Consider the following 55,922-nt stretch of genomic DNA (forward strand, 5'->3'; position numbering starts at 1 on the left):
TACTAATAGGCCGAGGGCTTGTCCCAACCACGTACAAAACCACACACACCACCAGAACCACCGTGTGCACCGTACGTGACACCACGCGCACCCAACGAACACACACACAGCTCACCACTGAGCCTGTTCGCGTCCACTACGCAGTTCCCAACCAACAAACCCACGAGGGCGAGTTTGTGTTGAAAGAGTTACGGCGGCCATAGCGAAACGGGAAACACCCGGTCCCATACCGAACCCGGAAGTTAAGCCTTTCAGCGCCGATGGTACTGCAACCGAGAGGTTGTGGGAGAGTAGGACGCCGCCGGACAAACATTTGGCAGGGGCCACCAGTGATCTGGTGGCCCCTGTGCCATTTCATGGCGCGGTATGAGTAGCGTTGCCCCCGAGCGGGGACGACGCGTGGAGAAGGGAAGTGCGGCTGTGGCCGAGGACCGTCGAGGACAGCGACCGTCGCGAGGCGGTTCCGGCGCCGGACGAGGCAGCTCGTCTGCCGGTGGCCGTAGCGGCTCCGACTCGCGTGGAGGCCAGCGCGGGGACTCTCGTGGTGGTTCCAGCCGCTCCAGTGACTCCCGCGGTAGGTCGGGCGGTCGCCCGACGTCGGGCGGCAAGTCGTCCGGTGGCAAGCCGTCTGGTGGCAAGCGCGCCGAGCGCTCACAGGAGCGTGGCTTCCGGGGACGCTCGGAGCAGGCCCCCCGCACCGCCGACCAGGCGGCGTACGACGGCCCGGACCTGCCCGAGCACATCACCGGCGCCGAGCTCGACCGTGGCGTCCGCGCCCAGCTGAAGGGCCTGCCGGAGAAGCTCGCGGCGCGGGTCGCCCGCCACCTGGCGGCGGCAGGCGCGTTCATCGACGAGGACCCCGAGCTGGCCTACCGGCACGCGCTGGCCGCACGGGCGCGCGCCTCACGGATCGCCGTCGTGCGCGAGGCGGCAGGCGAGACCGCCTACGCCGCCGGCCACTATGCCGAGGCGTTGGCCGAGCTGCGCGCCGCGAAGCGCATGAACGGTGCGACCGACTACCTCCCGATCATGGCCGACTGCCACCGTGCGCTCGGCAACCCGGAACAGGCCATCAAGCTGGCCAAGAGCCCGTCCGTGGCGAACTTCAGCTCCGAGGCCAAGGCCGAGATGACGCTGGTCGAGGCCGGTGCCCGGCGCGACATGGGTCAGCTTGACGCTGCGCTGCGCACCCTCGAGCTCGCCCCGCTCACCTCGAAGAGCCGGCAGGCCTGGGTGGTGCGCCTGCGCTACGCGTACGCCGACACCCTCGAGGCCGCCGGCCGTGAGACGGACGCCCTCTCCTGGTTCCACCGCACCCACGCCATCGACTCCGAGGAGCTGACCGACTCCGCCGAGCGTGCCGAGGCCCTGGAACGACGCCAGTCCTGATCGGCGTGACTGCTGGCGCTCGGGCGCCACATGGGTCACAATGGGTCCACTAATCACATACGTGTCACTCGACTCTGCTTGAGCACTGACGACAGAACGCTGGGGAAGGCGCATCTGGAGCGTCGGAACTCAAGGAGGTCACAGTGACCACACGCATTGCTTCCCGTCCGGACGGTCCGGCCACGAGGGGCATTCTCTACGTGCACTCTGCTCCCTCCGCACTCTGCCCGCACATCGAGTGGGCCGTGGGCGGAGTCCTCGGAGTTGCCGTCTCGCTCGACTGGACGCCGCAGCCTGCCCAGCCGGGCTCCTACCGCGCCGAGCTGTCCTGGAGCGGCTCGGCGGGCACCGCAGCGGCCGTCGCGTCGGCACTGCGTGGCTGGAACCACCTCCGCTTCGAGATCACCGAGGAGCCGACCAGCTCCAGTGAGGGCACGCGCTTCTCGTGCACGCCCGACCTCGGCATCTTCCACGCCATCACCGGACCGCACGGCGACATCCTGATCCCCGAGGACCGGCTCAAGGCGGCGGTGGTCAAGGCCGCTCTCGGCGACACCGCGCTCCTGCTCGAGATCGACAACCTGCTGGGCAAGCCGTGGGACGACGAGCTGGAGACGTTCCGTCACGCCGGTGAGGGCGCCCCGGTGCGCTGGCTCCACCAGGTGGTCTGAGGAGGCTCCTCAGAGCGGGATGTTGCCGTGGCGCCCGCGGCGTACGCCGGCGGTGTCGATCTCGTGTCGCATGGCGTGAGCGATGGCGCTGCGGGTGCGGGTGGGCTCGACGACCTCGTCGACCACCCCGATCTCGACGGCCTTGTCGACCCCCCCGGCGATGCGCTCGTGCTCGGCAGCGAGCTCGGCCTCGACCTGGGGCCGGATCTCGGGCGAGACCTCGGCCAGCTTGCGGCGGTGCAGGATGCGGATGGCCGCCACGGCGCCCATCACGGCCACCTCGGCGCCCGGCCAGGCGAGCACCCGCGTGGCGCCCAGGGAGCGGGCGTTCATCGCGATGTAGGCGCCGCCGTAGGTCTTGCGGGTCACGAGCGTCACGCGCGGCACGACGCACTCGCCGAAGGCGTGCAGCAGCTTGGCCCCGCGGCGTACGACGCCGTCCCACTCCTGACCGACGCCGGGTAGGTAGCCCGGGACGTCGACGAGCACGATCAGCGGCACCCCGAACGCGTCGCACATGCGCACGAAGCGGGACGCCTTCTCGGCGGAGAGCGAGTCGAGGCACCCGCCGAGGCGCAGCGGGTTGTTGGCGACGACGCCGACGGTGCGGCCGCCGAAGCGGCCGAGCGCGGTGACGATGTTGGGGGCCCACCGTGCGTGCAGCTCCTGCATCGTGCCGTCGTCGAGCACGGCCTCGACGAGCGGGTGGACGTCGTAGGCGCGCTTCTTGGACTCCGGGAGGATCGCCGCGAGGTCACGGTCCTCGACCGCGTCGACGTCGAGGCTGTGCTGGGCGCCGAGGAGCGACGCGACCGTGCGCGCCCGCTCGAGCGCCTCGGCCTCGGACTCGGTGAGGATGTGGACCACCCCCGAGCGACGGCCGTGGGGCTCGGGACCGCCGAGGCGCAGCATGTCGACGTCCTCGCCCGTGACGGAGCGGACGACGTCGGGGCCGGTCACGAAGATGCGGCCCTCGGGGCCGAGGATGACCACGTCGGTGAGAGCCGGACCGTAGGCCGCGCCACCGGCTGCGGGGCCGAGGACGACGGAGACCTGCGGGATGACGCCGGAGGCCTGGGTCATCACCTGGAAGATGCGACCCACGGCGTGCAGGGACAGCACGCCCTCGGCGAGCCGGGCACCGCCCGAGTGCCAGAGGCCGATGATCGGCACGCCGTCGGTGATCGCCCGGTGGTAGGCGTCGACCACGACGCGACAGCCGAGGTCGCCCATCGCGCCGCCCATGACGGTCGCGTCGCTGCAGAAGGCGACGACCGCCGTGTCGTTGACCCGCCCGGTGGCCGCCAGCATCCCCGAGTCGTCGTCGGGGGTCAGCAGCTCGAGCGTGCCCTCGTCGAAGAGGGCCGTGAGCCGGTGGACCGGGTTGCGCGGGTCTTGCTCGCGGGGCAGCTTGGCGGGCTTCGTGGCCGTCGTCGTCATGGGGAGGTCCTTCCGGTTCTCAGACGCTGCCGAAGGCGACCGCGACGTTGGCGCCACCGAAGCCGAAGGAGTTGTTGAGCGCGACGACGTCGCCGTCGGGCAGGTCACGCTTGGACGTCGGGATGTCGAGGTCGACCTCGGGGTCCTTGTCGTCGAGGTTGATCGTGGGCGGGCTCACGCGGTCGTGGAGCGCCATCACGGTCGCGACGGCCTCCAGCGCGCCGGCGCCGCCGAGGAGGTGGCCGGTCATCGACTTCGTGCTCGTCACGACACAACGGTCGACGTGCTCGCCCAGGACGGCGTGCAGCATCAGGCCCTCGGCGATGTCGCCCTTCGGCGTCGAGGTCGCGTGCGCGTTGACGTGGATGACGGTGGCGGGGTCGACGTCGCCCTCCCGCAGCGCCATCTTGATGGCGCGGGTGCCGCCGCGACCCTCGGGGTCGGGCTGGGCGATGTCGTGGGCGTCGTTGCTGATGCCGGCGCCGCGCACCTCGGCGTACACCTTCGCGCCACGAGCACGGGCGTGCTCCTCGGACTCGAGGATCAGCACGGCGCCGCCCTCGCCGAGGACGAAGCCGTCGCGGCCGGTGTCCCACGGGCGCGAGACGGTGGTCGGGTCGCCGCCCTCCTCGCTGCCGGTCTTGGACAGCGCCATCATGTTGGCGAACGCGGCCATCGGGAGCGGGTGGATCGCAGCCTCGGTGCCGCCGGCGATGACGACGTCGGCGCGGCCGAGACGGATCATGTCGATGGCCATGGCGATGGCCTCGTTGCCGGAGGCGCAGGCCGAGGTGGGCGCGTGGACCGCGGCGCGGGCGCCGTACTTGAGGCTGACGTTGGCAGCGGGTGCGTTGGGCATGAGCATCGGGACCGCGAGCGGGGACACCCGGCGCGCACCCTTCTCGAGGAGCGTGTCGTAGTTGTCGAGCAGCGTCGTGACACCACCGATGCCGGACGCGAGCGCGACGGCGAGACGCTCGGGCTCGAGGCCCGAACCCTCCAGGCCGGCGTCGGCCCAGGCCTGGTCGGCCGCGACCATGGCGAACTGGCTGGACCGGTCGAGGCGGCGGGCCTTGACGCGCTCGAGGACCTCGGTCGGCTCGACCGCCACCCGGCCGCCGATCTTCACGGGCAGCTGGTCGACCCACTCGTCGGTGAGGCGCCTGATGCCGGACGTGCCGGACAGCATCGCCTGCCACGTCGAGGCGACGTCCCCGCCGACGGGGGAGGTGGTGCCGAGGCCGGTGACGACTACGCGGGTCGAGGGCATCAGATGGGTTCCGTTCTCGCGGGTTGACCGGGGTGGATCGGGTGGATCAGAGGGGGAGTGGGGCCTGGGTCACGGGGGCCGGGGCTGGACTCCGGCCACCCGTGACGTCAGGACGAGCGTGTCAGCCCTGCGCGCGCTCGATGTAGGCGACGGCGTCGCCCACGGTCTTGAGGTTCTTGACCTCGTCGTCCGGGATGGTCACGCCGAACTTCTCCTCGGCGGCCACGACGACCTCGACCATGGAGAGCGAGTCGACGTCGAGGTCGTCCACGAAGGACTTGTCCAGCTGGACGTCGTCGGCGTCGACGCCGGCCACCTCGTTGACGATCTCGGCGAGGTCGGCGCGGATTTCTTCGGTGCTGGCCATGGGCCTTCCCTTCTTCTGTGTGGGTGCTGCTTGGGCTGGTCTGGGGTTGTGGCGGTGCGGGTCAGGGGACGGTGACGACCTGGGCGGCGTACGACAGCCCGGCGCCGAAGGCGATCAGCAGCGCCGTGTCACCGGACCTGGCCTCGCCCTCGGCCATCATCCGGTCGAGCGCGAGCGGGACCGACGCGGCCGAGGTGTTGCCCTGGTCGGCGACGTCGCGCGCGATCCGCACCGACGCGGGGAGCTTCATGGAACGGGCCATGGCGTCGATGATGCGCATGTTGGCCTGGTGGGGCACGAAGACGTCGAGCTCGTCGAGGGTGATGCCGGCCGCGTCGAGGGCCTGCTGGCCGATCTTCGCCATCGCGAAGGACGCCCACCGGAAGACCGGGTTGCCCTGCATGGTCAGGTGCGGCATCACGCCGGAGCCGGGCTGCGTGTCGGTGCCGACGACGTCGCGCCAGTCCTCCCGCTGCCGGATGAGGTCGAACTGCTCGCCGTCGGAGCCCCACACGACCGGACCGATGCCGGGGGTGTCGCTCGGACCGACGACGGCTGCGCCCGCCCCGTCGGCGAAGATGAAGGCAGTGCCGCGGTCGGTGAGGTCGAGGATGTCGGTGAGCCGCTCGACCCCGACCACCAGGACGTGGCGCGCGCTGCCGGCGCGGACGATGTCGGAGGCGAGCGCGATGCCGTGGCAGAAGCCGGAGCACGCCGCGGAGATGTCAAAGGCGGCGGCGCCGTCGGTGCCGAGCTCGTGTGCGATCGCGGTGGCCACGGCCGGGGTCTGGAGCAGGTGGCTGACGGTGGCGACGACCACGCAGTCGATCTGGCCGACGTCGAGGCCGGCGCGCTCGATGGCGATCCGGGAGGCCTCGACCGACATCATCTGGACGGACTCCTCGGGACCGGCCCAGCGGCGCGTCCGGATCCCGGAGCGCTGCTGGATCCACTCGTCGCTGGAGTCGATGGCGTCGACGACCTCGGAGTTGGGGACGAGGCGGGACGGGCGGTAGGCGCCGACACCCATGATGCGTGCGTGAGCGGCACCCGTGCCGCCGGTGATGGCCGTCATCAGAGCGTGGCCTCCGGGTGGAGTCGCAGGAGGGGCTGGCCCGGGGAGACGAGGTCGCCGTCCTCGACCAGCCACTCGACGACGGAGCCACCGTGGGGCGCGGTGATCTCCGTGCGGTCGCGCAGGCTGGCGACCTCGCCGATGGTGGCGCCGGGGGCGAGCAGGTGGAGCTGCGCGGCCTCGGCGGAGATGTGGAACGTGCCCTTGGCGGGGGAGACCACCATCCGCCACGTGGGGGTGGTCTCGATCATCGAGGCCTCGCCGTGCTTGTCGCAGAACTCACGGGCGTCGTCGAGCTGGTCGGGCGTCTTGAGCGCGAACGTCTCCACACCCTTGAGGGCGCGCTTGGCGATGCCGGTGAGCGTGCCGGCCGGGGGCATCTCGAGGATGCCGGTGACACCGAGGTCGCTCATCGTCTCCAGGCAGAGGTCCCAGCGGACCGGGTTGGAGATCTGACCGACGATGCGGCGCAGCACGTCGCGGCCGTCGTGGACGACCTGGCCGTCACGGTTGGAGATCACCGGGGTGCGCGGGTCGTGGGTGGACACCGAGCGGGCCAGCGAGGCGAGGCGGTCGACCGCCGGGGCCATGTGGACGGTGTGGAACGCACCGGCGACGCTCAGCGGCATCAGGCGCGCCTTGGCCGGCGGGTCGTCGGCGAAGGCGGCGAGCTGCTCCGTCGTACCGGCGGCGACGACCTGGCCGGGGCCGTTGTCGTTGGCGGCGGTCAGGCCGTGCCGCTCGATGGCCGCGAGGACCTCGTCGCGGTCCCCGCCCAGGACGGCGGTCATCCCGGTGGCGGTCGTGGCAGCGGCGTCGGCCATGGCGTTGCCGCGCTCGCGCACCAGCACCATCGCCTGCTCGGCCGTGACGGCCCGGGCGCCGGCCGCAGCGGTGAGCTCGCCCACGCTGTGGCCGGCGACCGCGCCGATGCGCGAGAACGCGTCGGCCGGGTGCGGGAAGAGGTCGAGGGCAGCGATCAGCCCGGTCGCGACCAGCAGCGGCTGGGCGATCTTGGTGTCGCGGATCGTCTCGGCGTCGGCCTCGGTGCCGTAGTGGGCGAGGTCGATGCCGGCCACGGTGGCGAGCCAGTCGAAGCGCGAGGCGAAGGTCGGGTCCTCCAGCCAGGGCGTGAGGAATCCGGGGGTCTGGGCCCCTTGGCCGGGAGCGACGATGACGAGCACGTGTCCACTCTGACGGGTCGTGGCCGGTCGCCGCGGGTCCGACGCCGACGAATCTGACCCCCAGATCTTTGTAGGGTTCCTACAGTTCCGTCCGACCCGACTGGCGGCCTAGGATCAGCGCCAGCTGGAGCGCGAACGCCTCGCGCGGGCGGGTCGGCGACCAGCCGGTGACGTCGGAGATCTGGCGCAGCCGGTAGCGCACCGTGTTGGGGTGGACGAAGAGCGCCCGGGCGGTCGCCTCGATGGACGAGCCGTGCTCGAACCACGCGGCCAGCGTCTCGAGCAGCGTGCCGCGAGCGGCCATCAACGGGAGGTAGACCTCGTCGACGAGGTGGCGGCGCGCGTGCCCGTCGCCGGCCAGGGCGCGCTCGGGGAGCAGGTCGCGGCTCGCGACCGGGCGCGGGGCGTCGGGCCAGCCGCTGGCGGCGCGGTGCGCGGACAGCGCGGCCCGCGCCGACGCGCTGGCATGGGCCAGGTCGGCGGTAACGGGGCCGACCACCACGGGGCCGTCGCCGAAGTGGTCGAGCAACCTCGTCGCGGCCGCCAACGGGTCGGTGACGCCGCCCAGCACCACGACCAGCCGCTCGCCCTGCGAGGCACACAGCGCGTCCATCCCGCCGGCGCGCGCGGAGCGTCGTACGGACTCGAAGACGTCGAGCTCGGCCCGGTGCGGGGGCGTGGCGCCCAGCACGACGGCCACGTCGCCGTGCGCGCCCCAGCCCAGCGCGCTGGCCCGCGACAGCACGCTCTCGTCGGCCTCGGCGCGGACGACGGCGTCGACGACGAGGGCCTCGAGCCGCGCGTCCCACGCACCGCGGGACTCGGCCGCTCGGGCGTAGACAGCGGCAGTCGCGAAGGCCACCTCGCGGGCGTAGAGCAGGACCGCGTCGTGCACCTCGCGGGCGTCGTCGGGGTCGAGCAGGGCGTCGATGGTGGTCTCGACGACCCGGATGCTCAGCCGCACCAGCTCGACCGTCTGCTGCAGCGAGATGACGCCGGTCAGCTCGCGCGGCGCGGCGCCGAACACGACGACGTCGAGCGGGTCGTGGGCCGATGCCCCGACCTCGTGGTCGTACCAGTCCACGAACCCGCGGATGCCGGCCTGGACGATGAGCCCGACCCACGAGCGGTCCTCGGCGCTCAGGTCGTCGAACCAGGGCAGGTCGCTGGACATCCGCCCCGTGGCGGCCGTGCTGAGCGCCCCCGTGGAGTTGCGCAGGGCCTCGGCTGCGCGGCGGCGGGACGGGGTCACGGCACGACTGTAGTGGGGTGCGTCACGTAGTGGGATTCCCACGAAGCGCGCCGCGCGGGCCGCGCCCGGGCCCCCAGGTCACGATGTGGCATCAGGGGGAGGCGTGCGGGGTACCGGGGCCGACGCTCTGGTTGAATCCCGGACAGTCCCATCCCTGGAGGTCGCGTGACCCGTAGCAGCAGCCCGCACGTCGAGCACGTGACCGTGCACGGACACCGGCGCGCCTACGTCCGCGCCGGCTCGGGGCCCGTCGTCCTGCTGCTGCACGGCCTCGGCTGCGACCACACGACCTGGTCCTCGGTCATCGACTCACTCGCGCGGACGCACACGGTCATCGCGCCGGACCTGCTCGGCCACGGCGTGTCCGACAAGCCGCGTGCCGACTACAGCGTGGGCGGCTACGCCAACGGCATGCGTGACCTGCTGACCGTGCTGGGCATCGACACCGCGACGGTGGTCGGGCACAGCTTCGGCGGGGGAGTGGCCATGCAGTTCGCCTACCAGTACCCCGAGCGCACCGAGCGGCTCGTCCTCGTGGCGTCCGGCGGCCTGGGACCTGAGGTGAACCCGGCCATCCGCGCCATCACGACCCCGGGCTTCCACCAGGTGATGGGCGTGCTGGCGGCTCCGGGACTGCGCCACGCTGCGACCACGACCATGCGGGTGCTCGCACGGAGCGGGATCAGCCAGCTGCGCGACCTCGACGAGGTCGCCACCATCTACGACTCGTTCAAGGACCCCCGCGCCCGTGCGGCGATCCGGCACGTGGTCCGCGCCGTGGTGGACTGGAAGGGCCAGATCGTCACCATGGCCGACCGGGCCTACCTCACCGAGGCCATGCCGATGTGCGTCGTGTGGGGGGCCGACGACCTCGTCATCCCGGTCAGCCATGCCAGCAACGCCAGCGCGCTCGCCCCGACCGCCCGCGTGGAGATCATCCCCAACGCCGGCCACTTCCCGCACCGCGACCACCCCGAGCGGTTCGCCAAGATCGTGCGCGACTTCATCCGCACCACCGAGCCCAGCCACTACGACCGCCACCGCTGGCGCGACCTGCTCCACGAGGGGGCGCCGGTACGGCCGGCCGAGGCGCGCGCCGGTGAGCCGCCCGTCGATCCGCTGGGCGACGTACGACACGCAACACCCGCCTGACCCGGGCCGGGTCAGGCGGGTGTCAGCGGGTGGTGACGACCGTCAGGCGTCGCCGCCCTCCTGCTTGATGTCCTTGGTGGCGGTCGGGTCGTCGATCCGGTAACGCTCCGCGGCCTCCACGGCCTTCTCGATCGGGAGCTCGCCGGCGTCGGCGAGCGCCTGCAGGGCCTGGACCACGACGCTCTGCGCGTCGATGTGGAAGAACCGGCGGGCCGCGGGGCGGGTGTCGGCGAAACCGAAGCCGTCGGCACCGAGCACGCGGTAGTCGGCCGGGACCCAGCGGGCGATCTGCAGCGGTACCGCCCGCATGTAGTCGGACACCGCGACGACCGGACCCTGGACGCCGGCGAGCTTGTCGCTGACGTAGGCCGTGCGGCGCTCCTCACCCGGGTTGAGCAGGTTCCACTGCTCGACGGCGGCGCCGTCGCGGGCGAGCTCGTTCCACGAGGTGACCGACCACAGGTCGGACTGGACGCCCCACTCCTCGGCCAGGAGGCGGGCGGCCTCCTCGACCCAGGGGAAGCCCACGCCGGACGCCATCAGCTGGACCCGCGGGCCCTCGCCGTCGGCGGTGGCGACCTTGTGGATGCCCCGGAGGATCCCGTCGACGTCGACGTCGGCGGGCTCCGCCGGCATGGAGACCGGCTCGTTGTAGACGGTGAGGTAGTAGATGACGTCCTCGCCGCTGCCGTCGGGCCCGCCGGAGCCGTACATCCGCTCGAGGCCGTTCTGCATGATGTGGCTGATCTCGTAGGCGAACGCCGGGTCGTAGTGGACGATCGCCGGGTTGGTCGCCGCCAGCAGCGGCGAGTGCCCGTCGGCGTGCTGGAGGCCCTCACCGGTCAGCGTCGTGCGACCGGCCGTGGCGCCGATCAGGAAGCCGCGGGCCAGCTGGTCGGCCATCGCCCAGATCGAGTCGCCCGTGCGCTGGAAGCCGAACATCGAGTAGAAGATGTAGAACGGGATCATGTGCTCGCCGTGCGTGGTGTACGCCGACCCGGCGGCCGTGGCCGACGCCATCGCGCCCGCCTCGGAGATGCCCTCGTGGAGCATCTGGCCCTGCGCGGACTCCTTGTAGGACAGCAGCATCTTGCGGTCGACCGACTCGTACTGCTGGCCGCCCGGGTTGTAGACCTTGGCGCTCGGGAACATCGAGTCCATGCCGAACGTGCGGTACTCGTCGGGGGCGATCGGGACGAGGCGGTCGCCGATCTCGGGGTCCTTCATCCAGTCGCGCAGCAACCGGACGACGGCCATCGTGGTGGCGAACTTGTTCTTGCCCGACCCCTGCTTGAGCTCGGCGTAGACCTCGTCGCCGGGCAGCTTGAGCGCGGTGGCGCGGTTGACACGGCGCGGGATGGAGCCGCCGAGAGCCGTGCGGCGCTCGAGCATGTACTCGATCTCCGGGGCGTCGGCACCGGGGTGGAAGAACGGCGCACCGCCGGTCTTCTCGTAGGACTCCTCGAGGTCGCGGTCGCTGATCGGGAGGTAGAGCCGGTCGCGGAACTTCTTCAGGTCCGGGAGGGTCAGCTTCTTCATCTGGTGGGTGGCGTTCTTGCCCTCCAGGGCGTCGATCGTCCAGCCCTTGATGGTGTGGGCGAGGATCACCGTCGGCTGGCCGGTGTGCTTGGTCGCGGCGTCGAACGCGGCGTAGACCTTGCGGTAGTCGTGACCGCCGCGCGGCAGCTTCTCGATCTGGGTGTCGGACATGTGCTCGACCATCTTGCGCAGGCGCGGGTCGCCACCGAAGAAGTGCTCGCGGACGTAGGCGCCGTCCTCGGTCGAGTAGGTCTGGAACTGTCCGTCGGGCGTGGTGTTCATCCGGTTGACCAGCACGCCGTCGACGTCCTTGGCGAGCAGGGCGTCCCACTCGCGGCCCCACACGACCTTGATGACGTTCCAGCCAGCGCCGCGGAAGTTGGCCTCGAGCTCCTGGATGATCTTGCCGTTGCCGGTGACCGGGCCGTCGAGCTGCTGCAGGTTGCAGTTGATGACCCAGGTGAGGTTGTCGAGCTCCTCGCGTGCCGCGACGCGGATGGCGCCCAGCGACTCGGGCTCGGCCATCTCGCCGTCGCCCATGAAGGCCCACACCCGCTGCTGCGAGGTGTCCGTGAGCTTGCGGTTGTGCATGTAGCGGTTGAAGCGGGCCTGGTAGATCGAGTTGATGGCCGTGAGGCCCATCGACACGGTCGGGAACTCCCAGAAGTCGGGCATCAGGCGCGGGTGCGGGTACGACGGGAGCCCGGCGCCCTTGCCGTGCTGGACCTCCTGGCGGAAGCGGTAGAGCTGCTCCTCGCTGAGGCGGCCCTCGAGGAACGCGCGGGCGTAGACGCCCGGGGAGCCGTGGCCCTGGATGTAGATCTGGTCGCCGCCGCCCTCGTGGTCCTTGCCGCGGAAGAAGTGGTTGAAGCCGACCTCGTAGAGGCTCGCCGAGGACTGGTAGGTGGCGATGTGTCCGCCGACCTCGAGGCCCTTGCGGTTGGCCGACGACACCATCACCGCGGCGTTCCAGCGGATGAACGCGCGGATGCGGCGCTCGACCTCCTCGTCGCCGGGGAACCACGGCTCGCGCTCGGGCGGGATGGTGTTGATGTAGTCGGTCGAGCGCAGGGCCGGCACGCCGACCTGCTTCTCGCGGGCGCGCTCGAGCAGGCGCAGCATCACGTAGCGGGCGCGGTCGCGACCGCGGTCGTCGAGCATCGCGTCGAACGAGGCGAGCCACTCCTGGGTCTCGTCCGGGTCGATGTCGGGCAGCTGGGTGGGGAGGCCCTCGTGGATCACCGATGCGACGGGGCTCTTGGTGGACTTGTCGGCGTCACTCACCCACTCATCGTGTCACGCTCCTCCGCGCCACGAAATCTACCCGCGGGTAGTCCCACGAGGCGTACGGCGCAGGGGCTGCCGCAGCCCCCGACTGGTGCGGGGACGGGCACGGGGCGTGGACCGGGGTTGCGGCTCCTGCCGTGTTCCTGTGGACTGTGCGCACCAACGCCCGACCACCGGTCGGGCACCCCGGACACAGGAGGCACTGCGTGAGCTCGACGGTGGGCGATTCTGCCCCGGTGACAGGAACGGGGGATCGGCTCGGGCTCAGGCCCGGGATGGTCGTCCAGGAGCTCGGGTGGGACAACGACACCGATGACGAGCTGCGCATCGCCGTCGAGGACTGCATCGACGCAGACATGGTCGACGGCGACTACGGCAACGTCGTCGACGCGGTCCTGCTGTGGTGGCGCGCCGACGACGGCGACCTCGTCGACGGCCTCGTCGACGCCTTGACCGACCTCGTCGGCGGCGGGTCGATCTGGCTCCTGACGCCGAAGGTCGGCCGACCGGGCACCGTCGACCCCTCCGACGTCACCGAGGCGGCACCCATCGCGGGGCTGTCGCAGACCACGACGGCCGCCGTCAGCAAGGACTGGCAGGCCATCCGGCTGGTCGCTCCGAAGACCCCCGCGTGACCGTTCGCGACCTCCCGTCCACCCTCGCGGCCCGGGCGTCCGGGGTCGCCACCACCGCCCGCGTGCTCGGCCGCGCCGGCGTGATCCGGCCCTACGGCCCGAGGACCCTGCTCGACATCGGACGCGTGGTCCTGCGCTGGGGCACCGGCCCGGCAGGGGGCTTCGCCACCCTCGCGGCCCGCGACCCGCACCAGGTGGGAGTGGTCGACGAGCTCGGCGAGCTGACCTGGGGCGAGCTGCAGCGCCGTACGAACTCCCTGGCGCGTGCGCTCGCCGAGCGCGGGGTCCGCGAGGGCGACTCCGTCGCGGTGATGTGCCGCAACCACCGCGGCTTCGTCGACGCGAGCATCGCGGTCGCCAAGCTGGGCGCCGACATCCTCTACCTCAACACCGCCTTCGCCGGACCGCAGCTGGTCGACGTGCTCGAGCGCGAGGCGCCGAGCATGGTGATCCACGACGAGGAGTTCACCGGCCTCCTGGCCGGCGCCGACCTCGAGCGTCGGGTGCTGGCCTGGACCGAGGGGGACCCGGGGACCGACGAGACCCTCGAGCGGCTGGTGACGGCGTACGACGAGGGCGACCTGCACCCGCCCACACGCCACGCCCGCATCGTGATCCTGACCTCCGGCACCACCGGCACGCCCAAGGGCGCGCCGCGCAAGGAGGCCGGCATCGACGCCGCCGTCTCGCTGCTGTCGAGGATGCCGCTGCGCGCGGGTTGGCGCACGCACATCGCCGCCCCGCTGTTCCACACCTGGGGGTTCGCCCACCTGGCGCTCGCGATGCTGCTGGGCTCGACGGTGGTGCTGCGTCGTACGTTCGACCCGGTGGAGGCGCTGCGCACCACGCAGGCCGAGCGCTGCCAGTCGATGGTCGTCATCCCGGTGATGCTCCAGCGCATCCTGGCGCTCGACCCCGAGCAGCTCGAGGGGGTCGACCTCTCCCGCGTCGAGGTGGTCGCGTCGTCCGGCTCGGCGCTGCCCGCCACGCTCGCGCAGGCGTGGATGGACCGCTTCGGCGACAACCTCTACAACATCTACGGCTCCACCGAGGTCGCCTACGCCTCGATCGCGACGCCGGAGGACCTGCGAGCCGACCCCACGTCGGCGGGCAAGCCGCCCTGGGGGACGGTCGTCAGGATCCTCGATGAGCAGGGGAGCGAGCTGCCGCAGGGCGAGACGGGTCGGATCTTCGTCGGCAACGGGCTGCTCTTCGAGGGCTACACCCACGGCGGGTCCAAGGAGGTCGTCGAGGGGCTGATGTCCTCGGGCGACGTGGGCTGGTTCGACGAGGCCGGGCGGCTGCACGTGGCGGGCCGCGACGACGACATGATCGTCTCCGGCGGTGAGAACGTCTTCCCGCAGGAGGTCGAGGACTGCCTCATCCACCACGAGTCCGTGAGGGAGGTCGCTGCGGTCGGTGTCGCCGACGAGGACTATGGTCAGCGTCTGCGCGCCTTCGTGGTGCGCACCGGCGAGGTGTCGGAGGACGACCTGCGCGAGCACGTGAAGGCCAACCTGGCGAGGTTCAAGGTGCCCCGCGAGATCGTGTTCGTCGACGAGCTGCCGCGCAACGCCACCGGCAAGGTCCTCAAGCGGGAGCTCGCCGGGTGGGGCCGGGGGGACGACCAGGCGAACGACCAGAAGGACGGCGAGGGACCAGCGTGACGGGCAAGGGACTGCGCATCGGCGACGAGGCACCCGACTTCACGCTCCGTGACCAGTTCGGCCAGGACGTCCGCCTCAGCGACTTCCGCGGGCGCAAGGCTGTCGTGCTGATGTTCTTCCCGTTCGCCTTCACCGGGGTGTGCACCGGGGAGCTGTCGGGCGTGCGTGACCGGCTCGACGAGTTCCTCACCTTCGACACCGAGGTGCTCGCGGTGTCCTGCGACTCCGTCTACGCCCTGCGCACCTTCGCCGATGCCGAGGGCCTCAACTTCCCGCTGCTCTCGGACTGGTGGCCGCACGGAGCCGTCGCTCGGAGCTACGAGGTGTTCGACGAGGTCAAGGGCGCCCCGCGCCGGTCGTCCTACGTCGTCGACCGTGAGGGCCGCCTGCGCTGGTCGGTGCACAACGCCGGTCCCGACGGTCGCGACCTCGAGGAGCACCTGCGCGAGCTCCACGCCGCGCTCGAGCCGCACCTGGTGTAGGTGTCACGGTGGCAGTGGTCTAGACCGATCCGGGCCAAATCTGCGATTCCTCGTACGCCCTTGGGGAGGGGTGTAATCTTCTAGTTGTTGAACCGCTGGTGACCCGAGACGCCAGCGGTTCAACTCATTTCCGGGCCCTGTCGTCGAGGCCCGGCGGGTCCCGTAGGGTGTGCCCCTGCGCGTCGGTAGCTCAGCGGTAGAGCACTCGGTTTACACCCGAGCGGTCGGCGGTTCGAAACCGTCCCGACGCACCCCGCACCGTCTCCTGCACGGTCTCCTGCATCGGTCCCGGCCGCTGCATGAGAGGCCTCTCATCCGGGCCTCACGGTCCGCTCACGCCGCGCCAGCAGTCTTCTCGTACACCGGGCCGCACGGGCCCCCGACGAGAGGAACCACGATGAGGAAGATCCTTCCCACCACGCTGCTGGGTGTCGCCGGCCTGACCGCGTTCGGCCTGATCGGCATGTCGTCGCCGGTCGTCTCCTCCACCCCCGACGAAGCCGCCAAGCGTGACGACGACGCGCCGTCGCTCGTCCTGGTCGCCGACGACGACGATGACGACACCAACGACGACGACACCGGTGACGACGATGACGACACGCGCACCAACAGCCCGTCGTACACCGACCAGAGCCGCGACACCAACGACAACACCAACAGCCGCGTCACCGACGTGAGCCGCGACCGCGACATCAGCCGCGGCGACAAGACGCGCGACTGGACCCGCGACGGCGGCGACAAGACGCGCGACAAGACGGCCAACAACACCAACGACCGCAGCCGCAACGACACCCGCCGCTGACCGCGGACGGCTGAGAGGTGAGGGAGGCGACGATGGGCAGGAACGACGACGGCTGGCACCTCGCCGAAGGTGAGCTCCTGGCCCCGGGGCTGAGCGCCCTGCGCCGGCTCGGCGGCGGCGCCGCCTACGAGGCCTGGCTGTGCTTCGACGAGGTGACCTGGTCACCCGTGGTCGTCAAGGCGCTGCGTCCCTCCCAGGTCGAGGACGAGTCCTCCCGGCGCGGCCTGCGCCGGGAGGTCCTCGCCCTCGCCACCGTCAACCACCCGGTCGTCGTCCGCGGCCTGCGCGACGGGCAGGACGGCGACCGCCCGCACGTCGTGCTCGAGCACATCGACGGGCCCCGGCTCTCCAGCCTGATCCGCCGCTACGGGCGGCTGCAGGAGCAGCAGTACCTCCCGCTCGCCATCGACGTCGCCGCGGCTCTGCACTACTTCCGCCACATCGGGTGGACCCATCTCGACATCAAGCCGAGCAACGTCATCATGGGCGCCCCCGCGCGGCTCATCGACCTGTCGGTCGCCCGGCCGGAGGAGGACGCCCGTCGCCTCCGGCACCCGATCGGCACCGACGCCTACATGTCGCCCGAGCAGTGCGACCCCGGCGCCTCGCGGGAGCACAGCGGACCGGTGCCGTCGTACGCCTCCGACGTGTGGGGCCTGGGGGCGACGCTCTTCCACGCGGTCGCCGGCCGGCGGCCCTTCGAGCACGGCGACCCGGACGCGGACGACGTACGCCGGAGGTACCCGCAGCTCGTCGACGCTCCCGCGGCGCTGCCCGACGACGTGCCCCCGGTGGTCGCCGACGTGATCGCGGCGTGCCTGCGCGTCGACCCCGCCGACCGTCCGTTGCCGCACGAGGTGGCCGAGGCGCTCGAGCCGGTGCTCGCCGGCCTGCCGCGCGGCTCGCTGGCCGCCTTCAACCCGAGGGGCTAGCAGGATCAGGGGCTAGCCGGATCAGGGGTTGAGCCGGTAGCCGACGCCGCGCACCGTGGCGATCGACCCGGTGCCGAGCTTCTTGCGCAGGTAGCCGACGTAGACGTCGACGACGTTGGACCCGGGGTCGAAGTCGTAGCCCCAGACCAGGTCGAGGAGCTGCTCGCGGGTCAGGACCTGGCCCGGGTTGAGCAGGAAGATCTCGGCGAGCGCGAACTCGCGCGCCGACAGCTCGGACTCACCCTGCGGTCCGGAGATGCGACGCGTGCGCCGGTCGAGCCGCAGGGTGCCGACGACCAGGTCGTCGCCGCTGGCGGGTGCGTCGACCGGCGCGAGGGCGCGCAACCGGAGCCGGATGCGGGCCATCAGCTCGGCGAAGCGGAACGGCTTGGCCATGTAGTCGTCGGCCCCGCTGTCGAGCGCGGTCACGGTGTCGGTCACCGAGTCGCGGGCGGTCAGCACGATGACGGGCATCCGGCTCCCCTGCGAGCGCAGCTGGTCGAGCACCTCGAAGCCGTCCATGCCCGGCAGCCCGATGTCGAGGACCATCAGGTCGAACCGACCCGACAGAGCCTCGTCGAGACCGCTCGGGCCGTCGCCTGCGACGGTCGGCTGGTGGCCCTCGGCCCGCAGGCCCTTGGCCACGAACGAGGCGATCCGGTCCTCGTCCTCCACGATCAGGATCTGGGCCATCGCGTGTCCTTCCTCATCAGGTTGTCGGTCATCGCCTCGATCTCACGGTCCGGCAGGACGACCTCGACGCGTGCCCCGTGCGGCTCGGCAGCGCTGATGCGTACGTCGCCGCCATGTGCGTCGGCGATCGCGCGCACGATGCTGAGGCCGAGGCCGAAGCCGTCGTCTCCCGCGCGCACCTGGGCGCGACCGAATCGCTCGAGCACCGCCTCCCGGTCCTCCGCGGGGATCCCGTCGCCCGTGTCACGCACCCACAGCCGCACCTCGCCGTCACCGCGGGCGGAGCCGATCGCGACCTCCGCGCCCGGGTCGGTGTGCTTGACGGCGTTGTCGGCCAGCTGCAGCAGGGCCTGGGTGACCCGTTGCTCGTCGAGCACGGCCCGTCCACGGGCCACGTCGTCGAGGCGCCACGCACGGTCGCCGAGGGCGGTGGCCTTCGCCAGCACGGACTGGGTGAGGGCGGACAGCTCGACCTCGCCCAGCACGAGGAAGTCGGGGCGCCGGCTCTTGGCCAGCAGGATCAGGTCGGTCACCAGGCGCGACATCCGGTCGACCTCGTCGAGCAGCAGCTCGCGGGTCTCGGCCAGGTCGTCGGGGTCGCCCGGGTCGAGGAGCTCGAGGTGTCCACGGACCACCGTCAACGGTGTCTTGAGCTCGTGACCGGCATCGTCCAGGAACTGTCGCTGGGCCGCGAAGCCCGAGTCGAGGCGCTCCAGCATGCCGTTGATCGTGCGGGTGAGCGCGGTGATGTCGTCGTTGCCGCGCTCGGGGATGCGCCGCGACAGGTCGGTGGCGGTGATCTCGCGCGCCGTCTCCTCCAGCGTGCGCAGCGGGGCCAGCAGGCGGCCGGACTGGAAGCCGGCGATCGTGGTGATCAGCCCGAGAGAGAGCAGTGCGATGAGGGTGTAGGTCCGGAGGGTGCGGTCGAGCTCCTCGTGCTCGTCGCGCAGGAAGTTGACGATCGCCAGCGCACCCTCGCCCTGGGTGTTGGTCACCGGGACGAGCGTCACCCACGTCTCGCCGAAGGTGGGCGAGTCGATCACCCGGGTGCCGCCGACCCCGGCGAGCTCGGACAGGGCCTCCCGGTAGGCCGGCTCGTCGAGGACCTCCTGGCCGTAACGGTTGGCGGTGCGCTCGGGGGTCTGGCCGCGCACGTAGCCGACGAGCATCTCGTCGTCGTCGGGGACGTTTCGCGTGAGGAAGACGTTGAGCACGCGAGCGACGTCGTCGAACTCCTCGCCGGTGTTGGGGTCGATCCGCAGCGCGCGCAGCTCGGCGATCTCCTGGGTGATCTGTGCGGTGACCTGGCGCTCGATGCGCGCGGACTCGAGGGCGTAGACGAGCAGTCCGGCGCCGGTCATCGCCACCGCGGTGAGCAGGGCGACGACGACGGTGAGGCGCGTGCGGACCGAGACGCGGGCGAAGCGGCGGCGGGCACGGTCAGTCGTCCCCGTCGTCGTCTCGGTCGTCGTCCCCGTCGTCCCCGTCGTCGTCCCCGCCGCCATGTCCGTCGTCGTCCGTGTCGTCGTCATCGTCGTCCCCGCCGTCCCACTCGTCGTCGTCATCCTCTCCGATCGGCGTGGGTGGGGGCGTCACGACCACGGCGTCACCGCCGCCGCGGCTCCCGTCGTCGCCATCGTCCCGGTCGTCGTCGCCGTCGTCCCTGCCGGTGGGGCGCGGGGGAGGGGCCTGCGTGGGCCGCTGTATCGGCGACGACCCGGTGCTGGATGTCGGGTCGATGCTGGCCGGCGGGTCGCTCGGTGCGTCGCGGAGGATCACCGGACTGTGGTCGGGGGGCGGGGGTGCTCCGGGCGAGGCCAGGGACCCGGCGACGTACGCCGTCATCGGCACCACGACCGCCAGGGCCAGCAGCACCTTCGTCACCCGTCCCATGGTCAGGATCGTGCGCGGTGATCGTGGTGCCTGCGTGAGACCCGGATGAGAGCCTTCTTAGAGTCCGCTCGTCCGTCCGCTCGTCGACGCCCACGTGCCGTCCGTCGCACCCGGCGTCCGACCGCTCGCAGCACCCGGTGACGCGTGCCACAGTGGGCGCATGATCGTCCCCTTCAGCGTCACCGACTTCATCGAGCGCGCCGCGGCCGTCTACGGCGAGCGGCCGGGATTCATCGACGAGCCCGACCAGCCCGCCGCGTCGCTCGGCACGCTGACCTACGCCGAGGCGTACGAGCTCTCGCGCAGGCAGGCGGCGAAGCTGGACGAGCTCGGGCTGGAGGTCGGAGACCGGGTCGCGATCATCAGCCACAACTCGGCGCGCCTGCTGACGTCGTTCTTCGGCGTGTGCGGCTCGGGTCGAGTGCTGGTGCCGATCAACTTCCGCCTGCGGCCGGACGAGATCGCCTACATCGTGTCCCACTCCGGCGCGCGGGTGCTCTACGTCGACCCGGAGCTGGTGGACGCGCTGAAGGGCGTCGACGTCGAGCACACCTTCGTGCTGGGCGAGGACGAGACGATGTTCGCCGCACCTGACGTGGAGCCGCGTGCATGGGAGCCGGACGAGAACGCGACGGCCACGATCAACTACACCTCGGGCACGACGGCACGGCCCAAGGGCGTGCAGATCACCCACCGCAACATCTGGACCAACGCGGTCACGTTCGCCCTGCACGCCGGCGTCACCGACCGCGACGTCTACCTGCACACGCTGCCGATGTTCCACGCCAACGGCTGGGGGATGCCCTTCGCGATGACGGGGCTCGGCGTGCCGCACGTGGTGCTCCGCAAGGTCGACGGCGCCGAGATCCTGCGCCGGGTCGAGCAGCACGGCGTGACCGTGATGTGCGCGGCACCGGCCGTCGCCGCCGCGGTGCTGGAGGCCGCGCAGGACTGGGAGGGCGAGATCCCCGGTCGTGACCGCGTGCGGATCATCATGGCGGGCGCCCCGCCGCCGACGAAGACGGTCGTGCGGGTCGAGGAGGAGCTCGGCTGGGAGTTCGTCCAGATCTACGGCCTCACCGAGACCTCGCCGCTGCTGACGGTCAACCGCTCGCGAGCGGAGTGGGACGACCTGCCCGCCGAGGAGCGGGCGGCGAAGCTGGTGCGGGCCGGCGCGCCCGCGATCGGCGTACGCCTGCGCACCGACGCCGAGGGGGAGGTGCTGGCGCGCTCCAACGTCATCCTCGAGGGCTACTGGGAGCGGCCCGACGAGACGCAGAAGGCGCTTGTGGACGGCTGGTTCCACACCGGCGACGGCGGCGTGATCGGCGACGACGGCTACCTCACGATCAGCGACCGCAAGAAGGACGTGATCATCACCGGTGGCGAGAACGTGTCCTCGATCGAGGTCGAGGACGTGCTGTTCTCCCACCCGGCGGTCGCCGAGGTCGCGGTCATCGGCGTGCCTAGCGAGAAGTGGGGCGAGACGATCAAGGCGCTCGTCGTGCTGGGTGACGGCGCCGAGGGCGGCTCCGAGATGGAGGCCGAGCTGATCGCCTGGTGCAAGGACAAGGCAGCGGGCTACAAGGCCCCGACCTCGATCGAGTTCCGCGACGAGCTGGCGCGCACGGCGACCGGGAAGCTGCAGAAGTTCAAGCTGCGCCAGCCCTACTGGGAGGGCCAGGAGCGGCAGGTCAACTAGCGGGTCCCCGATAATCAGCGCATGCCCAGCCTTGCCGACGTCGTCGACCTGATCCACGCCTGGTACCCGCCGCGCACCGCCGACTCGTGGGACGCCGTCGGCCTGGTGGCGGGCGACCCGGCGGCCGAGATCGGCAAGGTGATGTTCGCCGTGGATCCCACGGTCGAGGTCGCCCGGGACGCCGTGGAGTGGGGCGCCGACCTGCTCGTGGTGCACCACCCGCTGTTCCTCGCGCCCGTCAGCTCGGTCGCCGCGGACACGCCCAAGGGGCGCACGCTCCACACGCTCACCGCCGGCGGCTGCGCGTTGCTCGCCGCCCACACCAACGCCGACCAGGCGGTCACCGGTGTCTCGGAGTCGCTCGCCCTGGCCCTCGGGCTGACCGACCTCGCGCCGATCAGGCCGGCGCCTGCGGGTCCGCTCGACAAGGTGGTCGTGTTCGTGCCGCTGGGAGCTGCCGACGCCGTACGCGCCGCGATGACGGAGGCGGGAGCGGGCCGGATCGGCGACTACGACTCCTGCACCTGGACCGCGACGGGGGAGGGACGCTTCCGGCCGCTGGACGGGGCGACCCCCGCCGTCGGCGCGGTCGGCGACCTCGAGGTGGTCGAGGAGGCACGGGTCGAGGCGGTGGTCCCGCGCTCGCGTCGTACGGCGGTCGTGCGGGCGCTGCTGGCCGCGCACCCCTACGAGGAACCGGCCTTCAACGTCGTCCCGCTCGCGGACCCTGGCCTCGCCACGACCGGCACCGGGAGGGTCGGCACGGTCGAGGAGACCACGCTCGAGGAGTTCGCCGCGCGGGTCGGCGCCGCGCTGCCCGCCACTGCGCACGGCGTACGCGTCGCCGGCGACCCGCAGCGTCCGGTGCGGCGGGTCGCGGTGTGCGGCGGGGCGGGCGACTTCCTCCTCGACGAGCTCGCCCACAGCGACGTCGACGTCTACGTCACCAGCGACCTGCGGCACCACCGGGCGTCCGAGTTCATGGAGCACGACGGCCCGGCGCTCGTCGACGTCGCGCACTGGGCGGCCGAGTGGACGTGGCTGCCCGCGGTGGAGGCTCGGCTGCAGCGGGAGCTGGGCGATAGGGTCGAGACCCGGGTCAGCACGCGGTGCACCGACCCGTGGACGTTCCGCCCCTGAACCCCCCGAAGTCGAAGCAGGAGAGCCGTTGAAGGCCGATCCCACCCACCAGCTCGCGCTCCTCGACGTCGCCGAGCTCGACCGACGCGCCGCCCAGCTGCGCCACCAGCGCAGCCACCTCCCCGAGGTCGCGGAGATCAGCACGTTGGAGGCCGAGCGCACCGAGCTCACCGACCAGGTGCGTGACGCCCGCATCGTCGTGGACGACCTGACCGTCGAGCAGGCCAAGGCCGACCGCGAGGTCGAGCAGGTCAAGGCACGCCGCGAGCGCGACCGCACCCGCATGGACGCCGGTCAGATCACCAACCCCAAGGACCTCGAGCGCATGCAGCACGAGCTCGTCTCGCTCGAGCGTCGCATCTCCACGCTGGAGGACGCCGAGCTCGAGGTGATGGAGAGGCTCGAGGAGGCCCAGCAGGTCCTCGACGGGCTCGGCATCCGCGCCGACGACATCGACGCGCGGCTCGCCGAGCTGGTCGCCGCCCGCGACGAGAAGCGCGCGGCCATCGACGGCTCCCTCGACGAGGTCGCGTCCGCGCGCGGCCCGGCGACCGAGGACATCCCTGACGACCTGATGGCGCTCTACGAGCGGCTGCGCGAGCAGAAGGGCATCGGCGCCTCGCTGCTGCGGGCCCGCCAGTGCGGCGGCTGCAACATGACGCTGGACGCGTCCGAGCTGTCGCGGATCCGGTCCGCTCCGGCCGACGAGGTCATCCGCTGCGAGGAGTGCCAGCGCATCCTGGTGCGCACCGACGAGTCCGGCCTCTGAGGGAGTGACGCGTCGTGCGGTTCATCGACGCGGAGGTCGTCGCGGAACGCAGCCGTACGTCGCTGCGCGCCCGGGTGGCGCGGCTGCGGGCCAAGGGCTGGGTGATCGGCCAGTGCGCGGTCGCCGCCGGCGTCGCGTGGTGGCTCGCGGCCGACGTCTTCGACCACCACCTGCCGTTCTTCGCGCCGATCGCGGCCGTGGTGTCGCTCGGCATGTCCTACGGCCAGCGTCAGCGGCGGGTCGCGGAGGTGACCGTCGGGGTGGCGCTCGGCGTGTTCCTCGGCGACGCGGCGACCCACCTGATCGGCTCTGGCGGGTGGCAGATCGCGCTGATCGTGGCCGCCGGCATGTCGATCGCGCTGCTGCTCGACGCCGGCCAGCTGATGATCATCCAGGCGGCCGTCCAGGGCATCGTGGTCGCCGCCCTCGCGCCGGCCCCGGGTGACGCCTTCATCCGCTGGACCGACGCGATCATCGGCGGCGGGGTGGCCCTCGTCGCGGCGACCGTCGTGCCGCGCGCGCCGCTGCGCAAGCCACGCGACCAGGCGGCCGTCGTGGTCCGCAAGATCGCCGAGCTGCTGCGCTGCTCGGCCGACCGGATCGGGGACGGTGACGTCGACAAGGCGCTGGCCGTGCTGCGCGACGCCCGGTCGACCGACGCGCTCATCGCCGAGCTGCGTGCGGCGTCGCAGGAAGGGTTGTCGGTGGTGAGCTCCTCGCCCTTCCGGCGACGCCACGGCGAGCACCAACGCCAGCTCGCCGAGCTCGTCGAACCGCTCGACGTGGCCCTGCGCAACACCCGCGTGGTCGTGCGCCGGGTGGCGGTGGCCAGCTATCGCCGCGAGCCCGTCCCGGCGTCGTACGCCTCCTTGATGCGCGACCTGGCGGACCTCTCGGACCGGGTCGCCGACGAGCTGGTCGCCAACCGGATGGCGGAGGCGGTCATCGACGACCTCATCGCCCTCGGGCGGGCGACGGCCCAGGTCGAGCACAGTGACGACCTGTCCGCCGAGGTGATCCTCGCCCAGGTGCGCTCGATCGTCGCCGACCTGCTGGCGCTGTGCGGGATGGACCCGCTCGAGGCGACCGACGTGATCCCCCTGCGTTAGACGTCCGTCACCACGACGTCGAGCTGGGTGCCCTTCGCGGTGGCCCCACCCGTCTCGACGGTCCAGCCGAGCCGAGTGAGGGTCTCGGCCAGCGCGGCCGGCGTGCGGGGGTTCGCCCCGTCCTCGAGCAGGGCGCGGACGATGCGGCCCTTGGTCGCCTTGTTGAAGTGGCTCACCACGCTGCGCTTCCCGCCGGACTCGTGGAGGACGCGCACGGTCGCGACGCGGCCGGCCAGCTCCGTCGAGGGCCGCCAGAAGGCGGCGTACGTCCCGGAGCGCAGGTCGACGAGCAGCCCGGTGCCGATCGCCTCGGTGACGGCCTCGCCGAACACCTCGCGCCAGGCGCCGGCGACCGAGCCGGTGCCGGGGAGGCTGGCGTCGCCGGAGAGGCGGTAGGCCGGGATGCGGTCACCGGGTCGCACGATGCCGAACAGTGCGCTGGTGATCGCCACCCGCGCTGTCGCACGCCGTCGGGCAGCGGGGGAGAGGGTGTCGAAGCCGAGGGCGTCGTAGAGCACCCCGGTGTAGATCGCGTCGGCGCGGGCGGTCGGGGCGCTGCGCAGGTCGGCGTTGCGCTGCACCAGGTCGCGCTGGGCCGGTCCCAGGCCGAGCACGGCGGCCGCCTTGTCCGGGTCGTCGCCGCACAGCTGCACGAGCGACTCCAGCAGCGTCGTACGGGTCGCGGTGAGGGACGGTGAGGACAGCGAGCCCAGGTCGAGGGGCTTGCCGCGACGCGGAGCGGTCTTGCCCTCGCTGGGCGGCAGCAGGATCAGCACGCGCGCAAGCGTAGGCAGCGCTCGCCGTGGCCTCCCGGCTAGGGTCCCGGTATGCCCAGCAACCGCGTGGTCAAGGTCCGGTCGACAGGCGACAGCGTGACGGCGCAGGAGATGCGCGACGGCATCGCCGCCATTCAGGCCGACCTCGAGGTGACGCCGACGTTCCCCGAGGCCGTCGAGCGAGCTGCCGCCGAGGCGGCCGCGGCGCCCCGCCTGCCCGAGCTCGACCGCACCGACATCCCGTTCATCACCATCGACCCCGAGTCGGCGCGCGACCTCGACCAGGCGATGCACATCGAGCGGGACGGCGCGGGCTACGTCGTGCACTACGCGATCGCCGACGTCGCCGCCTTCGTCACGGCGGGCGACCCTGTCGACGTGGAGGCCAACCGCCGGGGCGAGACGCTCTACGGCGCGGACTCCAAGATCCCGCTGCACCCCACCGTGCTCAGCGAGGGCGCCGCCTCGCTGCTGCCCGACGAGGTACGCCCCGCGCTGCTGTGGACCATCAAGGTCGACGAGACCGGTGAGGGCACCGACGTCGAGGTCGAGCGCGCGCTGGTGCGCTCGCGCGCCAAGCTGTCCTACGAGGGCGTCCAGGCCGACCTCGACGCCGGGAGGGCCGACGACCTCATCGGGCTGCTCAAGGAGGTCGGCGAGCTGCGCCTGGCCCGGGAGGCCGCCCGCGGCGGGGTGTCGCTGCCCCTGCCCGAGCAGGAGCTGGTCGAGAACGGCGACGGGCACTGGGAGCTGGAGTTCCGGCGGCTCACCCCGGTCGAGACCTGGAACGCCCAGATCTCTCTCCTCACCGGCATGGCGGCCGCCTCCCTGATGGTCTACGCCCGCGTCGGCATCCTCCGCACCCTGCCGCCGGCGGACCCCCATGACGTACAGCGCCTTCACCGCACCGCCCGCGCCCTCGGCATCTCGTGGCCGGCCGAGCAGCTCTACCCCGACTTCGTCCGCACCCTCGACCCGTCGAGGCCGACGCACGCCGCGATGATCGTCGCGTGCACGCGCCTGCTGCGCGGCGCCGGCTACGTGTCCTTCAACGGCGAGCTGCCCGAGCAGGCGCAGCACTCCGCCCTCGCCTCGGAGTACGCCCACGTCACCGCGCCGCTGCGCCGCCTCGCCGACCGCTACGCCGGCGAGGTCTGCGTGGCGCTCTGCGCCGGCACCGACGTCCCGTCGTGGGTGGTCGAGGCGATGCACGAGCTCCCCGACACGATGACCGAGTCGGGACGTCGGGCCAACCGCTACGAGAACGCCATCGTCGACCTCTGCGAGGCCGAGCTCCTCCACGACCGGGTCGGCCAGCGCTTCACGGCCGTCGTCGTCGACCTCGACGAGAAGAGCAGGCAGAAGGGCGACATCACCATCCAGGACCCCGCCATCGAGGCCCCGGTGACCAGCTCCTCCGACCTGCCCCTCGGCGAGGAGGTCACCGTCGAGCTGGCGACCGCCGACCCCAAGGCGCGGAAGGTGGAGTTCCGGCTGGCGTGAGCCACGCACCGCCGGACTGGGCACGGGGCGGCGCGTCGGACAGGACGAAGGCCGGCAGAGGCGCTCCTTGTCCGCGTACGCCGGCTGGGCTGGGGGCCTTCCTCCTGTCGGACGCGCCGGGCCTGTGGACAGCGAGAGCGGGCGGATGGTGGTTCGCGGCAAGGTCGGCGTCATGCGCGCAGACTCGGCACTCGTGAAGCTGGGCGGAGTGGCGTCAGCCCAGTCCCTGCTCCGGCTGAGCAGCAGACGCCGGATCAGGCGCGCGTGCGCCTCGGGACGCATCGTCAAGCTCGCCCGCGGTCGGTACGCGCTTCCCACGGCCCCGCAGGCGTGTCTCGCAGCCGCCGAGCTCTCCGGAGTGGTGTGTCTTCGCAGCGCGGCTGCGGTGCACGGGTGGGAGATGAAGGTCCCGCCCCCTCGGCCGGAGGTCGCGGTGGACCCCCGTCGCAACCTGCCAGCGGTCCGGCGTACGGGCGTCGACGTCCGCTGGATGGCTGTGGGACCCGATGACGCAGCGGCCCGCGTGACGACCCCTCTGCGGACGGTGGTGGACTGCGCGCGCCATCTTCCCTTCGACGAGGCACTGGCCATCGCGGACTCGGCACTGCGCTCGGGATCGGTGACGAGGGCCGAGCTCAGCGCCGTACAGGTCCGGGGAGCAGGTGCAGCCGCCGTTCGCCGGGTTCTCACCCACGCTGACGGGCGGGCGGCGAACCCCTTCGAGTCCGTCCTCCGCGCCCTGTGCATCGAGGCCGGCCTGGTCGTCGAGCCGCAGGTCGAGGTGGGGATGATGACCGGAACGGTGCGCCCAGACCTGGTGTGCCGCAGTCGTCTGCTCGTGCTCGAAGCGGACTCGTGGACCTTCCACGCGAGCCGCAAGGCGCACAAGAGGGACTGCGCCCGCTACAACCTGCTCGTTCTCCACGGGTGGCGGGTCCTGCGGTTCACCTGGGAGCAGGTGATGCTCGAACAGTCCTATGTGCGGTGGGTCCTCGCGGAGGTCGTACGGCCCGTCGGACAGGACGAAGTCGCCTAGGCGTACGACGTCCCGGCGGGACGCTGAGCTCTGAGCCGACTTCGTCCTGTTCGACGCGCCGGTGTGGGGGAGTGGGTCGGCCTGTAGGCCGGGTTCTGTCCTGCTGACGCAGGGGCGACCATCCATCTGCGACGACCGTTGCCGGCCGCCTGGTGCGATCTACCCGGATGCTCGGGCGGGCCGCCCTCGGACGCATCCTGTCTGATCTTGCTCCGGGTGGGGTTTGCCTAGCTGCGCCGGTCGCCCGGCGCACTGGTGGTCTCTTGCACCACCGTTTCACCCTTACCGGTCGTGAGACCGGCGGTCTGTTCTCTGTGGCACTGATCCCGCGGGTTGCCCCGGGTGGCTGTTGGCCACCACCCTGCCCTGTGGAGCCCGGACCTTCCTCGACCCCTCACCCGGAGGCGAGGTGCCGCGATCGCCCGGCCGACCCACTCGAGGGTGAGTCTAGGGGTGTGTCAGCACCTCGGCGCCATCCTCGGTGACGAGGAGGGTGTGCTCGAACTGCGCGGAGCGGCGGCGGTCCTTCGTCACGACCGTCCAGCCGTCGTCCCACATGTCGTAGTCGGGGGTGCCGAGGTTGAGCATCGGCTCGATCGTGAAGGTCATCCCGACGCGGATCTCGTCGTCGAAGCGCTCGTCGTCGTAGTGGGGGATGATCAGCCCGGAGTGGAACGCCGTACCGATGCCGTGGCCGGTGAAGTCACGGACGACGCCGTAGCCGAAGCGCTTGGCGTACGCCTCGATGACGCGGCCGATGACGTTGACCCGGCGGCCGGGCTTGACCGCCTTGATCGCCCGGTCGAGCGCCTCCTTCGTGCGCTCGACGAGCAGCCGCGACTCCTCGTCGACGTCGCCGGCGAGGAAGGTGGCGTTGGTGTCGCCGTGGACGCCGCCGATGAAGGCGGTGATGTCGATGTTGACGATGTCGCCGTCCTCGACGACGCGCGCGTCGGGGATGCCGTGGCAGATCACCTCGTTGACGCTCGAGCACAGCGACTTCGGGAAGCCGCGGTAGCCGAGGGTGGAGGGGTAGGCCCCGTGGTCGCACAGGAACTCGTGGCCGATGCGGTCGAGCTCGTCGGTGGTGACACCGGGTACGACGTGGGAGCCGACGAGGTCGCGCGCCTGGGCGGCCAGGCGGCCGGCCACCCGCATGAGCTCGATCGTCTCCGCGTCCTTGACCTCCTCGCCGGTGAACCGCTCCGGCGTCGGCCGGTCGACGTACTCCGGGCGGGCGATGTGGGCGGGCACGGCACGACGCGCAGATACCTCTGCGGGGGATACGACAGGCACGGGCGCGAGTGTAGTTTCGGAGAATGAGCGAGAACGAATACTGGTTCTGCCTGACGCACCACACGGTCGAGGGCAGGGACGGCTGCAAGAACGCCGACCGCCTCGGCCCCTACGCCTCGTCCGCGGAGGCCTCGCGCGCGCTCGAGAAGGTCGAGGAGCGCAACGAGGAGTGGGACAACGACCCGAAGTGGAACGACGACGGCCCGGGCTCCGGCGACGGCATCACCGACGGCACTCCGGACAACTGATCACTTCTTCTTGCTCTTCTTGCCCTTGACGGGGTTCGCCGCCTGAGCGACATCGGCGGCGGCACGGACGCTCTTCAGCGCCCGCTTGGTGTTCTTGTCGAGGGTCTTGGTGAGCTCGGCGATCGCCGCCTCGTACTGCTTGCTCACCCGGGCGGCCGTCTCGGCGGCGACCCGCTCGGCAGTGTCCTGCGCGACCTTCTGGATCATCGCGGCGGTGCTGACCGCCTGGGTGCCGACGTCGACGGCGCGGCCGGCGGGGGAGCGGCGGGCCGCGGTCGTGACGGGCTTGTCCGACGTCGCCGTCTGCGTCGCGGGCGCCTTCTTCGCCGTCGACCTGCTCGCCGTCGACGTCGCCTTCTTCGCCGGCGCCTTCCGGGCAGTCGACCTCTTGGCGGTCGACGTCTTCGCAGTGGACTTCTTGGCCGCGGTCGACTTCTTCGCTGTCGACTTCTTCGCTGTCGTCTTCCTGGCCGTCGAGCTGCCGGTCGACTTCTTGGCAGGAGCCTTCTTGGCTGTCGTCTTCTTCGCCGGCGACTTCCGGGCGGGCGTCTTCTTCGCGGTGGACGTGGTGGCTGCCGTCTTCTCGGCCGGGGTCTCGCTCACGGAGGGCTCCTCGCGTCGTCGGGAAGCCTGATCCTGCCGCGCGAGAGGCAGGTTGTCACCGGCTAGCGTGTCGGCGTGCCCCAGCCCGCCGTCCGCGAACCGCTCTCACCGTGGCCGATCGCCGGCCTGGTCGGCCTGGCCTGCGTGGCGTTCCTGATCGGCGCGACCGGCGTCGCGGTGGGAGCGCCATGGTGGGCGCTGGTGCTGCTCGGCCTCGTGTGGGTGGCGGCGTTGCTGACGGCGGTCGCGTGGTTCACCAGCCGCCCGCGGGCGGTCGTGCTGCTGCCTGTGGTCGTCGCGCTGGTGTGGTTCGCGACGGTCGTGGGCGGCGCCCGCTGGCTGGGCTGGTCGGCCTAGCCAGCAGGCCGGCAGCGAGGCGTCAGAACGTGTGCTCGGCGCCCGGGAAGGTGCCACCGCGGACGTCGTCGGCGTACGCCCGCGCCGCGTCGAGCAGCACCCCGTGGACGTCGGCGTACTGCTTGACGAAGCGCGCCATCCGTCCGGTGCGCAGGCCGAAGGCGTCCTGCCACACGAGGACCTGGCCGTCGCACCCGGCGCCGGCGCCGATGCCGATCGTGGGGATGGTGAGCTCCTTGCTGATGCGCTCCGCGACGTCACCGGGGACCATCTCCATGACGACGGCGAACGCACCCGCCTCCTGCACGGCATGCGCGTCGGCGATGACGCGGTCGCTCGCGTCGCCCCGGCCCTGGACGCGGTAGCCGCCGAGGGTGTGCTCGGACTGCGGGGTGAAGCCGATGTGGGCCATGACGGGGATGCCACCCCGGGTGCACTTCTCGATGACGGGGGCCATCTCGGCGCCGCCCTCGAGCTTGACGCAGTGGGCGCCGGCCTCCTTCATGAAGCGGACGGCGGTGAGGTAGCCCTGCTCCGGCGAGGCCTGGTAGCTGCCGAACGGCAGGTCGCCGACGACCATCGCGCGCTTCACCGAGCGCGCCACCGCGCGGGTGAGGGGGAGGAGCTCGTCGACCGTGACCGGCAGGGAGGTCTCGTTGCCGAGGACGTTGTTGCTCGCGGAGTCGCCGACCAGCAGCAGGTCGATGCCCGCCTCGTCGAAGGTCGCGGCGGTGTACATGTCGTACGCCGTCAGCATGGTGATCTTCTCGCCCCGCTCCTTCATCTCCCGCAGGTGATGGGTGCGGACCCGCTTCACCGGCGCAGCCGGGGCGCTCGGACCGGAACCGTAGGGGGCAGTCTCTTCAGCCATGCTCGCTCCTCGTCATCTCGCGGCTCCCTGATGGAGTCCACGGACCACTTCTCAGGCTAGTCGCGACCCGCGGGTACGGCGCTGTGGCGACGGTCACGTCATCGCGGCGACACCCGTACGACGCGGTCGCGAGCACCGTTGTCGGTGGTGACGAGCAGGTCGCCGTTGCGGGCCGACGTGATCGACCGCAGGCGGCCGAGCCGCTGGAGCCGGGGCGGACGGGCGACCGACACCAGCCCGCCGCCGGCGTCGAAGCGCAGGAACAGCACCTCGGAGCCCTTCAGCGCGGCGACGGCGAGCGTGCCCTCGAGCGCGCCCCACTGCGATCCACGCACCCACGCGGCGCTGGAGGTGGCGATCGTGGGGGTGCCGGAGGACCAGGCCGCGTCCTGCTGCTCACCCGGCAGCGACTGGTCGGTCATCGGGACCGACTCGTCGTAGCCCGGGACGGGGTTCCAGCCGTAGTCGCCTCCGGCGACCAGCAGGTTGACCTCGTCGTCGCGGTCGCTGCCGTGCTCGACCGACCACACCGAGCCGTCGTCGCGCTGGGCCAGGCCCTGCACGTTGCGGTGACCGTAGGTCCACACGAACCGTCGTGCGGTGCTCGCCTCGGCGAAGGGGTTGCCGGGCACCGGAGCGCCGGTGCGCCGGTGGACGCGCAGGACCTTGCCGCCGAGCGAGTCGAGGGTGCGCGGGTTGGTGCCGACGGCGGCGTCGCCGGTGCCGACGTACAGGGCGTCGCTGCCTCGGTCGAGCATCAGCCGGCACCCGCCGTGACGGCCCGAGGTCGACGGCAGGCCGGTCAGGAGCGTGCGGCGACCGCTGAGCCGGGTCCACCTCCGGTCGACGCGCCACCGGCTGACCTGCACGTGGGTGCCGCCCCTGGCGCTGCCGTGGCACGCCCACAACGTCCGCGAACCGGCGTCGACCGCGAGCGACATCAGCCCGGTCTCGCCGGACACCCACACCAGCCTCGACAGGTCGGCCAGGGTGCGCCGCTTGCCGTTGCGTACGACGCTGATGCGGGCGCGGTCACGCTCGGAGACCAGCAGCCGCCCGCCGGGGGCCTGCTGGACGTCCCAGGGGTGCTGCAGGCCGCGTACGACGGTGCGCACCCGGAGAGCGGGCACCTGCCCACGCTGCGTGTCAGCGACCGGCGCGGGGGCCGCTGCCGAGGAGGGGACCGGGCCGGGCGACAGGGTGCCCACCGGGGCTGACACCGCCAGCACGACGGCGGCGACGAGGATCCGGGACGACGAGATGGCGCTCAGTCGGTGCACCCGGGTCACGGTACGCACGCCCACGGGTCACGGCCAGTGGTCACGGCCAGTGGTCACGGCCAGTGGTCCGGCCATGCGTCGCTGAACGCGTCGCCGACCCTGTCGGCACCCTCGGCCACGGTCCGTCCGGCGTCCTCGAGCGGCTCCACCACGTAGCGGTCGACGGCCTGTTGCGCCTGGTAGGCGGCCTCGTTCTGCGCGAAGTCGTAGAGGCGGTCGTGGGCCGGGGTGTCGCGCCCAGCGACCAGGTCGACGTCGCTGTCGCGGTCGATGACGACGTTGGTGATGTTGTCGAGCGACGCCGTGCCGTCGTCGAGGTAGCTGGTGTGCCGGTCGAGGATCGCCCCGCCGTCCTGCAGGTGCCAGGGCGTGTCGGTGCCGTCGGAGGAGACGTCGAACCGGTTGGCCCCGAACGACGCCTGGCTGGGGTCGTCGCCCAGCCCCAGGTTGCCGAGGTGGACGGTGTCGCCGCCGATGCTCACCGGCACGTCGACGGAGATCTCGCCGCCGAGCCAGGTGACGAAGTCGTTCTCACGGGACCCTACGTAGACCTCGCCGGGTGGGGCGTCGAGGCCGGACACGTGGTGCACCCCGCCGCCTGCGCCGGGGCTTCCGATGAGCACGAGCGAGTCCTCGTCGAGCCCGTCGGCGGCGGCGTGCGCAGCGGTCGTCGAGCCGTAGCTGTGGCCGATGACGGTCAGGTGGGCCTGCCCGCCGGGGCTGTCGCCGGCGTGGGTCGCGCGCAGGCCGTCCACGAAGTCGCCCAGCAGGTGCCCGCCGTTCTCGGCGAGACCCTCGCCGACGACGCCGGCGATGTCGGTGAGCTCGGAGGTGATGCCCTCCGCGGCGCTGGGGGCGTCGTAGCCCATCCACGCGATCGCAGCGATGTCCTCGCCCTTGTCGTGGGCGTCGAGGAACAGGTTGAGAGCGTCCTGACCCTGCGCGGCCATCGCGGACATGTCGTTGGTCAGGCCCGGCACGATGACTGCCGTGTGGTCGGCGGTGTCCGGGTCGCCGTAGCTGACCGCGGCGGCGCCGTCGCCGTCGAAGGCGTGGGGCAGGTAGGCCATCAGGTTGGTGTCGACCGGCTCACCGGCGTGCCGCGGCGGCTGGCCGAGCGCGAGCGCGTCGCGGGTGGCCTGCACGCGCCGGAGCCAGGCGGCCTCCGCGTCGGTGAGGGTGCCGTCCTCGTCGCGCCGGCGGAGGTACTCCTCGTCGCGGTCGAGCATCCCGCGGTTGGCCTCGTCCCGGTCACCGGTGGGGATGCCGTTGGTGTTGCCGACGAGCTCGGGGAAGGCGATGGCGAGCGCGGCGCGCTGCACGTCGGTGAGGGACAGCCACCAGTCGTTGACCGACTGCGGGTCGCCCTGGGCGGCGAGCTGACGGCGCAGGGCGTCGGCGTCGACCCGGCCGGCGGCGTCGCGTGCGTCGCGCCCCTCGCTGCGGGTGTCGACCGACGCCAGGACGGCGATCAGCCGGTCCTCGTCGGCACGGACGCGTTCGAGCCAGGCCTCGCGGTCGGTCACGATGCGGTCGTGGCGTCGGGTGAGCGCGGAGGCCTCGTGCTGGAGCTCGTCGACCTGGTCGGCGGGGGCTCCGTCGGCTCGCGACCACAGCGACTCGCGGTCGCGGTTGTAGCCGGCGCGGTCGGCGTCGAGCCGGTCGAGCTCGGTGCGGCGCGTCGCCATCTGGTCGAGGTACACCTCGACCGCGGTGAGCGCCTTCTCCAGCGCCGCGACCGCGGCGTCGGCGCGGCGGCCCAGCGCGGTCATGGCGTGGCCGGCCGCGTCGGCGGCGTTGCCGGTCCAGCCGGCGGGGACGCCGTGCGACGACATCCAGGAGGTGACGTCGGAGGTGGCGATCGCGGCGGCGCGCAGGTCGGTGGCGACGGCGGAGGCCGAGGGACGTACGTCGGGCTCGGGCCACGCGGCGATCGGGGCGGGAACCACGATGGTGGTCATCGCTCGGCCCACGGCACGAGGTCGCGCAGGTCGGTGGATGCCTGCTGGTCGGTCAGCAGGAAGTCCAAGCGAACCGCGGAGAGCGCCTGCGAGTGGCTGATCGCCTCGCGCTCCAGGGCGTCGAGCTCGACGCGCCAGGTCTCGACGAACCGCGCCGCGGCCGCCGCGACGCGGGGGCCGAGCTCGGACACCTCGGACTGGGCGAGGTTGCGGCTGGCCGAGTGGAGCACGTCGGCCTGCTCGTCCCAGTCGCGGGCTGCCTGGACGATGACCGAGAAGGGGACCTGGGTCACGGCCGACCACCCGCGCCGGTCGTCTCCGTGTCGGTCCACGCGGAATCGGCCACCGGGCGCGAGGTGAGGACCAGGTCGATCCCGCCCTCGACGACGTGGGCGACGAGGCGGTGCCCGTCGCGCAGCGCCTCGAGGGTGGGTCGCGCCTGCCGCTCCAGCGGGCGCGCCTGCCAGCCGAGGTCGATCAGCGCCTGCCCCACGCGCCGCAGCTCGGCGACCTCGCGCCCCGGCGCCGGGAAGGAGGTCGGCACCGTCAGGTGCTGCTGTGCGGCCTCGTCGTGGTGCTTCCAGAACCGGAGGTCGAGGGGGAGGTCGGTGCCGAGGGCGACCCCGAGGACGCGCAACGCCTCGACGGCGTCGTCGGCCACGGCCTCGGGGTCACCGGTCCACGCCTCGGGGTCGGCAGGCCGGGGCCGGGTCGGCGGGAGGAGGACGACGTCGACGTCGGGGTGACGCTCGCGCAGCACCCGGAAGAACGGGTCGGCGGCGGCGGGGTCAGGACTGGCCATGTCGGGAGGATGCCCCGCCGCGGGTGGCGGAAACCTGCCGGTCGCGTCGTACGCCGGTCAGAGATCCCCGGACAGGTCGACGGTGCCTCGCGCCCGCGCCCGGTCGGCGCCCGCGTCGGAGAAGGCGACGCAGGGCGCGGTGAGACTGACCCGCCACTCGACGCCGTCGTCGGTGCGGCGCCCGCGCTGGACGAGGAGCTCGAGGCCATCGCGCGTCCCGGCGACGCTGGTGTCGTCGATGGTGTCCTTCAGCTCCCAGCCGGCGGCCGCCAGCTCCGTACGCAGCGCGCCGGTGCCGTCGCGCCACGACGCGCCGTCGCCCGTGAGGCCGCCCGTGATCGAGTACTCGAAGGTGTTGTTGCCCAGGTCGCAGGGCAGGTGCAGGCCGCCGAACGTGCTGGACGAGGCGCTGAGCGCCGAGGTCATCGCCGGCTTCGCGGAGCGCAGGGCGGCGAGCCCGGCCTCCTCCTGCTTCGCGGGTTCGCTCGTCTCGCGCCCGGCTGAGGACGCACCGTCGCTGCACGCCGTCAGCAGGAGCACGACCAGGACCGCCCCGAGAATCCGCATGTCGCGAGCCTATGGCCTCCGCGTCTGGCGCGAGAGCTGCACGCCGACGCCCGTGGTGGCGTAGCCGAGACGGGTGTTGAGGGCGCGCATCGCGGCGTTGCCGTCCTGGGTCCAGGTGTAGACCTCGTCGATGCCGTGCCCGGCGGCCCAGGCCAGGGTGACCAGCTTGAGGTGGACCGCCAGGCCACGACGGCGCCAGTCGCGGCGTACGGCGGTGAGGCTGTTCTCGGCGCGCGTCGGCCGGTCGGGGTCCAGTCCCAGCCCGGCGCACCCGACGACCTCGCCGTCGTGGAGCGCGAGGAACATCGGGTCGCCCAGCCAGGACCGCACCCAGCCGTCCGGGGTGACCTCGAGCGGGGCGTCCACGGCGAAGCCGGCGAGCGCCTCCAGCCCGAAGCCCTCGTAGGCGCCCTCCCAGAGCCCCGGCCGTTCCTGGGCGGTGACGACCTCGATCCCCTCAGGCGTCGGCGTCGGCTCGACGGGGCCGGTGATCCGGTAGGTCTGCTCGACCTCGCGGTTGACCTCCTCGAAGCCGAAGCGGTGGGCGAAGGCCAACGAGCCCTCGTCGTCGGCACCGGCGCGCACCGTGTCGTAGCCCAGGTCGGCGACGTGGTCGACCAGCCGTTCAAGCAGCGCGGTGCCGTGGCCGCGACGCCGGTGGTCGGGGAGCACGCGCGGGATGACCGAGCCGGCCTTGCCGATCTCCGAGCGGTTGGCCATGCCGGAGCCGACGACCACGCCGTCCTCACGCGCCAGGACGAGCAGCCGCTCCGGCGTCTCGTCCGCCCTGATCTCGGCGATCGACTGGGTACGTTCGTAGGGGACCACCGCGATCCGCACGCGGCGCCACTCCTCGAGGTCGGCGTCGGTGTCGCAGGGGCTGATGTCGAGGGCCATGGGGGCAGACTCGCGCGTCCGCCGGGGGTGGTCCACCGAGTTTCGACCCGGCGCCTCCCTAGAGTGGCGGCGTGGACTTCTACTCCGCCTACGCCCAGGGCTTCGCCCGGATCGCGGCCGTCACCGTCCCGGTGCACCTCGCCGACCCCGTCGCCAACGCAGCCGTCGTGCTTGAGCAGGCGCGCGGCTGCCACGACGACTCGGTCGCCGTCGCGGTGTTCCCCGAGCTGTGCCTGACCGGCTACTCGGTGGACGACCTCTTCCTGCAGGACACGCTGCTCGCGACGGTGGAGGAGGCCCTCGCCGAGATCGTGGCGGCGAGCGCCGACCTGATGACGATGCTCGTCGTCGGAGCGCCGGTCGTGCACGGCAACCGGGTCTTCAACGCCGCCGTCGTCATCCACCGCGGGGCGGTCCTCGGCGTCGCCCCGAAGTCCTACCTGCCCAACTACCGCGAGTTCTACGAGCGCCGGTGGTTCGCCCCGGGCGACGACCGCGAGCTGGAGTGGGTCTCCGTCGCCGGGCAGGACGTGCGCTTCGGGCCCGACCTCATCTTCCGCTGTCTCGACGTCCCCGGCCTGGACCTGCACGTCGAGGTGTGCGAGGACATGTGGGTGCCGGTCCCGCCGAGCGCCGAGGCCGCGCTCGCGGGAGCCACGGTGCTCGCCAACCTCAGCGGCTCACCGATCACCATCGCGCGCGCCGAGGACCGGAAGCTGCTCGCCCGCAGCGCGAGCTCGCGGTGCTCGGCGGCGTACGTCTATGCCGCGGCCGGGCAGGGGGAGTCGACGACCGACCTGAGCTGGGACGGCCAGACGATGGTCTACGAGTGCGGTTCGCTGCTGGGCGAGAGCGAGCGGTTCCCCGACGGCCCGCGCCGCACCGTCGTCGACGTCGACCTCGACCTGGTGCGCCAGGAGCGGATGCGGCAGGTCACCTTCGACGACAACCGGCGTACGCACCACGAGCGGGTGAACCGCTTCCGCACCGTCGAGTGGGAGCTCGAGCCGCCGACCGGCGACATCGGGCTGTTGCGCAAGGTCGACCGCTACCCGTTCGTCCCCGACGACCCCGAGCGCCTCGCCCTCGACTGCTACGAGGCCTACAACATCCAGGTCTCCGGCCTCGAGCAGCGGCTCACCGCGATCGGCACGCCCAAGGCGGTGATCGGCGTGAGCGGCGGTCTCGACTCGACCCACGCGCTCATCGTCGCCTGCAAGGCGATGGACCGGCTCGGTCGTCCGCGCAGCGACGTCCTGGCCTTCACGATGCCCGGGTTCGCAACGGGGGAGACCACCAAGTCGTACGCCACCCGGCTGTCGCAGGCGCTCGGGGTGACGTTCGAGGAGCTCGACATCCGGCCGGCGGCCGAGCAGATGCTGAAGGACCTCGGACACCCCTACGGCCGCGGCGAGAAGGTCTACGACGTCACCTTCGAGAACGTCCAGGCCGGCCTGCGCTACGACTACCTCTTCCGCCTCGCCAACCAGCGCGGCGGCATCGTCGTCGGCACCGGTGACCTCTCCGAGCTCGCGCTCGGCTGGTGCACGTACGGCGTCGGCGACCAGATGTCGCACTACACCGTCAACGCCGGCGTCCCGAAGACGCTCGTACAGCACCTGATCCGCTGGGTGATCAGCCACGGTGAGTTCGACGAGGCCGTGGGACAGCTGCTGGGCGAGATCCTCGAGCTCGAGATCACCCCCGAGCTGATCCCCGTCGAGGAGGGCAAGAAGCCGCAGGCCACGCAGGACACGGTCGGGCCCTACAACCTGCAGGACTTCACGCTCGCGCTCGTGGTGCGACACGGCTTCCGGCCGCGCAAGATCGCCTTCCTCGCCTGGCACGCCTGGAAGGACGTCGAGGCGGGGGAGTGGCCTCCGGGGTTCCCCGACGGCGCGCGGGTGGCCTACTCCCTGGAGGAGGTCCGCACCTGGCTGCAGGTCTTCGTGAAGCGGTTCTTCGCCAACCAGTTCAAGCGCTCCGCGCTGCCCAACGGCCCCAAGGTCAGCCCCAGCGGCACGATGAGCCCGCGCGGCGACTGGCGGATGCCCAGCGACGCGAAGGGCACCGCCTGGCTGGCGGAGATCGACCGGGACGTCCCGGTCTCCTGAGACTCCCCGCATGAGCGGGGACTCTGCGAGCCCTTTGCCTGCCCTTAACGGCGGGCTGGAGCGCGGTTAGCCGCGCTCGCGCGAACCTCCTCGCACGATGCCGCACCCGGCGTCGGACGACGAGGAGGAACCGTGCAGAAGAAGAAGGCAGTCATCGGGGGCGCCGCAGCAGCGGCGGTCGTGGTCGGGCTCGGGTCGTGGTGGGCCGTCGGCAACGCCGTCGAGGCCCAGACCAGTGAACGCGGCACCTGCGGCGGCGCGACGTGGGAGCTCAGCGCCGAGGCGGAGGACGGCGGCACCGAGGTGAGCGCCGAGCTGCAGTCCGCCGGGCCGGGCGAGGAGTGGCAGGTCGAGCTGACCCGCGACGACACGTCGCTGCTCACCGGCACCCGCACCACCGACGAGGACGGCGAGATCGACGTCGACGCCTTCAGCGACGGCAACCCCGGCGACGCGACCTACGCCGTCACCCTGACCCCGGCCGACGGCGAGCCCTGCACCGCCACGCTCGGCTCCTGAGACCCCCAGCCATCCCGATCCACTCCACCCGAGGAGACACCCCATGAAGAAGACGCTCATCGCCACCACGCTCGTCGCGACCGCCGCGGCCGGCAGCACGGTCCTCGTCGCCGGCCCCGCCAGCGCCGACGTCGAGCGGCGCGGCACCTGCGCCGGAGCGACGTACGAGCTCAACGTCGACCGCGAGCGCGGCGGCTTCGAGGTCGACGCCGACATCGACAACGCCCGCCCGGGCAGCGAGTGGCGCGTCGCCATCCGCCACGACGGCTCCCTCGCGACCTCGCGGGTGCTGCGCGCGGACAACGAGGGCGAGCTCGACCTCGACACCTTCCGCCGCAACACCGCCGGCACGGACACCTTCAAGCTGACGGTGACCCCGGCCGGCGGGTCGTCGTGCTCGGTGAAGGTCACCCTGCGCTGAACCCGCAGGGCCTCAGTAGTGGAGCCCGGGTCAGTCCGTCCGCAGCAGGACGGCGACCCGGGCTCCGCCCATGTCCGAGGTGCCCGTGGTGATCGTGCCGCCGGAGTCCTCGGCTGTGCGCGCGGCGATGGACAGGCCCAGTCCGGTCGACCCGGAGCCGCTCTCGCCCCGGCCCGTCGCGTCGAGGTCTGCCGGCAGGCCGGGGCCGGCGTCCTCGACGACGAGCTCGACCGTGTCGTCGTCGGCGTCCAGCGTGATGCGTACGGCGGCGTCGTCGGGGGTGTGGGAGAAGACGTTGTCGAGCAGCACATCGACCATCGCCTCCAGGTCGGCCCGGCTGGCCCGCAGCAGCGGACCGGACGCGGTCAGCCGGACGTCGTAGGCGCGGCCCTGGTCCTCCGCCAGCGGCTCCCAGTGGCGCACGCGCTCGGCGATCACCGCGACCGCGTCGGTGCGGGGGTCGAGGCCCTCGCGCTCGGAGCGGCGGGCCTCGCGGACGATCTCGTCGACGGTGGCCTGCAGCGCGTCGAGGTCCCCGGCGAGGCGGTCGCGCAGGACGGGGTCGTCCACCGTCTCCACCCGCAGCCGCAGCGCCGTGACCGGCGTACGCAGTCGGTGGGAGAGGTCGGCGACGCTCTCGCGCTCCCGGGTGAGGAGCAGCTGGATGCGGCCGACGAGGCGGTCGACCGCGCCGGCGAGCTCCTGCACCTCCGGCGGGCCCTCGACCGTCGCGACCGGGGCGACCGCACCCGGCCGGCCCAGCGTCTGGGTGTGCTCGGCCAGGCGCCGGATCGGCAGGACGAACGACCGGCCCAGCCGGTCGACGACCACCAGCGACCCGGCCAGCAGGGCCAGGGCCAGCAGCGCCAGCAGGCCCCAGGCCACGCCCACGACCGAGTCGAGGCCCGGCTCGTCGACGACCACGCGGATGACCGGCGTCTGCGACGGGAGGGCGGAGTTGCCGCCGCGGGAGACCGGCACGAGGATCTGCGATCCGCCGGTGACGTCGTCGACGCGCGCGCGGCCGGTGTTGCGGGCGTCGAGGACCAGCTCGTCCTGCCCGCGGTCGGGCCCGATCTCGAGACCGTCGGGGTAGAGCACGGTGACCCGGGTGTGGCTCTCGGCGTCGTTGAGCCGGTCGACGTACTGCCCGACGGCGCCGGCGTCCTGGCCGGAGACCACCGTCTCGACGGCCTGCACCTCCAGCGCCGCCCGTGCGAGCCGGTCCTCCAGCGCATAGCTGCGCACCAGGATGGCCATCGGGACGAGCATCGCCAGCAGCACCATCGAGATGGCCGCGGCCGCGGTCACCAGGAGGCTGCGGCGCACCTCAGCCGTCCTGTCCGGGCTCGGGCGCCGGGGCCGCGAGGCGTACGCCGACCCCGCGCACCGTGGTCAGGTAGCGCGGGGCGGCGGCGGTCTCGCCGAGCTTGCGGCGCAGCCAGGACAGGTGCACGTCGACGGTCTTGTCCGAGCCGCCCCAGGGCTGGCGCCACACCTCGACGAGCAGGTCGCGCTTGGTCACCACCTCGCCCGGCCGCTCCGCGAGGTGGGCGAGCAGGTCGAACTCGCGTGGAGTGAGGTCGACCTCGGTGCCGTCGAGGTGGACGCGCCGCCCGGCCAGGTCGATGTCGAGGCCGCCGACGGTGAGGGTCGACGGCCGCTGCCGTCCGGCGTCCACCCGGCGCAGCACGGCGCGGATGCGGGCGTCGAGCTGGGCGCTGGTGAACGGCTTGACCACGTAGTCGTCGGCGCCGGCGTCGAGCGCCCCCACCAGCGACGGGTCGTCGGCGCGGGCACTGGCGATGATCACCGGCACCTGGCTGACCGCGCGCAGCATGGACAGCACCTGGGTGCCGTCGACGTCGGGCAGGCCGAGGTCGAGCACGACGAGGTCGGGGGAGGAGTCGACGGCGAGCTGCAGCCCGCCCATCCCGGTGGGTGCGGAGGTCACCGTGTGCCCGCACTCGCGCAGGCCGCGCACCAGCAACGGCCGGATCCGGTCGTCGTCCTCGATGATCAGCACCTCGGCCACGCCGCGACGCTACCGCCCGTGGGAGCCGTGACCCGCGCAGCGACCGCGCCTTAGCAGTCCCTTAACCACCGCCTCACCTCACGCTGACGTCCGGGCGGGCACGATGGACCCGTGAGACGTCGGATGCTGCTCGTCGGCCTGTGGGCCGCGACCACGGTCGTCGCGGTGCTCGTGGGCGTCTTCGCGGTGTCGACGGTCGGTGCCACCATCCGCGACCGCGGGCCCGTCGGCGACGAGGTCGCCCGTGACGTCTCGGTCTCGTCCTCGTCGGTCCCCGACCCCGAGGGGCCGGCCGTGTCCGAGGAGGTCTCCGGCGAGTGGGGGGCCTTCCTCGTCGAGTGCCGCGACACCTGGGCGTACGGCGTCGGCGTACGACCCGACAAGGACGCGGGGTGGCGCGTCGTGAGCTGGGAGAAGGGTCCGGACGACGACGTCGACGCGGTCTTCAGCGACGGCCGCAACTCCGTCGACCTCGAGGTGTTCTGCAACCGCGGGCGGCCGACGCTCGCCGAGCTCGAGCGCAACACCCTCGGTGGGGACGACTGACCCCCGCCAGACAGCGTGCAACCTTCTCCGTGCAACCTTCTCGGCGCAAGGTGCGTCCAGTCAGCGACAGACCACCTCACGGGGAGACAAGATGACCCACCGCACCACCGCCCTGGCCCGTACCACCGCGCTCGCGAGCGCCGCCGCCCTGCTGGCCGGTGCGCTGGCCTCTGCGCCCGCCCTGGCCCAGCCCGACGCCCAGTCCGACGACCGCCCCGACGACCGCACCGCCGCCGCGCGCACCACGCTGACCTTCACCGTCGACGACTGCGAGGGCTGCGAGGTGCAGCTGGTCAACGCGCGCAGCACCCTCGACGCCGATGTGGTCCACGTCTGGGAGTCGCAGACCAGGCGGGTGACCGACGGGGCGGTCAGCTTCCGGATCCCCACCCGACGTACCTGGGGCATGTCCGCCACCGTCCGCGCGCCGTGGGAGGGCCACACCGGCTACGTCACCACCGTCGCGTGGCGCTACGACCGCGAGCGCGTGGGCGACACGGTCACCCTCGACGACGCCGTCACGAAGCGGAAGGCGTCCGCCTGCTGGGAGGGCGTGCGCAGCCGCGAGGTCACCGTGCCGCTCGTCGTGGAGAAGGTGCGCGTGCGCGGGGTGCGGAAGGAGGTCGACGGCAGCATCGCGTTCGTGCCGACGACCCAGAGCTGGCTCCCGCCGATGCGACGGGCCCCGGAGGGCGTGCTGGGCTCGCAGGACGTCAACATCTGCCGCTGACGGCGGCCCGACGCTCGTTGCCCACCCTGCGGCGGGGGTCGCCGTGCACGCCGCGGCGACCCCTAGGGTGGTGCCATGGGCAAGCAAGAGGACTTCGTGCTCCGGGCGCTCGAGGAGCGTGACGTCCGGTTCGTGCGGCTGTGGTTCACCGACGTGCTGGGCTTCCTCAAGAGCGTGAGCGTGGCCCCGGCCGAGCTCGAGAACGCCTTCGAGGAGGGCATCGGCTTCGACGGCTCGGCCATCGAGGGCTTCGCCCGCGTCTACGAGTCCGACATGCTCGCCCACCCCGACGCGTCGACGTTCCAGATCCTGCCGTGGCGCACCGGCGAGGACGGCGGGCCGGCGACTGCGCGCATGTTCTGCGACATCGTGATGCCCGACGGCAGCCCCTCCTACGCCGACCCGCGGCACGTGCTGAAGCGCACGCTGAGCGCGGCCGCCGACAAGGGGTTCACCTTCTACACGCACCCCGAGATCGAGTTCTACCTGTTCAAGGACGTGCCCGGGAAGGGCGACGAGCCGCAGCCGGTGGACCGCAGCGGGTTCTTCGACCACACCGCCCAGTCGCGGGGCGCGGACTTCCGCCGCGAGGCGATCACGATGCTCGAGGCGATGGGCATCTCGGTGGAGTTCAGCCACCACGAGGGCGGCCCGGGCCAGCAGGAGATCGACCTGCGCTACGCCGACGCGCTCACCACCGCCGACAACATCATGACCTTCCGCACGGTCATCCGGGAGGTCGCGCTCGGCCAGGGGATCTGGGCCTCGTTCATGCCCAAGCCGTTCACCACGCACCCCGGGTCGGGCATGCACACCCACGTGTCGCTCTTCGAGGGCGACCGCAACGCGTTCTTCGAGGCCGGCGCCCAGTACCAGCTGTCGAAGACCGGACGGCAGTTCATCGCCGGCATCCTGCGCCACGCCAGCGAGATCAGTGTCGTCACCAACCAGTGGGTCAACTCCTACAAGCGGCTCCTCGGCGGCGGCGAGGCCCCGTCGGGCGTGTGCTGGGGCCACAACAACCGCTCCGCGATGGTGCGCGTGCCGATGTACAAGCCCAACAAGGGGCAGTCGACCCGCGTCGAGCTGCGCACGATCGACCCCGCCTGCAACCCCTACCTCGCCTTCGCCGTCGTCCTCGGCGCCGGCATGAAGGGCATCGAGGAGGGCTACGAGCTCCCCCGCGAGGCCGAGGACGACGTCTGGTCGCTCACCGAGCGCGAGCGCAAGGCGCTCGGCATCTCGCCGCTGCCGCGCAGCCTCTGGGACGCCATCGGCATCGCCGAGGACTCCGAGCTGCTGGCCGAGACGCTCGGCGAGCACGTCTTCGACTTCTTCCTGCGCAACAAGCGCGCCGAGTGGGAGGAGTACCGCACCCAGGTCTCCGCCTACGAGCGCGACCGGATGCTCCCGGTCCTCTGAGCCCAGGAGCTGTGATGGGGAGCCCGCGCGTGCTCGTCGTCGAGCACCAGGAGTCCTGCCCGCCCCGGCTCGTGGGCGACTGGCTGGCGGAGGCCGGCTGCACGCTCGAGGTGTGCCGCCCCTACGCCGGCGACGACCTCCCCGCGCTGACGTCGTACGACGCCGCGGTGGTGCTGGGCGGCGAGATGAGCGCCAACGACGACGACACCGTGCCGTGGCTGGCGCCGCTCAAGAGCGGCATCCGCGACGCGGTCGCCGGGGGCACACCGTTGCTGGGGATCTGCCTCGGCCACCAGGTCATGGCGGCGGCGCTCGGCGGGCGGGTCGAGCGCAACCCGCGTGGCCAGACCGTCGGCCTGCAGCCCGTCGGGTGGACCTTCGCCGCCGCCGACGACGCGTGGGCGGACGGGCGGACCGCGGCCGAGGTCGCCATCCACTGGAACAACGACGTTGTGGTCGAGATGCCCGACGGCGCGGTCGTCCTGGCGCGCAGTCCCGGTGGCGAGGTGCAGGCGGCACGCTTCGGGCCGCGGGCGTGGGGCATCCAGGCCCACCCCGAGGCCGACACCGACGTCGTACGCCGCTGGGCGGAGTCGGACCGCGAGGACCACGTCGCGCTGGGCCTCGACCAGGACGAGGTCCTCGCCGCGATCGAGTCGGCCGGGCCGGCGCTGGCAGGGCACTGGCGCCCGATGGCCCACCGCTTCGCAGCGATCGCCGCCGGGGCGGAGGCGCGCGGATGAGCCCGGCAGCGAGCTCGGCGGGGACCTACGTCCGCAAGGGATTCGTCGACGGCGCGGCTGCCGCGCGCGGCATCGAGCGCCTCGGAGACGCCGGCCCGCCGCTGACCGACGAGCTCGCCGCGTCCGCCGACCCCGACGCCGCGCTCGACGGGCTGCTGCGGCTGGTCGAGGCGCTCGACGAGCAGTCGGCGGGTGCCGGGCGGGAGATGCTCGCCGAGGTGGCCGACGACGAGGGCACGGCGATGCGACTGTGCAGCGTGCTCGGTGCGAGCCCCGCGCTGGCCCACCACCTGGTGCGCCACCCCGAGCAGTGGCGCGAGCTGACCGACCCGACGCTGGGCAGCACGCGCACCGCGGCGTACGCCCTGCGTGAGGCGATGCTGACGGCGGTGGGCGCCGACCCGCACGCCGCCGAGCCGGTGGCCGGACTGCCGGACAAGGAGGCCGTCGACGCGCTGCGCGTGGAGTACCGCCGCCACCTGCTGCGACTGGCCTCGCGCGACCTGGCCCACCACGTCGGGCTCGACGACGCGGCCGCCGAGATCTCCGACCTCGCGGCAGCGACCCTCGACGCCGCGTTGGCCGTGGCCCGGGTCCGGGTCGGCGAGCACGCCGGCGCCGCGCGCCTGGCGATCATCGCGATGGGCAAGTGCGGCGGCCACGAGCTCAACTACATCTCCGACGTCGACGTGGTCTTCGTCCACGAGGCCGCCGAGCTGGAGTCGGGGGAGCGGGCCGACGACGGCGTCGCCCTGCGGGCCGCCACCCAGCTGGCCTCGCAGCTGATGCGGATCTGCTCCGACCACACCCGCGAGGGGACGATCTGGCCTGTCGACGCCAACCTGCGCCCCGAGGGCAGTCAGGGCCCGCTCGTGCGCACGCTCGCCAGCCATCAGGGCTACTACGAGAAGTGGGCCAAGACTTGGGAGTTCCAGGCCCTGCTCAAGGCCAGGCCGGTGGCCGGCGACGCCGAGCTGGGCCGCCGCTACTGGGACATGGTCACCCCGATGGTCTGGAGTGCCGCTGGGCGCGACGGCTTCGTGGCCGACGTGCAGGCGATGCGGCGCCGCGTCGTCGACCACATCCCGGCCCACGAGGCGGAGCGCCAGATCAAGCTCGGCTCCGGCGGCCTGCGCGACGTCGAGTTCGCGGTGCAGCTCCTCCAGCTCGTGCACGGCCGGTCCGACCCGTCGCTGCGCGAGGGGGCGACGCTCAGCGCGCTGACCCGCCTCACCGAGGGCGGCTACGTCGGGCGCCAGGACGGGGAGAAGCTGCACGAGGCCTACACCTTCCTCCGCACGCTGGAGCACCGGATCCAGCTGTACCAGCTGCGGCGTACGCACGTCCTGCCGGACGACGAGGCGTCCCTGCGCCGGCTCGGCCGGTCCATCGGCATCTTCTCCGAGCCGGCCGCCCAGCTCGAGCGGCAGTGGCGCCACCACCGCCGCGAGGTGCGCCGCCTCCACGAGAAGCTCTTCTACCGTCCGCTGCTCGGCGCCGTCGCGAAGCTCCCCGGCGCCGAGGCCCGGTTGTCGCTCGAGGCCGCGGAGGCCCGGCTGTCCGCACTGGGGTACGCCGACCCACGGGCCGCGCTGCGCCACCTCGAGGCACTGACGAGCGGGGTCTCGCGCACCTCCGACATCCAGCGCACCCTGCTGCCCGTGCTGCTGGAGTGGTTCGCCGACTCGCCCGACCCCGACGCCGGCCTGTTCGGCTTCCGCCGGATCAGCGAGAGCCTGGGACGCAGCCCGTGGTACCTCACGATGCTGCGCGACGAGGGCGAGGTCGCCCAGCGCCTGGCCGTCGTCCTCGGCACGTCGCGCTATGCCACCGACCTCCTCGAGCGCGAGCCGCAGGGCGTGAAGATGCTGGGGGAGTCGCTCGTCCCGCTGAGCGCCGAGGCAGCACTGGCGGAGATGCAGTCGCTGGTCGAGCGCGCCGAGACACCCGAGGCCGCGGTCGCCGCGGTGCGTGCCGTACGCCGTCGAGAGCTGCTGCGCATCGCGTGCGGCGACCTCGTGGCCGGCACCGACGTGGCGCTGGTGGGGCAGGGGCTCAGCCGCCTCACCGACGCGACGCTGCAGGCCACGCTCGACATCGCGATCGAGTCGGTACGCCGGCAGCGTGGGCTGGACGCCCCGGCCAGCCGGATCGCGGTGATCGCGATGGGCCGCTACGGCGGGTTCGAGCTGTCCTACGGCAGCGACGCCGACGTGATGTTCGTGCACGAGCCGGCCGAGGACGTCGAGGCGCAGGCCGCGTCGTCGTACGCGACCGCGGTGGTCGCGGAGCTGCGCCGCCTGCTCTCGCTGCCGGCCAGCGACCCGCCGCTGGAGGTCGACGCCGACCTGCGGCCGGAGGGCAAGAACGGCCCGATGGTGCGCACGGTCGAGTCCTACGCCGCCTACTACGCCAAGTGGTCGTCGGTGTGGGAGTTCCAGGCGCTGCTGCGCGCGGACGCGGTGGCAGGCGACGAGGACCTGCGGGCGCGCTTCACCGACCTCATCGACCCGCTGCGCTTCCCGGTCGAGGGGATCTCCGACTCGGCGGTGGTGGAGGTGCGCCGGATCAAGGCGCGCGTCGACGACGAGCGCCTGCCGCGCGGTGCCGACCGCCACACGCACCTCAAGCTCGGGCGCGGGGGACTGGCCGACGTCGAGTGGACCGTGCAGCTGCTGCAGATGAGGCACGCGGGCCGGGTCGAGGCCCTGCGCACGCCCCAGACGCTGCCGGCGTTGCAGGCAGCGACCGACGCGGGGCTGATCTCGGAGGACGACGCGGCGACCCTGGCCGAGGCGTGGCGGCTGGTGAGCCGGGTGCGCAACGCCGTGACCCTCGTCCGTGGGCGCCCTTCGGACCAGCTGCCCCGCGACTCCCGCGAGCGGGCGGCGGTCGCGCAGGTGCTGGGCTACCCCCAGGGGGCGTCGGACCAGATGGTCAACGACTACCTCAGGACCACCCGGCGGGCGCACGCCGTGGTCGAGCGGGTGTTCTGGGAGTGAAGGTCCATGGTTCATTCGGCCCTGAAGAAGGTATGATCTTCATGTGAGCGATGTGAAGATCATTCCTTCAGTCACGGTCATCGGTGACCTCGTGCGGTCGCGGGACACCGCCGACCGCGCGGCTGTCCATCGACGCTTCGAGCAGGCCGTGGCAGCCGCGAACGAGACCTACGCTCCCACCGTGCCGCTCCGCATCGGCACCGGCGACGAGTTCCAGGGCATCTTCCGCACCCTCGGCGACGCGATCGCCGCGGGCCTGCGGCTGCGCCTGGCCCTGATGCCGAACGTCGACGTGAGGCAGGGCATCGGCTGGGGCCGGGTGGTCGTCCTGTCCGAGCAGCCGCGGGTCGAGGACGGCCCCGGCTGGTGGGCCGCCCGCTCCGCCATCGAGCAGGTCGAGGGACTCGAGCGCCGGGCGCCGCTGCGCGCGGTGCGCACGGCGTACGTCGCCGCCGACGGGGAGCCCGGGCCGGACCCGGCGCTGGTCAACGCAGCCCTCATGACGCGCGACCAGATCGTCAGCGGGCTGTCCGAGCGCTCGATGGCCGTGCTCGAAGGGCTGCTGGCCGGTCGGCAGCAGCAGGAGATCGCCGACGACCTGGGCATCAGTCCCTCGGCGGTCTCGCAGCGGGTCCGTGCCGACGGGATCGGGGTGCTGCTGGCGGCCGACGAGCTGGTACGGGCCCTGTGAAGGGCGGCGGCAGCGCCGATGCCGGTCCCGGCGGCCTGTCGGCGTGCCCGGTGTCGGTCCTCCGTGGTCTGCTGTCTCCCGAGAGCCGGCCGGACCTCCTCGCGCCGGAGGAAGGACGTCGATGAGCTGGCTCGGGATCCTGCTGATCGGTTTCGCCGTGACCGACCTGACCCACTCGGTGCGCCGCACGCGTTACCTGCCCGAGTGCGTCGGAGCGCTGGTGGCGCTGTGCGTCGGGTTGCTGGCGGGGCTCACGTCGGGGCGTGACGTCGCTGCGCTGCTCGTCATCGCCGCCGTCGTGCTCGGGTGGGGACTGACCGTCACGTGGGGCTTCGGCCATCCCGGACCCAAGGCGGCTCGACTGCCCCTGGGCGTGTTCGTCGCCTCTCTCGTCGGGGCGATCGCGTGCTCGGGCCTCGCGCCGGAGGCCGGGGGACCGCTCGCGCGATGGCTCGACTCGCTGACCGTGGCCGACCTGGGCGACGTGTCGGCCGACCGGTTCCTGCTGCTGCTCGGCGCCTTCGCCATCCAGCTGTCCACCGGCAACGTGCTCGTCCGCCTCGTGCTCAAGGCGACCGGCACGATCAACCCGCGCGCCGACGGCGCGATGCCGCCGACGCAGCTCAAGGGTGGTCGGCTCCTCGGCCCGCTCGAACGGGTCTTCATCCTCGCGCTCGCGCTCGGCGGCCAGGTGACGGCCGCCAGCGTCGTCGTCGCGGCCAAGGGCCTGCTCCGCTTCCCCGAGCTCTCCTCGCGCCACGAGCAGCAGACGGTGCACGAGATGACGGAGTACTTCCTGCTCGGGTCGTTCGCGTCGTGGCTCGTGGCGCTGGGCTCGTTCGTGCTCGTGGCCTAGGTGGTGAGCGTGGGGAACGTCCACGCGCCGCTGAGGATCTCCGGTCGCGGGCGGTAGAGGCGGACCAGGTAGTTCCAGCCGTCGGTGATAGGCAGCGAGTTGCGCGCCGGGTCGCCGTCGCCGCCGAAACGGACCGTGACACTGCCGTCGTCGTCGCGGGCGGCGGTGATGCTGTTGACGCTGTAGGCGCTGCGCTCGTTGGGCTCGAAGTAGCCCTCGGCGTTGTAGACCGAGATCGACCAGAAGCCGTCGACCGGCACGTCGGGACCGACCGTGAGCTCGTACTCGCCCACGGGCAGGCCGGGGGAGACCCCCACGTACGTCGCCTCGGCGTCGGGCAGGCCGCCCCAGCCGGCGGCCGAGCCGATCAGGTGGTGCACCGGGTCGACGTCCTCCCGCCGCCCGAAGCTCGCCTCGAAGGACGTCATGTCGGCGGCCAGGCCGAGGAGTGCCTGGCGGGTCCGGTCGAGGCTCGCGGTGTCGTACTCCGGGGGCGTGAAGGGTCGGCCGGCAGGGACGTCGAGGTGGAGCTGGTCCTGGAGGGCAGCGACGGCTGCCAGGTCGTCCGGGTCCCGCGGGTCGACCAGCGTGCGCGCGGCGAGCACCACGTAGGGGCTTCCGAGGTCCTCGACCGTGAGCTGGTACGTGCCGGGGTCGTGGAAGACCCGGTTTATGTGGTGGTCCTCGTCGACTGCCATCACCGACAGGTACCGGCGTCCGGCGTCCGGCACGGTGAGGGTCGCCCCGCTGGAGACGTCGACCACCGCGAAGCTGTAGAGCGTGTCGCGGTTCATCCGGATGACGGTCTGCTTCTCGACCGATGCGGGCGCGCGGTTGTGCTCGAACCTGTTGCTGCCGCCGGCGTCGCGCTGCAGGTCGGCCATCATGCGATGGGTCTCGGCCCGGGCGAAGTTGTCCACGTTCACATGGGTCGCAGTCACGTCGCGATCCTCGACGGGCAGCTGAGGCTCAGGCTCACCCGACTCGGGTGAGCGTGTCCGTCGATCGGCGCAGGGTCGCGATGCCGATCGACGTCCAGGCCAGGCCGAGGCACAGCAGTGGTATCTCGAGGAGGCGTTCGTCGACCTCGGCGAGCGCGCCCCCAACCAGGAGTGCCGGCACCGTGCCCACCCCGGTCCAGAACGTGAGGGGAGCAGGGGAGAGATGCACCTTCAGCAGGCACAGCTGTCCCGTCAGCAGCGCGAGCGCCCAGGCAGCGATGAAGGGATCCAGGATCTCCCCGAGGAGCTCGCCGGTCAGGGCGACCAGGCCGGTCCCCACCGCGAACCAGGCCGCGGCCGCGACGACCGTCCGGCGGCGGCTCGGTGGCAGGACGAGGTGCGCGACGCCCACGAGACAGGCGCCGAGGAGCGGGAGCGCCAGCTCGAGGGTCAGGGGCGGTTGGACGCCCGTGGCCAGGATCAACCCGCTTTTGACGGCCCAGCACAGCCCACCCGCCACACCGGCGGCGCCGGCGAGGCGGACGAGCGTCGCCGCGCCGGGGTGCGGGAGGGCTGGCAGGTCAGCCATGTCCTCGAGTCTGCACCAGTTGCGCGCCCCAAATCCGGGTCGTTAGTGCCCGGATCTGCCACCCCTCTGTGTCAAGACGCAGCAGGGAGTGGAGTTCTAGGCTGGGTTCTGGCGGGTCCGGGAAGTGGCTTGTCCGAAGAGTTGGTTTGGGGCTGTGATCCGGCCGCGCTGGAGTCAGAGTCGTTGCCCCGTTGCCCTCCCGGGCCCGTCCACATCGGCGCTTTGGTGGTGCGGACGGCGTCGTTGAGCATGGTCTGGAAGACGATGTCGGACAGTCGCCGCTTCACGCACCGCATGGCTTCCATGGGTGCTTTGCCGTCGGCTTTCTTGCGGTCGTAGTAGTCGCGTCCAGGGGTGGGGTTGCGCAGCTGCACGCGGGCCATGGTGTGCAGGACGCGGTTGATCTGTCGGTTGCCCTTGCGTGAGAGCCGGTGCCGGGTCTGGTCGCCGGAGGAAGCGTCGATCGGTGCGGTTCCGTTCCAGGAAGCGAAGTGGGACTTGTTCGGGAACCGGGTGATGTCGCCGACTTCGACCAGCAACCTGGCGGCACCGGTGGGTCCGATGCCGTGCAGGTCCAACAGCGTCGTACCGGTCGCGCGGACCAGCTCGGTGAGCTCCTTGTTGGCTTCCTTCTTCCGCGCGTAGATCCGCTCGAGGTCCGCAACGAGCTCAGCGGCCACTTTGCGGCGGGTCTTGCCGACCACGTCGCGTGGACGGACCTTGGCCAGCAGAGCCTTGGCCTGGGCCGCGGACAGGTCGCGCTTCGCACCACCCGGGATCAGCTCGAGCAGCAACTGGTGCAACTGCGAGGTCTTGCGCGTGTGCTCCTCACCCAGCGAGCGACGCCGGTCGACCAGCAGTCGCAGCACGGCAAGCTGCTCATCGTCGACGACCGGACGCAGCCCGGCCATCCGGGTACCGACCAGGGCGACGGAGTGCGCGTCAGTGGCGTCGGTCTTGCGTCCCTGACCGGTCGAGAACACCCGCGCTCGCGCCGACAGCTTCGGTGGAACATCGACGACCTCTTCGCCAGCGGCGAGCAACCGGACCGCGACATGATGACCGATCCCCGAGCATCCCTCGATCGCCCAGACGCGGTCCGGGAACTGCCTGACATAGCGCCCCATCTCGGCGAACCCGGCCTCGTCAGTGCCGTACCGGCCGCCACCCAGGACGGTCTCGTCGGCTGTCATCGCCTCGATCGTGACCGACCGTTTGTGTGGGTCCATACCGATCACCACACGACTGCTCTCGTCCTTCATCAGCTCCTCCGATGCTCGCTCCATCACTGGTTGTCGAGCCAGGAGGGCAACGCTGCTTCGAGCTGGGCAAACCCCTCTTGAGCCTCTCCTAGCCCTAGCGACGCCCGGGTCACGCAGGCCAAATGAGAGCCACACGACCAGCGTGGGCAGCCGAAATGAGAGCGACAACCCGGGCGCCTGGACCGAGCCTCGCCAGACCCGGTCCTGGGGTCAATGGAACAAGCAGCCGATGAGCGGGCACCGGATGTCAAGTTGGGCTTCGTAGACCGGCGGCGGACGCACCCTCCCGGCGACGACGATGAGGACCGGCACGGCTTGGGACCCTCGCCATGGCCCATGTCGACTTGCCCTCATGAGCACTAGTCCGCACTAGTCCACGCCGTCGCCCGAGCGTAGCGTTGACGCGTCCCCACGAGTCGGGAGGTCGCCATGTGGTGGATCGGCGCAATCGTCGCAATCGTCGCGTTCCTTGTTCTCTTCGAGTGGCGCTACGGCAGCAGGCCCGAACGTCCCGGTTTGCGAGAAGTCCACCATGCAGTCCGTAGCGGCCGAACGATGACCGGTGGCCACAACACAGACGAACGACGCAACTGACCCGACACCCGGGAAGTGCGCCGAGCTCGGCCATCGCGCATGCAGGGGACAGACGTCCATCGGCTTGCCGAGTAGCGTGTTCTGCCGCGATCCGCGCCATGCCGATGGGCGCTTCCTCGGGTGTGCGTGAGTGGAAGCACCCGTACAGCATCCAGTAGGTGAGGGACGGTCCACGAGGCTTCGTCTCGACCCCGTGACTGCTCGGGGCATCCACACGCCGAACGCCCGCACATGCCGCGATGAGCGCGTCCGCACGCCGCGATCGCCTGGGCCAGCCGGTCCGCTCTAGGCGTAGTAGAGGTCGACGCCGGCGGGTGCTTCGAGGATGATCCGTGCTTTCTCGGGGTGGATGCGGTGGGTGCCGGTGTGGTCGATGAGGAAGCCCATGTTGTGGGGGGTGAGCCAGACGTAGCGGCCTTCGCCGCACTGGCGCGAGCGGTAGCCGGCGTGGGTCTTCCAGCGGTGGTGTCGTCGGCCGAGGGGGCCGGAGTTGTGGGAGCCGGTCTGGCCGGGCGGGGGATCTCGACCCTCGTCGCCGCTTTCGTGGCCGTGGTCGTAGGGGGTGGGGTGGTCGAGGTCGACGTGGCGGCTGGTGGAGGTGGCGTAGGGCCAGTAGTCACCGCCGGTGACGAGGTGGACCTGGTCACGCAGGGACTCGGGGTGTTCGTAGGCGGTGTGGCGGACGCGGTCGGAGAGGTCCTTGACGGGCTGGACCGTGAGGTCGTGGCGGCCCAGGAGCTCGGTGAGCCGGGCGAGGGTGAGCGGGCCGAGGCCCTCGACCCGCGCCACCCCTGCCACGGCGTCGACCCCGCCGAAGCCGTGCAGGGACGCCTCGTGCAGGTGGACGTGCAGCACCGCTTTCGGGGCGAGGGGTCGTACGTCGACCTCGCGCAGGGTGTCGAGGAGGTCGGCGGGGAACGCGAGTGCGCGGGAAAGCCCCCGCTCCGGTTCCGGCTCGGCCACGTCTTCGAGCTCGGGCTCGGGCTCGTGCTGGGGCTCGGGCGGGGTGGTGGTGTGTTCGAGGAGGAGGGTGAAGAGCTCGGCGGGGCGGGCGAGCCAGCCGAAGGCGTGGGCGCGGAGCTCGTCGGGGTGGGCCTCGGGGTGGCGCGGGGCGAGGATCTCGCCCACGCGGTGCACGATCGCATCGACCGCGGCGGCGTCGCCGGCCTCGAGGCGGGCGATGAGGGTGCGCAGGCCGTGGTCGTCGGTGCGGCCGAGGCCGACGTAGCGGCGGCGGCGTTCGGCCTCGCACCGCTCCTCGTGCGCGGCGGGGTCGGCCTCGATGATCTTGGCTGCCGCGACGTCGAGGACCCGGCCGATGGCCTCGGTGGCGATCATCCGCGACACCGCGGAGTCGACCAGCCCGACGGTGTCGGCGCCGAGGTGGCGCGACAGCTTCGCGACCCGGCGGGCGACCCACACCTCGCACTCCCCCCGCCGGCAGACCGCCCAGGTCAGCGGGAGGCGGTGCTGCAGGTCGAGCACGTCAGCCAGCATGTGCTGGGTCGCGGTCGCCCCCGCCCCACGGGCCAGCGCGATCTCGCCGAGGCAGAAGTCCTGCACGCCCGGGGTGCCCTCCCCGCCGACCTGACGCAGCACGTTCCCGATCCGGCGCGCGACGTGGCCGTCGGGGCCCTCGGTCGGGTCGGTGGAGTGGACCGCGGCCCAGGCGGCGAGCACCTCGAGCTTGTGGACCTCGGCCAACCGAGCGGCGTGCTCGGCCTCGGTCGCGGCGGCCAGCAGGCCGGTCGCGTCGAGGTCACAGAGGTCGCCGTTCATGAGTTCCACGCTAGCCACCACCACCGACACTCACCCCGCCATTCCACGCGTGGATCCACATGACGGGCAACTATTTCCGACCACCTGATCGGCTCGGCCCGAAGGGCGCAACAGGCGGCGCCGGGCCGCCTCGCGGCGGACCGTTGGGGAACCAACAGCGGGCCCACACGCACTGATCGGGTACATCTCGTTCCCCACCCACCGACCGGCGCGCCAACCCACGCCACGCAACGACAGACGGACCCGCCGCTGGCGTGAGCAGCCACGAGAGCTACAGCGCGTCCAGCCACCGATGCCCGGGGTGCGCGAGCTCCAGTGACGAGCGGAGCCACGCGCGCGACCCGTCGTCGAGGAGTGGCGCGCACACGTCGAAGTCGACCTGGTCCTTCGGGCGTACGACGCGCGCCTTGTGGAGCAGCTGCACCTCGGGACGGAGGTAGGTGATGCCGTCGCGGGTCCAGAGGATCTCGGCGAGCGGACGGGTGATGCGGGCGTCGCGCTTGTAGGTCCAGGTCGCGGGAGTGGCGTGCATGAGGATGACGTCGTACTCCCAGGGCTCCGCACCGCTCGGACGGAGCCAGAGGTTCTCGCAGCTGTCGGGTAGCACCACCGAGTCGTCGACGAGGGGAGTCAGGGTGCCGCTGTCCGCCTGCCAGACATCGAGCCGGCCGGCCAGGTGGCGGCGCAGGTGTACGACGTCGGAGCGCAGGATGCTCGGGTCCACGTCGTCGTGCGGGCGGGGGACGCCCGTGAACGCCTCGACGGCCCAGCCGCCCGCGATCCACCACGGCCGGTCGTAGCCGTCGAGGAGGGCTGCGGCGTCGTGAGGCGTGCGGGCGCGCCAGGGGCTGTGCACCTCAGAGCCGCAGCACGCGACCGGCGACGACGAGGTGCACCTCGTCGCAGGCGGCGGCCACGCGCTGGTTGACGATGCCGAGCAGGTCGCGGAAGAGGCGCCCGGAGCGGTGCTCGGGCACGATCCCGAGGCCTACCTCGTTGGTCACCAGCACGACGTCCTGCTCGCACCGCGC

Annotated in this window: 55 protein-coding genes, 1 tRNA gene, 1 rRNA gene and 1 other RNA gene (1 of these 58 running past the window's edge); 29 read left to right on the forward strand and 29 right to left on the reverse strand. The window is 72.1% G+C overall.

Annotated elements, in window-relative coordinates:
• Positions 1-189 precede the first annotated feature (189 nt).
• The 3 genes from rrf to HOO61_RS15890 all read left to right on the forward strand — a co-directional run bounded on the left by rrf (position 190) and on the right by HOO61_RS15890 (position 2,060).
• Positions 190-307 (forward strand): 5S ribosomal RNA (gene rrf, locus HOO61_RS15880).
• A gap of 59 nt (positions 308-366) precedes the next feature.
• Entirely contained in the window at positions 367-1,389 is a 1,023-nt protein-coding gene (locus tag HOO61_RS24225) for a tetratricopeptide repeat protein (protein WP_172260198.1), read from the forward strand.
• A gap of 155 nt (positions 1,390-1,544) precedes the next feature.
• Positions 1,545-2,060: a DUF3145 domain-containing protein gene (locus HOO61_RS15890; protein ID WP_172261001.1), complete on the forward strand. Its 516-nt coding sequence runs from the start codon at positions 1,545-1,547 to the stop codon at positions 2,058-2,060.
• A gap of 9 nt (positions 2,061-2,069) precedes the next feature.
• On the opposite strand, the gene HOO61_RS15895 is transcribed toward HOO61_RS15890, so the two are convergent.
• The 6 genes from HOO61_RS15895 to HOO61_RS15920 all read right to left on the reverse strand — a co-directional run bounded on the left by HOO61_RS15895 (position 2,070) and on the right by HOO61_RS15920 (position 8,648).
• The gene (locus tag HOO61_RS15895) at positions 2,070-3,500 is read right to left on the reverse strand and encodes an acyl-CoA carboxylase subunit beta (protein WP_172260200.1); all 1,431 of its coding nucleotides are present in this window, start codon (positions 3,498-3,500) and stop codon (positions 2,070-2,072) included.
• 19 nt (positions 3,501-3,519) lie between these two features.
• The gene (locus HOO61_RS15900) at positions 3,520-4,770 is read right to left on the reverse strand and encodes a beta-ketoacyl synthase (RefSeq protein ID WP_172260202.1); all 1,251 of its coding nucleotides are present in this window, start codon (positions 4,768-4,770) and stop codon (positions 3,520-3,522) included.
• A 121-nt stretch (positions 4,771-4,891) separates the two neighbouring features.
• Positions 4,892-5,137, reverse strand: a complete 246-nt coding sequence (locus HOO61_RS15905; RefSeq protein WP_172260204.1) for an acyl carrier protein — start codon at positions 5,135-5,137, stop codon at positions 4,892-4,894.
• Between the two features lie 61 nt (positions 5,138-5,198).
• On the reverse strand, positions 5,199-6,212 hold the full coding sequence (locus HOO61_RS15910; RefSeq protein WP_172260206.1) for a beta-ketoacyl-ACP synthase III: 1,014 nt from the start codon (positions 6,210-6,212) through the stop codon (positions 5,199-5,201).
• The gene (locus HOO61_RS15915; protein WP_172260208.1) at positions 6,212-7,396 is read right to left on the reverse strand and encodes an acyltransferase domain-containing protein; all 1,185 of its coding nucleotides are present in this window, start codon (positions 7,394-7,396) and stop codon (positions 6,212-6,214) included. Before HOO61_RS15915 ends, HOO61_RS15910 begins: the two co-directional genes overlap by 1 nt.
• A 79-nt stretch (positions 7,397-7,475) precedes the next feature.
• Positions 7,476-8,648, reverse strand: a complete 1,173-nt coding sequence (locus HOO61_RS15920) for a PucR family transcriptional regulator (RefSeq protein WP_367650211.1) — start codon at positions 8,646-8,648, stop codon at positions 7,476-7,478.
• A 165-nt stretch (positions 8,649-8,813) separates the two neighbouring features.
• Between HOO61_RS15920 and HOO61_RS15925 the strand changes: the two genes are divergently transcribed.
• Positions 8,814-9,800 (forward strand): alpha/beta fold hydrolase, encoded by a 987-nt coding sequence (locus HOO61_RS15925; protein ID WP_367650212.1) that lies wholly within the window; start codon positions 8,814-8,816, stop codon positions 9,798-9,800.
• Between the two features lie 42 nt (positions 9,801-9,842).
• Here the strand turns inward: HOO61_RS15925 and aceE are convergent, their stop codons facing one another.
• Positions 9,843-12,623, reverse strand: coding sequence for a pyruvate dehydrogenase (acetyl-transferring), homodimeric type (gene aceE / locus HOO61_RS15930; protein ID WP_172260210.1), 2,781 nt, complete (start codon positions 12,621-12,623; stop codon positions 9,843-9,845).
• A gap of 209 nt (positions 12,624-12,832) precedes the next feature.
• On the opposite strand from aceE, the gene HOO61_RS15935 reads away from it, so the two are divergent.
• The 6 genes from HOO61_RS15935 (at position 12,833) to HOO61_RS15960 (ending at position 17,144) form a co-directional block, all read left to right on the forward strand.
• On the forward strand, positions 12,833-13,261 hold the full coding sequence (locus HOO61_RS15935) for a DUF3052 domain-containing protein (protein ID WP_172260212.1): 429 nt from the start codon (positions 12,833-12,835) through the stop codon (positions 13,259-13,261).
• A complete protein-coding gene (locus HOO61_RS15940; RefSeq protein WP_172260214.1) occupies positions 13,258-14,928 on the forward strand; it encodes an AMP-binding protein in 1,671 nt (556 codons plus the stop codon). The genes HOO61_RS15935 and HOO61_RS15940 overlap by 4 nt, the downstream gene beginning before the upstream one ends.
• Positions 14,925-15,410: a peroxiredoxin gene (locus HOO61_RS15945; RefSeq protein WP_172260216.1), complete on the forward strand. Its 486-nt coding sequence runs from the start codon at positions 14,925-14,927 to the stop codon at positions 15,408-15,410. The genes HOO61_RS15940 and HOO61_RS15945 overlap by 4 nt, the downstream gene beginning before the upstream one ends.
• 179 nt (positions 15,411-15,589) lie before the next feature.
• Positions 15,590-15,661, forward strand: a tRNA-Val gene (locus tag HOO61_RS15950).
• A gap of 146 nt (positions 15,662-15,807) precedes the next feature.
• Positions 15,808-16,212 carry a hypothetical protein gene (locus tag HOO61_RS15955; protein WP_172260218.1) on the forward strand — a complete coding sequence of 135 codons (405 nt, stop codon included), beginning with the start codon at positions 15,808-15,810 and terminating at the stop codon, positions 16,210-16,212.
• Positions 16,213-16,244: 32 nt separating this feature from the next.
• On the forward strand, positions 16,245-17,144 hold the full coding sequence (locus tag HOO61_RS15960; protein ID WP_172260220.1) for a serine/threonine-protein kinase: 900 nt from the start codon (positions 16,245-16,247) through the stop codon (positions 17,142-17,144).
• Positions 17,145-17,165: 21 nt separating this feature from the next.
• On the opposite strand, the gene HOO61_RS15965 is transcribed toward HOO61_RS15960, so the two are convergent.
• Genes HOO61_RS15965 through HOO61_RS15975 form a run of 3 tightly spaced genes read right to left on the reverse strand, consistent with a single transcriptional unit; the run spans position 17,166 to position 19,730 of the window.
• Complete coding sequence (locus HOO61_RS15965) at positions 17,166-17,837, reverse strand: response regulator transcription factor (RefSeq protein WP_172260222.1); 672 nt, start codon at positions 17,835-17,837, stop codon at positions 17,166-17,168.
• A complete protein-coding gene (locus HOO61_RS15970; protein WP_253942516.1) occupies positions 17,822-19,369 on the reverse strand; it encodes a HAMP domain-containing sensor histidine kinase in 1,548 nt (515 codons plus the stop codon). Before HOO61_RS15970 ends, HOO61_RS15965 begins: the two co-directional genes overlap by 16 nt.
• Positions 19,278-19,730 carry a hypothetical protein gene (locus HOO61_RS15975; RefSeq protein WP_172260224.1) on the reverse strand — a complete coding sequence of 151 codons (453 nt, stop codon included), beginning with the start codon at positions 19,728-19,730 and terminating at the stop codon, positions 19,278-19,280. Before HOO61_RS15975 ends, HOO61_RS15970 begins: the two co-directional genes overlap by 92 nt.
• A 160-nt stretch (positions 19,731-19,890) precedes the next feature.
• Between HOO61_RS15975 and HOO61_RS15980 the strand changes: the two genes are divergently transcribed.
• The 4 genes from HOO61_RS15980 to HOO61_RS15995 are packed head-to-tail and all read left to right on the forward strand — an operon-like array spanning position 19,891 to position 24,450.
• Positions 19,891-21,432: an AMP-binding protein gene (locus tag HOO61_RS15980; RefSeq protein WP_172260226.1), complete on the forward strand. Its 1,542-nt coding sequence runs from the start codon at positions 19,891-19,893 to the stop codon at positions 21,430-21,432.
• A 21-nt stretch (positions 21,433-21,453) separates the two neighbouring features.
• Positions 21,454-22,572: a Nif3-like dinuclear metal center hexameric protein gene (locus HOO61_RS15985; RefSeq protein WP_172260228.1), complete on the forward strand. Its 1,119-nt coding sequence runs from the start codon at positions 21,454-21,456 to the stop codon at positions 22,570-22,572.
• Positions 22,573-22,600: 28 nt separating this feature from the next.
• A complete protein-coding gene (locus tag HOO61_RS15990; protein ID WP_172260230.1) occupies positions 22,601-23,341 on the forward strand; it encodes a zinc ribbon domain-containing protein in 741 nt (246 codons plus the stop codon).
• A gap of 14 nt (positions 23,342-23,355) precedes the next feature.
• Positions 23,356-24,450, forward strand: coding sequence for an aromatic acid exporter family protein (locus tag HOO61_RS15995; RefSeq protein WP_367650213.1), 1,095 nt, complete (start codon positions 23,356-23,358; stop codon positions 24,448-24,450).
• Here HOO61_RS15995 and yaaA read toward each other — a convergent pair.
• The gene (gene yaaA / locus HOO61_RS16000; protein WP_172260232.1) at positions 24,447-25,226 is read right to left on the reverse strand and encodes a peroxide stress protein YaaA; all 780 of its coding nucleotides are present in this window, start codon (positions 25,224-25,226) and stop codon (positions 24,447-24,449) included. The genes HOO61_RS15995 and yaaA overlap by 4 nt on opposite strands.
• A 51-nt stretch (positions 25,227-25,277) precedes the next feature.
• On the opposite strand from yaaA, the gene HOO61_RS16005 reads away from it, so the two are divergent.
• A complete protein-coding gene (locus tag HOO61_RS16005) occupies positions 25,278-26,729 on the forward strand; it encodes an RNB domain-containing ribonuclease (RefSeq protein ID WP_172260234.1) in 1,452 nt (483 codons plus the stop codon).
• A gap of 523 nt (positions 26,730-27,252) precedes the next feature.
• Complete coding sequence (locus HOO61_RS24960; RefSeq protein ID WP_216659032.1) at positions 27,253-27,765, forward strand: DUF559 domain-containing protein; 513 nt, start codon at positions 27,253-27,255, stop codon at positions 27,763-27,765.
• 68 nt (positions 27,766-27,833) lie between these two features.
• Here the strand turns inward: HOO61_RS24960 and rnpB are convergent.
• Both rnpB and map read right to left on the reverse strand, forming a co-directional pair.
• Positions 27,834-28,199: RNase P RNA component class A (gene rnpB / locus HOO61_RS16015), an RNA gene on the reverse strand.
• A gap of 13 nt (positions 28,200-28,212) precedes the next feature.
• Complete coding sequence (gene map / locus HOO61_RS16020) at positions 28,213-29,061, reverse strand: type I methionyl aminopeptidase (RefSeq protein WP_172260238.1); 849 nt, start codon at positions 29,059-29,061, stop codon at positions 28,213-28,215.
• 23 nt (positions 29,062-29,084) lie between these two features.
• Here map and HOO61_RS16025 point away from each other — a divergent pair, with 23 nt between their 5' ends.
• Positions 29,085-29,309, forward strand: coding sequence for a hypothetical protein (locus HOO61_RS16025; RefSeq protein ID WP_172260240.1), 225 nt, complete (start codon positions 29,085-29,087; stop codon positions 29,307-29,309).
• Here HOO61_RS16025 and HOO61_RS16030 read toward each other — a convergent pair whose 3' ends face one another.
• The gene (locus HOO61_RS16030) at positions 29,310-29,516 is read right to left on the reverse strand and encodes a hypothetical protein (protein WP_172260242.1); all 207 of its coding nucleotides are present in this window, start codon (positions 29,514-29,516) and stop codon (positions 29,310-29,312) included.
• Between the two features lie 7 nt (positions 29,517-29,523).
• Here HOO61_RS16030 and HOO61_RS16035 point away from each other — a divergent pair, with 7 nt between their 5' ends.
• Positions 29,524-29,943 (forward strand): hypothetical protein, encoded by a 420-nt coding sequence (locus HOO61_RS16035; protein WP_172260244.1) that lies wholly within the window; start codon positions 29,524-29,526, stop codon positions 29,941-29,943.
• A gap of 44 nt (positions 29,944-29,987) precedes the next feature.
• Positions 29,988-30,269, forward strand: a complete 282-nt coding sequence (locus tag HOO61_RS16040) for a hypothetical protein (protein ID WP_172260246.1) — start codon at positions 29,988-29,990, stop codon at positions 30,267-30,269.
• Between the two features lie 22 nt (positions 30,270-30,291).
• Here HOO61_RS16040 and panB read toward each other — a convergent pair whose 3' ends face one another.
• From panB to HOO61_RS16075, 7 genes are all read right to left on the reverse strand, one after another.
• Complete coding sequence (gene panB, locus HOO61_RS16045; protein WP_172260248.1) at positions 30,292-31,140, reverse strand: 3-methyl-2-oxobutanoate hydroxymethyltransferase; 849 nt, start codon at positions 31,138-31,140, stop codon at positions 30,292-30,294.
• A gap of 98 nt (positions 31,141-31,238) precedes the next feature.
• Positions 31,239-32,420 (reverse strand): PQQ-dependent sugar dehydrogenase, encoded by a 1,182-nt coding sequence (locus tag HOO61_RS16050; RefSeq protein ID WP_172260250.1) that lies wholly within the window; start codon positions 32,418-32,420, stop codon positions 31,239-31,241.
• A 53-nt stretch (positions 32,421-32,473) separates the two neighbouring features.
• The gene (locus HOO61_RS24580) at positions 32,474-34,381 is read right to left on the reverse strand and encodes an alpha/beta hydrolase (RefSeq protein ID WP_172260252.1); all 1,908 of its coding nucleotides are present in this window, start codon (positions 34,379-34,381) and stop codon (positions 32,474-32,476) included.
• On the reverse strand, positions 34,378-34,674 hold the full coding sequence (locus HOO61_RS16060; RefSeq protein WP_172260254.1) for a hypothetical protein: 297 nt from the start codon (positions 34,672-34,674) through the stop codon (positions 34,378-34,380). The genes HOO61_RS24580 and HOO61_RS16060 overlap by 4 nt, the downstream gene beginning before the upstream one ends.
• Entirely contained in the window at positions 34,671-35,183 is a 513-nt protein-coding gene (locus tag HOO61_RS16065; protein WP_172260256.1) for a hypothetical protein, read from the reverse strand. Before HOO61_RS16065 ends, HOO61_RS16060 begins: the two co-directional genes overlap by 4 nt.
• Before the next feature lie 57 nt (positions 35,184-35,240).
• Positions 35,241-35,750 (reverse strand): hypothetical protein, encoded by a 510-nt coding sequence (locus HOO61_RS16070; RefSeq protein WP_172260258.1) that lies wholly within the window; start codon positions 35,748-35,750, stop codon positions 35,241-35,243.
• 9 nt (positions 35,751-35,759) lie between these two features.
• The gene (locus HOO61_RS16075) at positions 35,760-36,647 is read right to left on the reverse strand and encodes a GNAT family N-acetyltransferase (protein ID WP_172260260.1); all 888 of its coding nucleotides are present in this window, start codon (positions 36,645-36,647) and stop codon (positions 35,760-35,762) included.
• Between the two features lie 71 nt (positions 36,648-36,718).
• Between HOO61_RS16075 and HOO61_RS16080 the strand changes: the two genes are divergently transcribed.
• The 3 genes from HOO61_RS16080 to HOO61_RS16090 all read left to right on the forward strand — a co-directional run bounded on the left by HOO61_RS16080 (position 36,719) and on the right by HOO61_RS16090 (position 39,701).
• Positions 36,719-38,761 (forward strand): NAD(+) synthase, encoded by a 2,043-nt coding sequence (locus tag HOO61_RS16080; protein WP_172260262.1) that lies wholly within the window; start codon positions 36,719-36,721, stop codon positions 38,759-38,761.
• 132 nt (positions 38,762-38,893) lie between these two features.
• On the forward strand, positions 38,894-39,280 hold the full coding sequence (locus tag HOO61_RS16085; RefSeq protein WP_172260264.1) for a hypothetical protein: 387 nt from the start codon (positions 38,894-38,896) through the stop codon (positions 39,278-39,280).
• A 43-nt stretch (positions 39,281-39,323) separates the two neighbouring features.
• Complete coding sequence (locus HOO61_RS16090) at positions 39,324-39,701, forward strand: hypothetical protein (RefSeq protein WP_172260266.1); 378 nt, start codon at positions 39,324-39,326, stop codon at positions 39,699-39,701.
• 30 nt (positions 39,702-39,731) lie between these two features.
• On the opposite strand, the gene HOO61_RS16095 is transcribed toward HOO61_RS16090, so the two are convergent.
• Positions 39,732-41,030: a HAMP domain-containing sensor histidine kinase gene (locus tag HOO61_RS16095; protein ID WP_172260268.1), complete on the reverse strand. Its 1,299-nt coding sequence runs from the start codon at positions 41,028-41,030 to the stop codon at positions 39,732-39,734.
• Position 41,031: 1 nt separating this feature from the next.
• On the reverse strand, positions 41,032-41,736 hold the full coding sequence (locus tag HOO61_RS16100) for a response regulator transcription factor (protein WP_172260270.1): 705 nt from the start codon (positions 41,734-41,736) through the stop codon (positions 41,032-41,034).
• Between the two features lie 111 nt (positions 41,737-41,847).
• Between HOO61_RS16100 and HOO61_RS16105 the strand changes: the two genes are divergently transcribed.
• The 7 genes from HOO61_RS16105 to HOO61_RS16135 all read left to right on the forward strand — a co-directional run bounded on the left by HOO61_RS16105 (position 41,848) and on the right by HOO61_RS16135 (position 49,726).
• Positions 41,848-42,282 carry a hypothetical protein gene (locus HOO61_RS16105; RefSeq protein ID WP_172260272.1) on the forward strand — a complete coding sequence of 145 codons (435 nt, stop codon included), beginning with the start codon at positions 41,848-41,850 and terminating at the stop codon, positions 42,280-42,282.
• Between the two features lie 91 nt (positions 42,283-42,373).
• Positions 42,374-43,012 (forward strand): hypothetical protein, encoded by a 639-nt coding sequence (locus HOO61_RS16110; RefSeq protein ID WP_172260274.1) that lies wholly within the window; start codon positions 42,374-42,376, stop codon positions 43,010-43,012.
• Between the two features lie 75 nt (positions 43,013-43,087).
• Positions 43,088-44,434 (forward strand): glutamine synthetase family protein, encoded by a 1,347-nt coding sequence (locus tag HOO61_RS16115; protein ID WP_172260276.1) that lies wholly within the window; start codon positions 43,088-43,090, stop codon positions 44,432-44,434.
• A 14-nt stretch (positions 44,435-44,448) separates the two neighbouring features.
• Positions 44,449-45,177, forward strand: coding sequence for a type 1 glutamine amidotransferase (locus tag HOO61_RS16120; RefSeq protein WP_172260278.1), 729 nt, complete (start codon positions 44,449-44,451; stop codon positions 45,175-45,177).
• The gene (locus tag HOO61_RS16125; protein ID WP_172260280.1) at positions 45,174-48,179 is read left to right on the forward strand and encodes a bifunctional [glutamine synthetase] adenylyltransferase/[glutamine synthetase]-adenylyl-L-tyrosine phosphorylase; all 3,006 of its coding nucleotides are present in this window, start codon (positions 45,174-45,176) and stop codon (positions 48,177-48,179) included. The genes HOO61_RS16120 and HOO61_RS16125 overlap by 4 nt, the downstream gene beginning before the upstream one ends.
• Before the next feature lie 43 nt (positions 48,180-48,222).
• On the forward strand, positions 48,223-48,870 hold the full coding sequence (locus tag HOO61_RS16130; RefSeq protein WP_367650214.1) for a SatD family protein: 648 nt from the start codon (positions 48,223-48,225) through the stop codon (positions 48,868-48,870).
• 121 nt (positions 48,871-48,991) lie between these two features.
• Positions 48,992-49,726 carry a hypothetical protein gene (locus HOO61_RS16135; RefSeq protein WP_172260282.1) on the forward strand — a complete coding sequence of 245 codons (735 nt, stop codon included), beginning with the start codon at positions 48,992-48,994 and terminating at the stop codon, positions 49,724-49,726.
• Here the strand turns inward: HOO61_RS16135 and HOO61_RS16140 are convergent.
• The 6 genes from HOO61_RS16140 to cobU all read right to left on the reverse strand — a co-directional run.
• A complete protein-coding gene (locus tag HOO61_RS16140; RefSeq protein ID WP_367650215.1) occupies positions 49,723-50,667 on the reverse strand; it encodes a DUF1214 domain-containing protein in 945 nt (314 codons plus the stop codon). The two genes, HOO61_RS16135 and HOO61_RS16140, sit on opposite strands and share 4 nt — an antisense overlap.
• Before the next feature lie 34 nt (positions 50,668-50,701).
• Positions 50,702-51,256, reverse strand: coding sequence for a hypothetical protein (locus HOO61_RS16145; protein ID WP_172260284.1), 555 nt, complete (start codon positions 51,254-51,256; stop codon positions 50,702-50,704).
• Positions 51,257-51,327: 71 nt separating this feature from the next.
• Complete coding sequence (locus HOO61_RS16150; RefSeq protein WP_172260286.1) at positions 51,328-52,518, reverse strand: IS110 family transposase; 1,191 nt, start codon at positions 52,516-52,518, stop codon at positions 51,328-51,330.
• Between the two features lie 879 nt (positions 52,519-53,397).
• Positions 53,398-54,891 carry a hypothetical protein gene (locus tag HOO61_RS16155; RefSeq protein WP_172260288.1) on the reverse strand — a complete coding sequence of 498 codons (1,494 nt, stop codon included), beginning with the start codon at positions 54,889-54,891 and terminating at the stop codon, positions 53,398-53,400.
• A gap of 271 nt (positions 54,892-55,162) precedes the next feature.
• Entirely contained in the window at positions 55,163-55,747 is a 585-nt protein-coding gene (locus HOO61_RS16160; RefSeq protein WP_216659033.1) for a hypothetical protein, read from the reverse strand.
• Between the two features lies 1 nt (position 55,748).
• Positions 55,749-55,922, reverse strand: partial view of a bifunctional adenosylcobinamide kinase/adenosylcobinamide-phosphate guanylyltransferase gene (gene cobU, locus HOO61_RS16165; RefSeq protein WP_172260290.1) — the final stretch only. It continues 354 nt past the right edge of the window; 174 of the gene's 528 nt are visible here — the last part of the coding sequence; its start codon lies beyond the right edge, outside the window; it ends in the stop codon at positions 55,749-55,751.

This window comes from Nocardioides sp. zg-1230, from assembly GCF_013155335.1.
Classification (GTDB): Bacteria; Actinomycetota; Actinomycetes; order Propionibacteriales; family Nocardioidaceae; genus Nocardioides.

Coding starts and splice junctions, on each gene's coding strand:
- HOO61_RS16120 (WP_172260278.1), top strand. CDS start 44,449: ATGGGGAGCCCGCGCGTGCTCGTCGTCGAGCACCAGGAGTCCTGCCCG.
- HOO61_RS16150 (WP_172260286.1), bottom strand. CDS start 52,518: ATGAAGGACGAGAGCAGTCGTGTGGTGATCGGTATGGACCCACACAAA.
- HOO61_RS16070 (WP_172260258.1), bottom strand. CDS start 35,750: ATGCGGATTCTCGGGGCGGTCCTGGTCGTGCTCCTGCTGACGGCGTGC.
- HOO61_RS15955 (WP_172260218.1), top strand. CDS start 15,808: ATGAGGAAGATCCTTCCCACCACGCTGCTGGGTGTCGCCGGCCTGACC.
- HOO61_RS16115 (WP_172260276.1), top strand. CDS start 43,088: ATGGGCAAGCAAGAGGACTTCGTGCTCCGGGCGCTCGAGGAGCGTGAC.
- HOO61_RS16125 (WP_172260280.1), top strand. CDS start 45,174: ATGAGCCCGGCAGCGAGCTCGGCGGGGACCTACGTCCGCAAGGGATTC.
- panB (WP_172260248.1), bottom strand. CDS start 31,140: ATGGCTGAAGAGACTGCCCCCTACGGTTCCGGTCCGAGCGCCCCGGCT.
- HOO61_RS15970 (WP_253942516.1), bottom strand. CDS start 19,369: ATGACGACGACACGGACGACGACGGACATGGCGGCGGGGACGACGACG.
- HOO61_RS15975 (WP_172260224.1), bottom strand. CDS start 19,730: ATGGGACGGGTGACGAAGGTGCTGCTGGCCCTGGCGGTCGTGGTGCCG.
- HOO61_RS16135 (WP_172260282.1), top strand. CDS start 48,992: ATGAGCTGGCTCGGGATCCTGCTGATCGGTTTCGCCGTGACCGACCTG.
- HOO61_RS16155 (WP_172260288.1), bottom strand. CDS start 54,891: ATGAACGGCGACCTCTGTGACCTCGACGCGACCGGCCTGCTGGCCGCC.
- HOO61_RS16145 (WP_172260284.1), bottom strand. CDS start 51,256: ATGGCTGACCTGCCAGCCCTCCCGCACCCCGGCGCGGCGACGCTCGTC.
- HOO61_RS16025 (WP_172260240.1), top strand. CDS start 29,085: ATGAGCGAGAACGAATACTGGTTCTGCCTGACGCACCACACGGTCGAG.
- HOO61_RS24580 (WP_172260252.1), bottom strand. CDS start 34,381: ATGACCACCATCGTGGTTCCCGCCCCGATCGCCGCGTGGCCCGAGCCC.
- HOO61_RS15980 (WP_172260226.1), top strand. CDS start 19,891: ATGATCGTCCCCTTCAGCGTCACCGACTTCATCGAGCGCGCCGCGGCC.
- HOO61_RS15905 (WP_172260204.1), bottom strand. CDS start 5,137: ATGGCCAGCACCGAAGAAATCCGCGCCGACCTCGCCGAGATCGTCAAC.
- HOO61_RS15910 (WP_172260206.1), bottom strand. CDS start 6,212: ATGACGGCCATCACCGGCGGCACGGGTGCCGCTCACGCACGCATCATG.
- HOO61_RS15965 (WP_172260222.1), bottom strand. CDS start 17,837: ATGGCCCAGATCCTGATCGTGGAGGACGAGGACCGGATCGCCTCGTTC.
- HOO61_RS15900 (WP_172260202.1), bottom strand. CDS start 4,770: ATGCCCTCGACCCGCGTAGTCGTCACCGGCCTCGGCACCACCTCCCCC.
- HOO61_RS16090 (WP_172260266.1), top strand. CDS start 39,324: ATGAAGAAGACGCTCATCGCCACCACGCTCGTCGCGACCGCCGCGGCC.
- HOO61_RS15895 (WP_172260200.1), bottom strand. CDS start 3,500: ATGACGACGACGGCCACGAAGCCCGCCAAGCTGCCCCGCGAGCAAGAC.
- HOO61_RS24225 (WP_172260198.1), top strand. CDS start 367: ATGAGTAGCGTTGCCCCCGAGCGGGGACGACGCGTGGAGAAGGGAAGT.
- HOO61_RS16005 (WP_172260234.1), top strand. CDS start 25,278: ATGCCCAGCAACCGCGTGGTCAAGGTCCGGTCGACAGGCGACAGCGTG.
- HOO61_RS16075 (WP_172260260.1), bottom strand. CDS start 36,647: ATGGCCCTCGACATCAGCCCCTGCGACACCGACGCCGACCTCGAGGAG.
- HOO61_RS16110 (WP_172260274.1), top strand. CDS start 42,374: ATGACCCACCGCACCACCGCCCTGGCCCGTACCACCGCGCTCGCGAGC.
- HOO61_RS16065 (WP_172260256.1), bottom strand. CDS start 35,183: ATGGCCAGTCCTGACCCCGCCGCCGCCGACCCGTTCTTCCGGGTGCTG.
- HOO61_RS15985 (WP_172260228.1), top strand. CDS start 21,454: ATGCCCAGCCTTGCCGACGTCGTCGACCTGATCCACGCCTGGTACCCG.
- HOO61_RS15960 (WP_172260220.1), top strand. CDS start 16,245: ATGGGCAGGAACGACGACGGCTGGCACCTCGCCGAAGGTGAGCTCCTG.
- HOO61_RS16030 (WP_172260242.1), bottom strand. CDS start 29,516: ATGATCCAGAAGGTCGCGCAGGACACTGCCGAGCGGGTCGCCGCCGAG.